The organism is Campylobacter coli (assembly GCF_009730395.1).
GTDB lineage: Bacteria > Campylobacterota > Campylobacteria > Campylobacterales > Campylobacteraceae > Campylobacter_D > Campylobacter_D coli.
This window is the reverse complement of the sequence record NZ_CP046317.1, coordinates 1,095,759-1,152,622: the sequence shown is the minus strand read 5'-3', so window position 1 is coordinate 1,152,622 and position 56,864 is coordinate 1,095,759. Positions and strand designations below refer to the sequence as shown.

The 56,864-nt window shown below is 31.3% G+C and carries 62 protein-coding genes (2 of these 62 cut by a window edge); 28 read left to right on the top strand and 34 right to left on the bottom strand.

Features of this window, described 5'->3' with window-relative positions; all coding sequences use genetic code 11:
* The 6 genes from FOC43_RS05820 to FOC43_RS05795 form a co-directional block, all read right to left on the bottom strand.
* Window positions 1-31: the 5' portion of a beta-ketoacyl-ACP synthase III gene (locus tag FOC43_RS05820; RefSeq protein WP_002778202.1), read on the bottom strand. The gene continues 947 nt to the left of window position 1, outside the view; 31 of the gene's 978 nt are visible here — the first part of the coding sequence; it begins with the start codon at window positions 29-31; the stop codon falls past the left edge of the window.
* A complete protein-coding gene (gene plsX / locus FOC43_RS05815; protein WP_002786211.1) occupies window positions 24-1,010 on the bottom strand; it encodes a phosphate acyltransferase PlsX in 987 nt (328 codons plus the stop codon). The genes FOC43_RS05820 and plsX overlap by 8 nt, the downstream gene beginning before the upstream one ends.
* Before the next feature lie 5 nt (window positions 1,011-1,015).
* Window positions 1,016-1,162: a 50S ribosomal protein L32 gene (gene rpmF, locus FOC43_RS05810; protein WP_002778205.1), complete on the bottom strand. Its 147-nt coding sequence runs from the start codon at window positions 1,160-1,162 to the stop codon at window positions 1,016-1,018.
* A 23-nt stretch (window positions 1,163-1,185) separates the two neighbouring features.
* Complete coding sequence (locus FOC43_RS05805) at window positions 1,186-1,545, bottom strand: hypothetical protein (RefSeq protein ID WP_002778207.1); 360 nt, start codon at window positions 1,543-1,545, stop codon at window positions 1,186-1,188.
* Window positions 1,545-1,958, bottom strand: coding sequence for a nucleoside-diphosphate kinase (gene ndk, locus FOC43_RS05800; protein ID WP_002778209.1), 414 nt, complete (start codon window positions 1,956-1,958; stop codon window positions 1,545-1,547). The genes FOC43_RS05805 and ndk overlap by 1 nt, the downstream gene beginning before the upstream one ends.
* Window positions 1,959-2,058: 100 nt before the next feature.
* Window positions 2,059-2,343, bottom strand: coding sequence for a DUF362 domain-containing protein (locus tag FOC43_RS05795; protein WP_002778210.1), 285 nt, complete (start codon window positions 2,341-2,343; stop codon window positions 2,059-2,061).
* Between the two features lie 255 nt (window positions 2,344-2,598).
* On the opposite strand from FOC43_RS05795, the gene FOC43_RS05790 reads away from it, so the two are divergent.
* Entirely contained in the window at window positions 2,599-3,195 is a 597-nt protein-coding gene (locus FOC43_RS05790; protein ID WP_002778213.1) for a peroxiredoxin, read from the top strand.
* A gap of 121 nt (window positions 3,196-3,316) precedes the next feature.
* Window positions 3,317-4,405 carry a flagellar biosynthesis protein FlhB gene (gene flhB, locus FOC43_RS05785; protein WP_002778215.1) on the top strand — a complete coding sequence of 363 codons (1,089 nt, stop codon included), beginning with the start codon at window positions 3,317-3,319 and terminating at the stop codon, window positions 4,403-4,405.
* A 14-nt stretch (window positions 4,406-4,419) separates the two neighbouring features.
* Here the strand turns inward: flhB and motB are convergent, their stop codons facing one another.
* The 9 genes from motB to FOC43_RS05740 all read right to left on the bottom strand — a co-directional run bounded on the left by motB (window position 4,420) and on the right by FOC43_RS05740 (window position 14,616).
* On the bottom strand, window positions 4,420-5,151 hold the full coding sequence (gene motB, locus FOC43_RS05780; protein WP_002778217.1) for a flagellar motor protein MotB: 732 nt from the start codon (window positions 5,149-5,151) through the stop codon (window positions 4,420-4,422).
* 2 nt (window positions 5,152-5,153) lie between these two features.
* Complete coding sequence (gene motA, locus FOC43_RS05775; protein WP_002778220.1) at window positions 5,154-5,930, bottom strand: flagellar motor stator protein MotA; 777 nt, start codon at window positions 5,928-5,930, stop codon at window positions 5,154-5,156.
* 15 nt (window positions 5,931-5,945) lie between these two features.
* Window positions 5,946-8,585 (bottom strand): DNA polymerase I, encoded by a 2,640-nt coding sequence (gene polA / locus FOC43_RS05770; RefSeq protein ID WP_002780668.1) that lies wholly within the window; start codon window positions 8,583-8,585, stop codon window positions 5,946-5,948.
* 63 nt (window positions 8,586-8,648) lie between these two features.
* Window positions 8,649-9,092: a YqaA family protein gene (locus FOC43_RS05765; RefSeq protein WP_002778224.1), complete on the bottom strand. Its 444-nt coding sequence runs from the start codon at window positions 9,090-9,092 to the stop codon at window positions 8,649-8,651.
* Window positions 9,085-9,675 carry a hypothetical protein gene (locus FOC43_RS05760; RefSeq protein WP_002778225.1) on the bottom strand — a complete coding sequence of 197 codons (591 nt, stop codon included), beginning with the start codon at window positions 9,673-9,675 and terminating at the stop codon, window positions 9,085-9,087. Before FOC43_RS05760 ends, FOC43_RS05765 begins: the two co-directional genes overlap by 8 nt.
* Before the next feature lie 12 nt (window positions 9,676-9,687).
* Window positions 9,688-10,365, bottom strand: a complete 678-nt coding sequence (locus FOC43_RS05755; RefSeq protein WP_002778226.1) for a hypothetical protein — start codon at window positions 10,363-10,365, stop codon at window positions 9,688-9,690.
* A 20-nt stretch (window positions 10,366-10,385) separates the two neighbouring features.
* Window positions 10,386-10,919: a hypothetical protein gene (locus tag FOC43_RS05750; protein WP_002778227.1), complete on the bottom strand. Its 534-nt coding sequence runs from the start codon at window positions 10,917-10,919 to the stop codon at window positions 10,386-10,388.
* Window position 10,920: 1 nt separating this feature from the next.
* Complete coding sequence (gene uvrA, locus FOC43_RS05745; protein ID WP_002778228.1) at window positions 10,921-13,743, bottom strand: excinuclease ABC subunit UvrA; 2,823 nt, start codon at window positions 13,741-13,743, stop codon at window positions 10,921-10,923.
* Between the two features lie 87 nt (window positions 13,744-13,830).
* Complete coding sequence (locus FOC43_RS05740; RefSeq protein ID WP_002778230.1) at window positions 13,831-14,616, bottom strand: sulfite exporter TauE/SafE family protein; 786 nt, start codon at window positions 14,614-14,616, stop codon at window positions 13,831-13,833.
* 383 nt (window positions 14,617-14,999) lie between these two features.
* On the opposite strand from FOC43_RS05740, the gene FOC43_RS05735 reads away from it, so the two are divergent.
* From FOC43_RS05735 to FOC43_RS05700, 8 genes are all read left to right on the top strand, one after another.
* Window positions 15,000-16,241 carry an anthranilate synthase component I family protein gene (locus tag FOC43_RS05735; protein WP_002778232.1) on the top strand — a complete coding sequence of 414 codons (1,242 nt, stop codon included), beginning with the start codon at window positions 15,000-15,002 and terminating at the stop codon, window positions 16,239-16,241.
* 1 nt (window position 16,242) lies between these two features.
* A complete protein-coding gene (gene trpD / locus FOC43_RS05730; protein WP_002778234.1) occupies window positions 16,243-17,835 on the top strand; it encodes an anthranilate phosphoribosyltransferase in 1,593 nt (530 codons plus the stop codon).
* Window positions 17,822-18,421, top strand: a complete 600-nt coding sequence (locus FOC43_RS05725; protein WP_002778236.1) for a phosphoribosylanthranilate isomerase — start codon at window positions 17,822-17,824, stop codon at window positions 18,419-18,421. The genes trpD and FOC43_RS05725 overlap by 14 nt, the downstream gene beginning before the upstream one ends.
* The gene (trpB, locus tag FOC43_RS05720; protein WP_002778237.1) at window positions 18,418-19,596 is read left to right on the top strand and encodes a tryptophan synthase subunit beta; all 1,179 of its coding nucleotides are present in this window, start codon (window positions 18,418-18,420) and stop codon (window positions 19,594-19,596) included. The genes FOC43_RS05725 and trpB overlap by 4 nt, the downstream gene beginning before the upstream one ends.
* The gene (trpA, locus tag FOC43_RS05715) at window positions 19,589-20,338 is read left to right on the top strand and encodes a tryptophan synthase subunit alpha (protein WP_002778239.1); all 750 of its coding nucleotides are present in this window, start codon (window positions 19,589-19,591) and stop codon (window positions 20,336-20,338) included. Before trpB ends, trpA begins: the two co-directional genes overlap by 8 nt.
* 69 nt (window positions 20,339-20,407) lie before the next feature.
* Window positions 20,408-20,830: a chemotaxis protein CheX gene (locus tag FOC43_RS05710; RefSeq protein WP_002778240.1), complete on the top strand. Its 423-nt coding sequence runs from the start codon at window positions 20,408-20,410 to the stop codon at window positions 20,828-20,830.
* On the top strand, window positions 20,830-21,138 hold the full coding sequence (gene fliN / locus FOC43_RS05705; protein WP_002778241.1) for a flagellar motor switch protein FliN: 309 nt from the start codon (window positions 20,830-20,832) through the stop codon (window positions 21,136-21,138). The genes FOC43_RS05710 and fliN overlap by 1 nt, the downstream gene beginning before the upstream one ends.
* On the top strand, window positions 21,138-21,929 hold the full coding sequence (locus FOC43_RS05700; RefSeq protein WP_002783178.1) for a hypothetical protein: 792 nt from the start codon (window positions 21,138-21,140) through the stop codon (window positions 21,927-21,929). The genes fliN and FOC43_RS05700 overlap by 1 nt, the downstream gene beginning before the upstream one ends.
* On the opposite strand, the gene FOC43_RS05695 is transcribed toward FOC43_RS05700, so the two are convergent.
* The 5 genes from FOC43_RS05695 to plsY form a co-directional block, all read right to left on the bottom strand.
* Entirely contained in the window at window positions 21,926-23,386 is a 1,461-nt protein-coding gene (locus tag FOC43_RS05695; RefSeq protein WP_002783176.1) for a Ppx/GppA phosphatase family protein, read from the bottom strand. The genes FOC43_RS05700 and FOC43_RS05695 overlap by 4 nt on opposite strands.
* Window positions 23,386-23,631 (bottom strand): YfhL family 4Fe-4S dicluster ferredoxin, encoded by a 246-nt coding sequence (locus FOC43_RS05690; protein ID WP_002778244.1) that lies wholly within the window; start codon window positions 23,629-23,631, stop codon window positions 23,386-23,388. Before FOC43_RS05690 ends, FOC43_RS05695 begins: the two co-directional genes overlap by 1 nt.
* 114 nt (window positions 23,632-23,745) lie before the next feature.
* Window positions 23,746-24,417, bottom strand: a complete 672-nt coding sequence (gene hsrA, locus FOC43_RS05685) for a homeostatic response regulator transcription factor HsrA (RefSeq protein ID WP_002778246.1) — start codon at window positions 24,415-24,417, stop codon at window positions 23,746-23,748.
* A gap of 78 nt (window positions 24,418-24,495) precedes the next feature.
* Window positions 24,496-24,813 (bottom strand): dihydroneopterin aldolase, encoded by a 318-nt coding sequence (locus tag FOC43_RS05680; protein ID WP_002780678.1) that lies wholly within the window; start codon window positions 24,811-24,813, stop codon window positions 24,496-24,498.
* Window positions 24,798-25,409 (bottom strand): glycerol-3-phosphate 1-O-acyltransferase PlsY, encoded by a 612-nt coding sequence (gene plsY / locus FOC43_RS05675; RefSeq protein ID WP_002778250.1) that lies wholly within the window; start codon window positions 25,407-25,409, stop codon window positions 24,798-24,800. Before plsY ends, FOC43_RS05680 begins: the two co-directional genes overlap by 16 nt.
* A 179-nt stretch (window positions 25,410-25,588) precedes the next feature.
* Here plsY and FOC43_RS05670 point away from each other — a divergent pair, with 179 nt between their 5' ends.
* From FOC43_RS05670 to hemJ, 4 genes are all read left to right on the top strand, one after another.
* A complete protein-coding gene (locus FOC43_RS05670; protein ID WP_002778252.1) occupies window positions 25,589-26,614 on the top strand; it encodes a cytochrome-c peroxidase in 1,026 nt (341 codons plus the stop codon).
* Between the two features lie 95 nt (window positions 26,615-26,709).
* A complete protein-coding gene (gene glmM / locus FOC43_RS05665) occupies window positions 26,710-28,047 on the top strand; it encodes a phosphoglucosamine mutase (protein WP_002780681.1) in 1,338 nt (445 codons plus the stop codon).
* Complete coding sequence (gene lspA, locus FOC43_RS05660; RefSeq protein ID WP_002778269.1) at window positions 28,040-28,510, top strand: signal peptidase II; 471 nt, start codon at window positions 28,040-28,042, stop codon at window positions 28,508-28,510. The genes glmM and lspA overlap by 8 nt, the downstream gene beginning before the upstream one ends.
* Window positions 28,494-28,946, top strand: coding sequence for a protoporphyrinogen oxidase HemJ (hemJ, locus tag FOC43_RS05655; RefSeq protein ID WP_002778272.1), 453 nt, complete (start codon window positions 28,494-28,496; stop codon window positions 28,944-28,946). The genes lspA and hemJ overlap by 17 nt, the downstream gene beginning before the upstream one ends.
* A gap of 33 nt (window positions 28,947-28,979) precedes the next feature.
* Here hemJ and FOC43_RS05650 read toward each other — a convergent pair whose 3' ends face one another.
* Window positions 28,980-30,290: a coproporphyrinogen III oxidase family protein gene (locus tag FOC43_RS05650; protein WP_002778274.1), complete on the bottom strand. Its 1,311-nt coding sequence runs from the start codon at window positions 30,288-30,290 to the stop codon at window positions 28,980-28,982.
* A gap of 123 nt (window positions 30,291-30,413) precedes the next feature.
* Between FOC43_RS05650 and cmeU the strand changes: the two genes are divergently transcribed.
* Window positions 30,414-30,665, top strand: a complete 252-nt coding sequence (gene cmeU / locus FOC43_RS05645) for a CmeU family protein (RefSeq protein ID WP_002778275.1) — start codon at window positions 30,414-30,416, stop codon at window positions 30,663-30,665.
* Between the two features lie 28 nt (window positions 30,666-30,693).
* Here the strand turns inward: cmeU and cmeC are convergent, their stop codons facing one another.
* The 5 genes from cmeC to ccoG all read right to left on the bottom strand — a co-directional run bounded on the left by cmeC (window position 30,694) and on the right by ccoG (window position 38,496).
* Window positions 30,694-32,172 carry a multidrug efflux transporter outer membrane subunit CmeC gene (cmeC, locus tag FOC43_RS05640; RefSeq protein WP_002778278.1) on the bottom strand — a complete coding sequence of 493 codons (1,479 nt, stop codon included), beginning with the start codon at window positions 32,170-32,172 and terminating at the stop codon, window positions 30,694-30,696.
* Window positions 32,165-35,287, bottom strand: coding sequence for a multidrug efflux RND transporter permease subunit CmeB (cmeB, locus tag FOC43_RS05635; RefSeq protein WP_002803216.1), 3,123 nt, complete (start codon window positions 35,285-35,287; stop codon window positions 32,165-32,167). The genes cmeC and cmeB overlap by 8 nt, the downstream gene beginning before the upstream one ends.
* A complete protein-coding gene (locus tag FOC43_RS05630) occupies window positions 35,287-36,390 on the bottom strand; it encodes an efflux RND transporter periplasmic adaptor subunit (RefSeq protein ID WP_002789677.1) in 1,104 nt (367 codons plus the stop codon). The genes cmeB and FOC43_RS05630 overlap by 1 nt, the downstream gene beginning before the upstream one ends.
* Before the next feature lie 107 nt (window positions 36,391-36,497).
* Window positions 36,498-37,133 (bottom strand): multidrug efflux system transcriptional regulator CmeR, encoded by a 636-nt coding sequence (gene cmeR / locus FOC43_RS05625; protein WP_002778289.1) that lies wholly within the window; start codon window positions 37,131-37,133, stop codon window positions 36,498-36,500.
* Entirely contained in the window at window positions 37,120-38,496 is a 1,377-nt protein-coding gene (gene ccoG, locus FOC43_RS05620; RefSeq protein ID WP_002778290.1) for a cytochrome c oxidase accessory protein CcoG, read from the bottom strand. Before ccoG ends, cmeR begins: the two co-directional genes overlap by 14 nt.
* Before the next feature lie 145 nt (window positions 38,497-38,641).
* Here ccoG and rpsU point away from each other — a divergent pair, with 145 nt between their 5' ends.
* The 8 genes from rpsU to FOC43_RS05580 all read left to right on the top strand — a co-directional run bounded on the left by rpsU (window position 38,642) and on the right by FOC43_RS05580 (window position 45,285).
* Complete coding sequence (rpsU, locus tag FOC43_RS05615) at window positions 38,642-38,854, top strand: 30S ribosomal protein S21 (protein ID WP_002780697.1); 213 nt, start codon at window positions 38,642-38,644, stop codon at window positions 38,852-38,854.
* Between the two features lie 202 nt (window positions 38,855-39,056).
* Entirely contained in the window at window positions 39,057-39,662 is a 606-nt protein-coding gene (locus tag FOC43_RS05610) for a UPF0323 family lipoprotein (RefSeq protein ID WP_002798677.1), read from the top strand.
* A 9-nt stretch (window positions 39,663-39,671) separates the two neighbouring features.
* The gene (locus FOC43_RS05605) at window positions 39,672-40,841 is read left to right on the top strand and encodes a glutathionylspermidine synthase family protein (RefSeq protein WP_002797309.1); all 1,170 of its coding nucleotides are present in this window, start codon (window positions 39,672-39,674) and stop codon (window positions 40,839-40,841) included.
* 2 nt (window positions 40,842-40,843) lie between these two features.
* Entirely contained in the window at window positions 40,844-41,779 is a 936-nt protein-coding gene (locus FOC43_RS05600) for a D-2-hydroxyacid dehydrogenase (RefSeq protein WP_002785296.1), read from the top strand.
* Complete coding sequence (locus FOC43_RS05595) at window positions 41,769-42,260, top strand: YajQ family cyclic di-GMP-binding protein (RefSeq protein WP_002778301.1); 492 nt, start codon at window positions 41,769-41,771, stop codon at window positions 42,258-42,260. The genes FOC43_RS05600 and FOC43_RS05595 overlap by 11 nt, the downstream gene beginning before the upstream one ends.
* A gap of 10 nt (window positions 42,261-42,270) precedes the next feature.
* A complete protein-coding gene (locus tag FOC43_RS05590) occupies window positions 42,271-42,753 on the top strand; it encodes a hypothetical protein (RefSeq protein ID WP_002787526.1) in 483 nt (160 codons plus the stop codon).
* The gene (locus FOC43_RS05585) at window positions 42,750-43,571 is read left to right on the top strand and encodes a hypothetical protein (RefSeq protein WP_002787529.1); all 822 of its coding nucleotides are present in this window, start codon (window positions 42,750-42,752) and stop codon (window positions 43,569-43,571) included. Before FOC43_RS05590 ends, FOC43_RS05585 begins: the two co-directional genes overlap by 4 nt.
* Before the next feature lies 1 nt (window position 43,572).
* Window positions 43,573-45,285: an ATP-binding protein gene (locus FOC43_RS05580; RefSeq protein WP_002778307.1), complete on the top strand. Its 1,713-nt coding sequence runs from the start codon at window positions 43,573-43,575 to the stop codon at window positions 45,283-45,285.
* Here the strand turns inward: FOC43_RS05580 and FOC43_RS05575 are convergent.
* The 8 genes from FOC43_RS05575 to FOC43_RS05540 all read right to left on the bottom strand — a co-directional run bounded on the left by FOC43_RS05575 (window position 45,282) and on the right by FOC43_RS05540 (window position 51,002).
* Window positions 45,282-45,830 carry a ferric reductase-like transmembrane domain-containing protein gene (locus FOC43_RS05575; protein ID WP_002778309.1) on the bottom strand — a complete coding sequence of 183 codons (549 nt, stop codon included), beginning with the start codon at window positions 45,828-45,830 and terminating at the stop codon, window positions 45,282-45,284. The genes FOC43_RS05580 and FOC43_RS05575 overlap by 4 nt on opposite strands.
* The gene (gene msrP, locus FOC43_RS05570) at window positions 45,830-46,723 is read right to left on the bottom strand and encodes a protein-methionine-sulfoxide reductase catalytic subunit MsrP (RefSeq protein ID WP_002778311.1); all 894 of its coding nucleotides are present in this window, start codon (window positions 46,721-46,723) and stop codon (window positions 45,830-45,832) included. Before msrP ends, FOC43_RS05575 begins: the two co-directional genes overlap by 1 nt.
* 61 nt (window positions 46,724-46,784) lie before the next feature.
* A complete protein-coding gene (locus tag FOC43_RS05565; RefSeq protein WP_002789672.1) occupies window positions 46,785-47,564 on the bottom strand; it encodes a hypothetical protein in 780 nt (259 codons plus the stop codon).
* Window positions 47,561-48,400, bottom strand: a complete 840-nt coding sequence (gene pyrF / locus FOC43_RS05560; RefSeq protein WP_002778314.1) for an orotidine-5'-phosphate decarboxylase — start codon at window positions 48,398-48,400, stop codon at window positions 47,561-47,563. Before pyrF ends, FOC43_RS05565 begins: the two co-directional genes overlap by 4 nt.
* Window positions 48,397-48,795, bottom strand: coding sequence for a transcription antitermination factor NusB (gene nusB / locus FOC43_RS05555; RefSeq protein WP_002778316.1), 399 nt, complete (start codon window positions 48,793-48,795; stop codon window positions 48,397-48,399). The genes pyrF and nusB overlap by 4 nt, the downstream gene beginning before the upstream one ends.
* On the bottom strand, window positions 48,795-49,259 hold the full coding sequence (gene ribH, locus FOC43_RS05550; RefSeq protein ID WP_002778318.1) for a 6,7-dimethyl-8-ribityllumazine synthase: 465 nt from the start codon (window positions 49,257-49,259) through the stop codon (window positions 48,795-48,797). Before ribH ends, nusB begins: the two co-directional genes overlap by 1 nt.
* Window position 49,260: 1 nt before the next feature.
* On the bottom strand, window positions 49,261-50,073 hold the full coding sequence (gene kdsA, locus FOC43_RS05545) for a 3-deoxy-8-phosphooctulonate synthase (RefSeq protein WP_002778320.1): 813 nt from the start codon (window positions 50,071-50,073) through the stop codon (window positions 49,261-49,263).
* On the bottom strand, window positions 50,070-51,002 hold the full coding sequence (locus tag FOC43_RS05540) for a DMT family transporter (protein ID WP_002778321.1): 933 nt from the start codon (window positions 51,000-51,002) through the stop codon (window positions 50,070-50,072). Before FOC43_RS05540 ends, kdsA begins: the two co-directional genes overlap by 4 nt.
* A gap of 115 nt (window positions 51,003-51,117) precedes the next feature.
* Between FOC43_RS05540 and der the strand changes: the two genes are divergently transcribed.
* The 5 genes in view from der to pflB are tightly spaced (at most 9 nt apart) and all read left to right on the top strand, a layout consistent with a single transcriptional unit that may run on beyond the window.
* On the top strand, window positions 51,118-52,500 hold the full coding sequence (gene der, locus FOC43_RS05535) for a ribosome biogenesis GTPase Der (protein WP_002778322.1): 1,383 nt from the start codon (window positions 51,118-51,120) through the stop codon (window positions 52,498-52,500).
* Window positions 52,490-52,984: a shikimate kinase gene (locus FOC43_RS05530; protein WP_002778323.1), complete on the top strand. Its 495-nt coding sequence runs from the start codon at window positions 52,490-52,492 to the stop codon at window positions 52,982-52,984. Before der ends, FOC43_RS05530 begins: the two co-directional genes overlap by 11 nt.
* Entirely contained in the window at window positions 52,981-53,940 is a 960-nt protein-coding gene (trpS, locus tag FOC43_RS05525) for a tryptophan--tRNA ligase (protein ID WP_002799627.1), read from the top strand. Before FOC43_RS05530 ends, trpS begins: the two co-directional genes overlap by 4 nt.
* Before the next feature lie 9 nt (window positions 53,941-53,949).
* Complete coding sequence (gene serS, locus FOC43_RS05520; RefSeq protein ID WP_002778325.1) at window positions 53,950-55,185, top strand: serine--tRNA ligase; 1,236 nt, start codon at window positions 53,950-53,952, stop codon at window positions 55,183-55,185.
* A 9-nt stretch (window positions 55,186-55,194) separates the two neighbouring features.
* Window positions 55,195-56,864, top strand: partial view of a motility protein PflB gene (gene pflB, locus FOC43_RS05515; RefSeq protein WP_002778326.1) — the 5' portion only. Its footprint extends 793 nt past the window's final position; 1,670 of the gene's 2,463 nt are visible here — the first part of the coding sequence; its start codon is at window positions 55,195-55,197; its stop codon lies off the right edge, out of view.

Here is a 56,864-nt window from a genome sequence, read left to right as displayed (position 1 = left end):
AAGCTATACTTTTTAAACTCGCTTTAGGCATTGTATTTCTCAAGCTCCTTTTCTATTATTTGATTGATATTTGATTCACTAAAGTTAATAGCCTGAAAAATAGCATTTTTGATTGCTCTAGCATCGCTTTTTCCATGACTTATAATAACGCAGCCGTTGACACCAAGCAGTGGGGCGCCGCCATATTCTTGCCAATCAATATGTTTTTTAAGTCTTTTAAATGAAGGTTTCATTAGTAATGCGCCTATTTTTGATATCAAAGATTGCTTGATTTCATTTTTTAAAATGTGGATAATTGCTGTAGCTACGCCTTCACAGGCTTTTAGGATTACGTTGCCATCAAATCCATCACAAACTAAGACATCAACTTCACCATTAAAAATATCTCTACCTTCAGCATTTCCAACAAAACTAGGAATTTGTTTCATAAGCTGATGAGCCTCTTTAGTAAGTTCATTGCCTTTACACTCTTCTTCGCCATTAGACAATAAAGCCAGGCGAGGTTTTGAAATTTTCATAATTTCTTTTGCATAAGCATCGCCCATTATAGCAAATTGAAATAAATTTTCGGCTTTACAGTCGGTATTTGCACCCACATCTAAAAACAAAGTTTTACTTGTAGTATTTGGCATTAAGGTTGCAATTGCGGGCCGTAATACTCCTTTGAGTCTGCCCAATCTTAAAGTTGCTAAAGACATACTTGCACCACTATGTCCTGCTGAAACAGCGGCTTTTGCTTTTCCATTTTTGACAAGTTCGATGGTTTTATAAATCGTAGTTTCTTTTCTTTTTAGGGCATCTGTTGCATTTTCATTCATAGAGAAAACTTCATTGGCATTCTCATATTGAATGTATTGTTCTAAATTTTTAGGTATTAGAGGTCTTAAAATATTGGGATTTCCCACTAAGATAGCATTAAAAGGCCTTTCTTTTAAAGCCTCGATAACGCCTTCTATAATGGGCTTTTCTCCAAAATCTCCGCCCATTGCATCTATAGCAATGTCAATCATTGATTTTAGTATTCCTTAGTATTTGGATTTGCACGATGAGGCATTTTGTAGCTTCCATCTTTGTCTTTTATAGGCATAGGAAGACTTACTTTATAGTGAGTTCTGCGTTTTGCTGCACGAGTTTTACTCACTCTTCTCTTAGGTACTGCCATTTTATCTCCTTTTTTAAAATTTGTTAGCTTTTATTTTTGCAATTATTACAATAAAAATAATCACTCAAATAAGCTTCAAGCTCACTAACTGCAACTTCTATTAAATCAATATGACCATCAAAAAATTCAATGGTATTGCTTAATTCATTCGTATTATCTTTAAAAATACCATCACTTGCAAAAAGATCCAAATTTTCTTTTATTTCAAGCTCAAGTTCTTCACCACAGCTATCACAAGGTCTATAAACAAAACCTTGCATTGTGGCATTTATTTTAACAAGTTTAGGATTTACTTTTACTAAATTTCCTTCAAAAACAACATTTTCAAGATTGAGTTTAAAAGGATAGTTAGTATTGTTAATCCTAGAAAAGGCTATTTTCATTAGCAAATTTCGTTAGATTTAAAGAAAAATTCAATTTCAATTTTTGCATTTTCTAAGCTATCGCTTCCATGAACAGCGTTTGCGTCAATGCTTTCAGCAAAATCTGCTCTAATGGTGCCAGGTTGTGCTTCTTTTGGGTTTGTTGCTCCCATTAAATCTCTATTTTTAAGAACAGCACCTTCGCCTTCTAAAACAGAAACCACAACAGGGCCGCTGATCATAAATTCAACCAAATCTTTAAAAAAAGGTCTTTCTTTGTGAACAGCATAAAAAGCTTCAGCTTGTTCTTTGCTAAGTTGAACTTTTTTCATAGCAGCAATTCTTAATCCATTACTTTCGAAACGATCTAAAATTTTACCTATAACACCTTTTTTTACGGCATCAGGTTTGATAATCGATAGGGTTTTTTCCATTTTGATTATACTCCTTGGTTTTTATAAAGCTTAAAATTATACTTGAATTTGTTTAAAAAAAGTTAAAAAGAGGCTAGCTTTTTAACTAGCCTTTGTAGAATTATGCAAAAACTGGGGTAGTTCCATCTCTCATATCGCTACCGATATTATCACGACTTGGTTGCCCTGAAGCAATTTCACTCCATACTATACAGCCATCAGTTGGGCATGCGCTTGCACAAGCTGGTTGATCATTGTGTCCTACACATTCAACACATTTATCCGCATAGACATAATATCTATCTTCGCCCTCTGGATTGTTTGCATCGTCAACGATTGCGCTAACTGGACACTCATCAATACAAGAACCACAAGCAATACAACTATCTGTAATTTTTACAGCCATTTTGTCTCCTTTTTGATTAATATGAAATTTACTTTTTTCAACTAAGCATTTTATCAAAGTATTCTTAAAAAACTATAATTTTGATAATCAAAAAATATATATATTTGATAATTTTTAGATTTTGATTATCATTTATAATATAATATAAAATACTATAAAAAATATTTTCAAAAATTTATTATCATTTAAAAATCTTTAAAGGATTTAAACGATATAATTTCGCTATCAATAAAATTTATTAATTAGGAGAAAAACATGATAGTTACAAAAAAAGCTTTAGACTTTACTGCTCCAGCAGTATTAGGAAATAACGAAATCGTTGAAGATTTTAATCTTTATAAAAATATAGGCCCAAAAGGTGCGGTAGTATTTTTCTATCCAAAAGATTTTACTTTTGTTTGTCCTTCAGAAATAATTGCTTTTGATAAAAGATATCAAGAATTTAAAAATCGTGGTATTGAAGTAATCGGAATTTCAGGCGACAATGAATTTTCACATTTTGCATGGAAAAACACTCCAGTAAATCAAGGGGGTATTGGTCAAGTTAAATTCCCACTTGTTGCAGATTTAACTAAACAAATTGCTAGAAATTTTGATGTACTTTATGCAGAAGCAGTTGCTCTTCGTGGTTCTTTCTTGCTTGATGCAGATGGAACAGTTCGCCACGCTGTAGTTAATGACTTACCACTTGGAAGAAATATTGATGAAATGATCAGAATGGTAGATACTATGCTTTTCACTAATGAACACGGTGAAGTTTGCCCTGCAGGCTGGAACAAAGGTGATGCTGGTATGAAAGCTAACCCTAAAGGTGTTGCTGAGTATCTTGATAAAAACGAAGATAAACTATAATAACAAGCCCTTAAAAAAGGGCTTTTCTTCTTGATAAAATTTCTTCTCTTAACTTTAATTAAAATTCATCATTTTTTTATATAATTTTATCTAATTTTATAAACTTAAATTTAGGCTAATTATGGCAGGCGAAGATCAAGAAAAAACTGAAGAACCCACGTCCAAGAAAATAGAAGACGCAAGAAAAGAAGGCAATGTCCCCAAATCCCAAGACGCAGCAGCTATTGTTACTTTAATAGTTGGTTTTGTGATTACACTTTTTATGATGGGTTTTATCGGTGAAAGAATTACTAATCTATATAGATATTATCAAAGTTTTATAGGTGTTGAATTTGATTTGCGTATTATCCAAGCCATTATGATTAAAAGCATTTTTGAAGTTTTGATTTTGCTAGCACCTATAGTTTTGAGTATTATGATCGCAGGTATTTTAGGTAATGTTATGCAGTTTGGTTTTATTTTTACGACCAAACCTATAATGCCTAATTTAGGAAAAATCAATCCATTAAAAGGCTTAAAAAATTTATTTTCTTTAAAAAAGCTTGTCGAGAGTGTTAAGATCGTGCTTAAGGTAGGCGTAGTATTTACTGTAGCTTTTATAGTGCTTTTAAAATTTATGCAAGAATTACCTTTGGTTGAGCGTTATAATATCATTGGACAACTCATTTGGCTTAGGGATAGGGCTATTATTTTGGCAGCTATTGTAATCATAGCATTTTTAGTGATTGCTGTTTTGGATATTTTTTTGGTGCGTTTTCAGTATTTTAAAGGCTTGCGAATGAGCAAGCAAGAAATTAAAGATGAATACAAGCAAATGGAGGGAGATCCTCAGGTAAAAGGGAGGATTCGTCGCTTACAAATGGAAGCAGCACGCCGCCGTATGGTTCAAGATGTTGCAGGGGCGGATGTGGTTATTACAAACCCGACGCATTATGCTGTAGCGATTCGTTATGATACAACAAAAGAACAAGCTCCTAGAGTTGTGGCTAAAGGAGTAGATTTTTTGGCACTTCGTATAAAACAGGTTGCTTATGATAATAATGTAGTTGTTTATGAAAATCCGCCTTTAGCGAGAGAGCTTTATAAGGCTTGTGATATTAATGATCTTATTCCTAGAGAAATGTTTAAAGCTGTAGCAGAGGTACTTGGATTTGTTTACAATACTAACAATAAAAGTCGTTTAGCAGGACAGGTCAAGAAAAATAATTAAGCAAATAAATTTTATTATTTGCTTTTTTCTATAAGATCAAGCACTGATTGTTTTGCGTCATTATCCTTAATATCTACTTTAAAATAAATTTGCACTCTATTGTTTTCTAAAGCTTGTGGATTTCCATTGATGGGACTATTTAATCCATAGCTTTTAAGGTTTATATTTTTGGTGCTAACTCCGCCTTCTATAAGATATTTTAAAACATTTTCTGCTCTTGTATAGCCTAGATCATAGCTTCTTAAGGCTGAGTCACTATTGTCAGTATAACCTCTGATTTCAATTTCTATTTGAGGAGGTAAGTATGAAATAAGCTGAGCAATGCGTTTAAGATAATCTTGAATATCTGCAGATACTATTTGTGCACTTCCTCTTTCAAATTCAACCTTGGAAGGTAGGTTAAGTATTTCTTGATTTTCGGATTGATCAAGAGCGGCTTGAAGTTTTTTAATAACTTCTTGTTGATTTACGGCCATTTGTTTAAGTTTGCTCAATTCATCTTCTTTTTCTTCTTGAGAACCCTTATATTTATAAGTATCTTGTGTTTCTTGTTGCACGGTTTGGGTTGCAGTATAATCAAAGATTTTTACAAATTCGGTTTTCAGTGCTTCTACTTTAGCTGGATTTGTTTTAGAAATTGCCCAAAGAGCAATAAAAAGCGCCAAAAGCAAACTTAGAAAGTCTGCATAAGGCACAGCCCATTTTTCACCTGCTGGACATTCTGGGCATTTATGTTTTTTAGCCATTTTTAACCTTTGTCAAATTGTGAAATTCTTGGATCATCGTGACTTAAGAAGTTAAAAAGTTTAGCTTCTAAATCTCTAGGATTAGCACCTTCTGCAATTCCTTTTATAGCTTCAGTAATGACAATTTGCTCTTTTACAAGATCCATACCATTAGCTTTCATCTTTCTTCCCCAAGGAGCAAAAAGTGCATATGCACCGAAAATACCTGTAACCGTAGCCGTAAAAGCACCTGAAATACCTGCTGCCATTGCTTGAGGATTATCTAGAAGTTTCAGTGCTAAAATCAACCCAAAAACCGCTCCAACAAGTCCCATAGTAGGACAAGTTTCACCAAAGATTATCCAGTATTCTGCACATTCTTTATAGTGTTCTTCAAGTTGTTCGGTTTGAATTTCCATACTTTCATGAATTTCTTCAAAACTTTTTCCATCTACTAGCATCATCATAGCATTTCTTAAAAATTCATTTTCAATTTCATTTGTTCTTGATTCTAAAGCCAAAAGACCATCTCGGCGTGCAATAATTGCGAATTCGATAAGCTGAGCTATTCTTTCAGGTAGATTTACACCTGAACCTTTAAAAACGATTTTAAGTTCTTTATAGGCTGCTTTTACAATTTTTTTATGAGTTGAAGTCATGGCACAAAAAGCTGCCGTTGGCATAACGATTAGAAAAGAAGAAAGGTGGATAACATGCAGAGGATTTCCTCCCTCGAGTATATCTCCTACTGAGATACTAGTTACTGCAAGAACCATTCCTAATATGGTTGAAAGATCCATTAAATCACTCCTTGATTATTTTAAATCGCCCCATTTTTTGGCGATACTTGAGCTTGTTTTTAATTTTACCTTTAATTTTACTATATTTTCCATAATATCACTAGTTTTTTTCACAAAATTTTCACATAATTCATCTTTAACTTCAAAGATAAGTTCATCGTGAATTTGCAAGATAAGCCTTTTATCTTGATTTAAAATTTTAGCAATTTCTAGCATGGCAAATTTTATAATATCTGCAGCTGATCCTTGTAAAATCGAATTTATACTCTCTCTTTCATACATAGCCACTTGCATGGGTTTAGCATTTTCAAAGTCAAAATAGCGTTTACGTCCGCTTAAGGTGCTAATAAAACCATTAGCCTTGGCTTCATTTTTTACTTTTTCGAAATAACTTTTAATGCTAGTAAAATTTTCAAAATATTTTTCTATATAGGTTTTAGCTAAGTTGGCTTCAATTTTTAGATTTTTGCTTAAGGTTTTATAACCCATACCATAAATCAAGCCAAAATTAATACTTTTTGCTATACTTCTTGTTTCATAATTACTCTCGCCAAATATCATTATAGCGGTTCTTGCATGTATATCCTCATCGTTTTTAAAAGCATTTAAAAGTTTTTCATCTTCGCTAAAGTGCGCTAGCATTCTAAGTTCGATTTGAGAATAATCAAGGCTGATAAAACTAAATCCCTCTTTGGCTATAAAGCAGGATTTATAATCTTTTGCATATTGTCCATGCGCGGGGATATTTTGTAAATTGGGATCTTTAGATGAAAGACGGCCTGTAGCAGTACCTGTTTGTAAAAAGCTCGAATAAATTCTTGAATTTTCATCTTTTAAAGCAAGTTTTAACAAGGGCTCGCAATAAGTCGAATAAAGCTTGGCCAGTTCTCTATAATCTAAAATTTTAGAAATAACAGGATGTTTATCGAGAAGTTCATTTAAGACTTTTTCATCGGTAGAATACCCTGTCTTACCTTTTTTTCCACTTGGAAGCTTGAGTTTTTCAAAAAGTATATCGCCTACTTGTTTTGGGGAATTAAGATTGAATCTATCTTCACATAAAGCATAGATTTCTTCGCTTAAAATTTTAATTTCAGATTCAAATTTTTTCATGAGAATTTCAAGAGCATGCGTATCGAGTTTTATGCCATTTTCTTCCATCATCATAATAATTTTAATAAAATCAAATTCATAATTTTTAGCAAGATCAAGCAAATGAGGTTCAAGATTTTTTAAAAAATAAAGATAAAATCTTAAAGTGATATAAGCATCTTCAGCTGCATACTTGCAAGCTTTTTCAAGCTCTACGCTTGCAAAATTTTCTCCTTTTTTTACAAGACTTTCAAAATGTAAGGTTTCATAATTAAAAAGTCTTAGAGCCAAATCATCCATATTGACTCTTAAGGAAGGGTTTTTAAGCCATGCTAAAATCATAGTATCAGCATATTTTTGCGGCAAAGAGAGTTTAAAATTATTTTCTATGATTTTAAAATCATATTTAAGATTATGCCCTATGATAAAATGTTTAAAAATAAGCTCTATAGCTTTTTTAGCGCTTTGTAATGATACTTGCTTACCCACACCTAAATAATTATGAGTAAGAGGTACATAAAAGGCTTCATTTTCACTCATACAAAAACTAAATCCTACAATTTTTGCTTCTTTGGTATCAATGCTTGTGGTTTCAGTATCAAAAGCTATGATACTTTCTTGTTCAAGAGAATTTAAAATTTCAAAGAGTTTGTCTTCATCTTGGATAAGAGTGGCTTTAAAGCCTAAATTTTTATCTTTATTATCGGGGTTTTGGCGAAGTTTTTTAAGTAAGACATTGAGTTCATAATGCTCTAAAATTTCAAGAATTTTTAAAAGAGGCTCATCTTGAGGAAAATCAGCTTTTTCTAACAAGTTGCTTACTTCTAAATCCTCATACAAAGAAGCAAGTTTTTTACTAAGAAAAGCATTTTCTTTACCTTCTAGAAGCAATTTACGACTTCTTTCATTGCGTACTAGAGTCAAATTTTCATAAATGCCTTCGATACTTCCAAACTCATCAAGCAATGTTTTAGCACCTTTTGCTCCTATGCCTTTAACTCCTGGGATATTATCCGAGCTATCTCCACATAAGGCTAAAAAATCTTTAATTTGATAAGGTTTGACACCGTATTTCTCAAAGCAAGCTTCTTCATCATAGTCATTTTTTGAAATAGGGCTATAAATACTTGTTTTACCATCTTTTATAAGCTGATAAAGATCTTTATCCTGTGTTATAATGCGTACAAAAATATCTTTATCTTTACAAGTTTTAACCACTGAAGCGATGATATCATCTGCCTCATAACCCTCGTAAGAGGCACTCATAAAGCCCATTTTTTCTATCATTTCTATACAAATTGGAATTTGTTCCAAAAGTTCGGGTGGGGGCGGGGTGCGATTTTTTTTATAATTTGGATCAATATCGCTACGAAATGTCTTGCCCTTAGAATCTAGTGCAAAAATAATATAATCGCTTTTATATTCGTTTTTAAGACTATAGATAAAATTAGCAAAACCGCTAATCATTCCACTAGCTTGTCCTTGAGAATTTTTAAATCCTTTGAGTGCATAATAAAGACGAAAAAAGAAGCCAAAAGTATCGATAATAGTTAAAGTTTTCATGGTTGTCTTTCTTAGTGGGTTTTAAATTATTATCCCAAAATTCACTTTAAAGATTGATGATTTTTATAAAGAATTAGCGATAAAAATTATAAAAATATAGCGGCTTAATTTGCCAAGACTTATGAAAAAACAAGCTTTGATGAAAGGGTATTTTGCAAAACCAAGGCCTAAAGCAAAGATATCTCCTATTAAGGGTAAAAAGGTTAAAAAAGCATAAAGACTTCCAAATTTAGTAAAATTTGCATTGAATTTATCAAGCTTTTTTAAAGATTTGGAAAAATATTTTTCTAAAATTTTTTCTTTGCCAAGATAGGCTAGAGCATAGGTGCTTAAGCTTCCTAGGGTATTGCCTAAAGTAGCTATAAATAAAACCAAATGAGCATTAAAATCAAGTTTTATAAAAGCTACAACAAAGGCTTCACTTGCAAGAGGCAAAAGCGTGCTTGAAAGAAAACATACGATAAAAAGCCCTAAGTAGCTAATATCATTATATAAAAAATCAAACATTAAAGCTCTTTTTACGCATTAAAATCAATAAAATAAAAAGATAAATAGGCAAAACAAAAGGCGTGGTAAAATCCATAAATTTAAATTTTGTTAAAATTGTACACAAGCAAGCACATACAAAAAAGATTTTAAAAAGGTGACTTTGAAAAAATTTATCTAAAAACAAAAGATAAATTAAACAAACACCAACATCAAGAAATGCCTTGTAATACCAAAAAATACTTTCTTTTTGCTCTATACCTTCAAGTAAATTAGCAATAGCACTTATTACCATAAGCACAAAACAAAAAAAGGAATAAGGTATAAATTTTTCTTTTCTGGAAATATAAAAGAAAAATAAATGCACAAAGAAAAATGATATTATTAATAAAAAAGCTAAAATAGAATGTAAAAAGCGTAAATTTTGCGTTAAATGATAAAGTTTTTGATCGGCTAAATTTAGCATTGCAAAGCTTTGTGGCAGTGTTTCATAAGCACTATAATCAATAATTAAATAATGATTAAAAATAAAAACCAAAGTACTCTGGCTTAGACTTATAAAAATGGTAAATAAAATACTAAATTTAAATATTTTCTTTTTCATTGGATATAAGCTTTAAGTTTGGGATAATTTGATATTTTGGTTTTTACTAAGCGCGAAAGCAAATAGTGCGTAATAAATGGTAAATAATAAGCCTGCAAAGAAAAAAATCATAAAATAAGCGATAATTAAAGCAAGAGAATGCTCGCTATAAATTAGAACAAACATAAGTATATAGATAATTATCAAAATCGCACTTTTGAAAATAAAACAAAGTTTAAAATAAATCTTATTTTCACATAAAGTTTTTAAAGTCTTAAAAAATATAAAAGTACAAAAAATGGCTATTGCAAGACATAAAAAAGAAAAGCCATATAGAAAAATACGTAATATCTTATCAACAACAGGACTAGCAATAAGATAATTCAAGCTTAATAAAGCGATAAATTGAGTAAATGCAGCTATAAAAAAACTGATCAATAAAACCTTACTTTGACTTACAAAATAAAGTTTTAAAATCATAATCAAATAAGAAATTAAAAAAATTGCATTAAAAACCATAGCTAAAATATTAGTGTTAGAATTAAATTTCAACAATTTTAAATCATAGGCAAAATCAAGAATAATGGGTAAAAACTGAAAACAAACACAAAGTAAAAAACTTATAAAAACTACCCACGCAAGCTTTTTGATACTTTTAAAATCATTTTGTCTTTGAATTTCAAACATTTGATGAAAGTTTAAATTTGACATTTTTTCCTTTAAAATTGAACTCAATACAGCTTTTTTAAAGTTTCATACCTATCAAAAGCATAAGCAAAAGTTAAAAAATGTAAAGCAAGAAAGAAAAATAAAAAGCTTAATTTCTCAAAAAATAAAAATGCTAAAAGCATACATAAAAACACAAAATAAAAGGACATTTTCACTTCTTTAAAAAGCGAAGCAAGAGTGAGTGAAAATAAAAAATAAAAAACGAAAAATAAAGCTAAAAGCCCTAAAAATAAAATTTTATTTTCCAAAAGAAAAAAAGATGAGCCAAGGCTTATAATGGCAAGCAAAAAATAAATTAAAATTTTCTTAGAAGAAAATAAAAAATAAATTCTTGCCACCATAAAAATAAAAGCAAGAACTATATAAATCCAAGAAAAAAAGCATAAAAATCTACCGCTGATACAAAGAAATTCACAATGTAAACTTCCCACATTTTCATAAGAAAAAAAGTAAAAAAAATTATATAAAGCACAAAAAAATATATAAATACTTAATCTTTTAATCTTAAAAAATGATATTTTTTGTTCCTGTGTCATTTTAACTCTTTGCGTTTTTAAGCTCTAAATCCAAATAATATCCTGTATAAGATTTTGTTTTCTTATGATCTTTTGCAACTTTTTCCACGCTTCCTGTACTAATGATTTTTCCACCCTTTACTCCGCCTTCTGGACCCATATCGATAATATAATCAGCATTTTTAATCACATCTAAATTATGCTCTATCACAAAAACAGAATTTTTAAGATCGACTAAGTGTTGTAAAACTAAAATGAGTTTATTGACATCTTCAAAATGTAGCCCTGTGGTCGGCTCATCAAGTATGTAAAGCGTTTTTCCTGTGTCACTGCGGCTTAATTCTTTTGCAAGTTTTATCCTTTGCGCTTCACCCCCACTTAAAGTCGTTGCATTTTGTCCTAGGGTAAGATAATCAAGTCCGACTTTTACTAAGGTATCAAGTTTTTGTTTGATTTTTGGCACAGCTGCAAAAAATTCACTTGCTTCTAAAACGCTCATATTTAAAATTTCACTGATATTTTTACCTTTGTATTTAATCTCTAGTGTGGCATCATTATAGCGTTTGCCATGGCAAGTATCGCAAACCACCATTACATCGGGCAAGAAGTGCATTTCTATTTTAATCTCTCCATCGCCACTGCATTTCTCACATCTTCCACCCTTAACATTAAAAGAAAAACGCCCCGCTTTATAGCCTCGCATTTTAGCTTCTTTGGTAGCAGCAAAAAGATTGCGAATTTCATCCATGGCACCTGTATAAGTAGCAGGATTTGATCGCGGGGTTCGTCCTATAGGACTTTGATCAAGATAAATAACCTTATCTAGTTTTTCAAGCCCTTCAATCTGCACCCCACCTAATTTCTTTACTTTTTTGGCGCGGTTTAATTCTTCTTGTGCAAAAGGCAGTAAGGTTTGAAGTATGAGAGAGCTTTTTCCAGATCCTGAAACACCTGTGATCGCGACTAAATTTTGCAAAGGAAAAGAAACGCTTAGATCTTTGATATTATTGATATTTACATTTTTAAGTTCTAGCCATTCTTTTTGTTCTCTGTTTTGAAGCTGTGAAATTTGCTTCTTGCCGTTCATATAAAGTGCGGTTTCACTTTTGCTTTTTAAAAGTTCTTTATAAGTTCCAGCAAATACCACTTCGCCTCCAAATTTTCCTGCTTTTGGGCCAATATCTACGATAAAATCAGCTTCTTCTATAGTCATTTTATCGTGCTCTACGACAATTAGAGTATTGCCTTTTTGTTGTAAATTTCTTAAGGTTTTAATGAGTTTTGCTGTATCTCTTTCATGAAGTCCGATACTAGGTTCATCTAAAACATACATCACCCCACTTAAACCACTGCCAATTTGTGAAGCGATGCGAATTCTTTGTGCCTCACCTCCGCTAATCGTCCTTGCATCGCGTCCTAAAGATAAATAGCCTAGTCCTACATCATATAAAAAGAAAAGTCTTTCGTTGATTTCTTTTAATATGGGTTCAGAGATAAGTCTTTCTTGCTCGCTTAAATAAGAGAAATTTTTCTTATTTGCAAAAAAGCTAGTGCTATCTTCTATACTCATATCTAAAATTTCGCCTAGTCCTTTAGAGGCTATTTTTACGGCTAAACTTTCAGGTTTTAAACGATGACCTGCACAATCTTTGCAAATTTTTTCACTCATGTATTCTGCTAAGTCTTTTTCATCTTTTAGCATTTCATAAGCCATTTTTACCACACCTTCAAAGGTGCGTTTGAGGCGATTTCTTTTCCAAAAAAAGTCAATGGTTTTTGCATTTCCGTATAGCACAAGGCGTTTTTGTTCTTCGCTAAGTTCAGCAAAAGGGAGTTTAATAGGAATTTCATTTTGCTCGCAAAAAGCAATTAAAAATTTATAATAATAGCTTTTGTTAAATCCATACATTATTTTTACCGCGCCATTTTCAAGACTTAGGCTTTCATCGATGATTTTTTTCATATCTAGGGTATAGCGAATTCCAAGTCCATCACAGGCTTCACAAGCCCCTTTTGGAGAGTTAAAAGAAAAACTTAAAGGCTCAAGAGGAACAAAGGAAATTTTACAAGCAAAGCAAGCGGAGTGTTCGCTAAAGTGATAGTGCTTATTAAGTCCTACTTCATCGGGATTTAAGACTTCTATCTCGATTTCTCCAAAGCTTTCTTCCAAACCTTTTTCTATATCGCTTGCAAGGCGAGAAAGTAGATCTTCTTGTATTTCGAGTCTATCAATGACGAGTTTTATCGTATGTTTTTTAGTTTTTGAAAGTTCTATATCTTCATCAAGTCTTACTAAAACCCCATCAATTTGCGCTCTTACATAGCCTTTATTGCGCAAATTTTCAAGTAAATCCGCATAAGTTCCTTTTTTTTCACGCACCAAAGGAGCGTAGATGATGATTTTAGCTCCTTTTGGAAATTTTAAAATTTCTCCTACTATATCACTTGCACTCATAGATGAGATTTTTTGTCCGCATTGATGGCAATGCTGAATGCCCACTCTTGCATATAAAAGTCTTAAATAATCATAAATTTCAGTGATGGTTCCGACTGTAGAACGCGGATTTTTAGAAGTGGTTTTTTGATCAATCGCAATAGCAGGGGTTAAACCTTCGATTTTATCCACATCGGGTTTGCCTACCTTGTCTAAAAATTGTCTTGCATAAGCACTCAAACTTTCTATATAACGGCGTTGACCTTCGGCATAGAGTGTGCCAAAAGCAAGGGTTGATTTTCCACTACCGCTTAATCCTGTAAAAACAATGAGTTTATTTTTTGGAATTTCAAGATGAATATTTTTAAGATTATTTTCCTTTGCGCCAATGATTTTTATCGTATCATTCATAAGTTTTTCCTAAGCATTAAATAAATTTAACATTTTAACATAAAAATATAAAAATTATGTTTTTAAATTTTTTAGCATTTTAATGGATTAAAATGCTAAAATTCCAAGTTTTCTAAGCAGAGAAAGAGTGGTTGCAAGTATGGATAAAGCATATACGCAAAGTAAAATTTTTCTATGAGCTGAAATATGCATTTTTTCTATGATTTTTATACCTATAAAAACACCTATCATAGAAGCAAAACCTACTAAAACACCTTTGTGGATAACTTCAGCGTCAATTACACCTGAATTTGCAAAAGAGATGATACCAGAGATTGAAGCAAAAATAACAAAAAATAAAGAAAGCGAAACCACTTTTTTGCTATCATAGCCTAAGAAATAAGCTAAAATTGGAGCGATTAAAAGCCCTCCGCCTATACCTAAAGAAATAGCAAAAATTCCCGTAAAAGCTCCCGCTATAAATAAAATTCCATTTTTAACCCATACGCTTTTATGGCTTTTTACAACACTTTCTTTGATGCCAAAGGCATATTTGATAAAAAATACACAACTTACTCCTAAAAATATAGCAGTAAGAGCTACATCGCTTAAGGCTTGTAATAAAATTCCACTAAAACTTGCCCCCAAAAGACCGCCCAGTCCTATAACAATACCATCTTTGAGATTTAAATTCTTTTTTTTATAATTAATATAAGAACCAAAAATGGCCGCAAAGATCATCTGTAATACAGAAATTCCAATAGCATGATGAGCACTTGCTCCTAAAGCAAACATTGAGGGCACGATAATCATTCCCCCACCTATGCCAAAAAGTCCTGAAGTAATACCTGAAAATATACCTATAAAGATATAAGGCAAATCTGTAAAATTCATACTTTTTCCTAAATTTATATCGTTTGTTGATTAAATAAGGAGTAATTTTATCTTATCAAGCTTATCTTAGTTTTAAAATTTTTTATAATGTTTTACAAGGCTTATTTTGACAAAATATTTTCCACAGAGTTACATGGATTTATTTTTTTGAAAATGAAATAAATATTAAAGGATAATTTTATGTTTTTTTCTCTAAAATTAATAAAAGTCATCATAGTTTAAAATGAGGCTTAATTTTTTGAAAGGTAGAAGATGAATAAAAACGATTTTTTAAATAATTCTTTAATTTTAGTATCAACACACACTCTTCGTTTTTGGCGCTTCTAAGCTTCTTTTTTAACTTCTCAATATTTTTTTATTTTATTTTTTATAAAGGTTGTATTATGCTTGAAATGAAAGCAAATTTATATTATAGGCAAATTTTAAAAGAATTTCCTTCTTCTTACTTTGCTGAAGATTCTACTAGGGTTATTATAGGTATTGATTGCGATTTTTATGATGCTAAGGATATCACTCTTAGCGAATTAAAGGCGAAATTTTATGAAAATGCTTCAAGGGAGCAAATTTGCAAATATTCTGGATTTTTTGGTGTTTTTAGTGCAAATTTTATTTCTTTGTTTGAGAATTTACCCTCAAATGAAAATAAAAATTATGATTTTCCAAATTTTTTATTTGCCAATGCTAAAGCTTATTTGGTTTATGAAAAAACTAGCAAAATGTTTTTTAAATACGGAGAAAATAAGTATTTTGATTTTTTAAAAGAAGATTTTGTTTTCGATAAAAAAGTTTGCGAATATAAAATCTTGCAGGATTTTCAAGAAGAAAAAAGAGATTTTATCCAAAGTGTGGAAAAAGCCAAGGAATATCTTTTAAGCGGAGATATTTTTCAAGTGGTTTTAAGCAAGCAGCTTTGCATAGAGCATAATTTTGATAGTTTTGAATTTTATGAAACTTTAAGTGAGTTAAATCCTAGTGCTTATATGTTTTATTTTCCGACTCAATATGGGGTTGTGTTAGGTTCTTCTCCAGAGTTTTTACTGAAAATAAAAAACAAAGAAATTTTTTTAGCTCCTATAGCAGGTACTCGAAATTTGGATGAAAATTCAGATATTTTAAAATTAGAAAAAGATCTTTTAAGCGATGAAAAAGAATTGAGTGAGCATAAAATGCTTGTTGATTTAGCTAGAAATGATGCATCTAAATTCGGTACAAATACGCGAGTTGAAAATCTTTTTAGTATAACAAGAAATAAATTTGTCATGCATATAGTCAGTGAAGTTTATGCGACGATGGATAAGCAAGCCAATATTTTTGATATTATAGGAGCGGTTTTTCCAGCAGGAACTTTAAGTGGTGCCCCAAAGATTAGAGCTTTAGAAATTATCAATGAGCTTGAAAATTTAGACAGAGGAGTTTATGGAGGCGCTGTTGGGTTTTTAAATTTTAATGAAGATGTGGTTTTAGCTATTATCATAAGATCGGCTTTTTTTAAAGAAAATAAAGCTTTTATAGCAAGTGGAGCGGGTATAGTTTTACAAAGTGATCCACAAAAAGAATATGAAGAAATTTGCGCTAAGCGTAAAGCTTTATTAGTAAGTTTTGAAAAAATGGCTAAAAGGAGTTAAGATGATACTTTTAATTGATAATTATGATTCTTTTGTTTTCAATATCAAATCCATGCTCGAAAATGTATACAAGGGTGAAATTTTAGTTGTTCGAAACGATAAAATCACTCTTGATGAAATCAAAGCTTTAAATCCAAACTATATCATTTTAAGTCCTGGTCCAAAACACCCAAAAGATAGTGGAGTGTGTCTTGAAATTTTTAAATCACGACTCAACATCCCTACGCTTGGAATTTGCTTAGGACATCAAGCTTTGGGTTTTAGTTTTAAGGCCGAAATTGCTAAATTGCAAAACCCTATGCATGCAAAAAATTCCTTAATTAAAATTTATAATAAAGATACAATTTTTAAAGATTTTGAAGATGAGGTAAGTGTGATGCGTTATCACTCTTTAGAAGTTAAAAATTTGCCCGATGATTTTGAAATTTTGGCTTTGAGTGATGATAATGTTATCATGGCTATAAAACATAAAACTTTACCTTATTTTGGCGTGCAGTTTCATCCTGAAAGTTATTTTAGCGAATACGGAATCAAAATTTTTGCTAATTTTTTAAATCAAGAAAAAGCAGTTCAGGATAAAAAACATACTCTTGGATTTTATTTGCAAAAAATGAGTGAAAATCATTATTTAGAAAGTGAAGATTTTTCAGAAATTTGCAAGATTATTATGAGCAGGGATTATGAGCCTTTACAAGCGGCTGCTTTACTTGTTTTAATCAGTGAAAAATCCCTCAATCAAAAATCATTAAGCAGTCTTGTGCGTGAAATTTTGCGTTATTCTAAAACCTTTAGTGATGAAAGCGATATGATAGATATATGTGGTACTGGAGGAGATAATTTTAAAAGTATCAATGTTTCAACAGCAAGTGCTTTTATTTTAGCAGCTTTGGGGGTAAAAGTAGCAAAACATGGAAACAGAGCGATTTCTAGTTCAAGTGGAAGCACCGATGTTTTAGATGCTTTAGATGTAAAAATTCCTGATAATTTAGAATGTGCTTTAAATGATTTGCAAAATAAAAATTTAGCCTTTTTTCATGCCCCGTATTTTCATCCTTTAGTAGGTGAGCTAAGAGAGCTTAGGGCAAAGCTTGGCATAAGAACTGTATTTAATGTTTTAGGACCTTTACTTCATCCTAATTTAAAGCTTAAATATCAAATGATGGGAAATTATCATGCACCTGTGCATAAGCTTTTGGCTGAAGTTTTAAGATCACTAGGACGAAAAAGAGCTTTGGTGGTGCGTGGCAATGATGGCATGGATGAGATCAGTATTTGCGATGAAACAAAGATTTTTGAAGTAAGAGAGGGTGAAATTTATGAATACGGCGTTACACCCGAACAATTTGGTTTTAAGCGAGCTTTTCATAGTGAGATTATGGGTGGCAATGCTTATGAAAATGCTAAGGATTTAAAAGATATCTTAAGTGGAAAAATACAAGGGGCTAAATTTGATATCGTGGTTTTAAATTCTATGTTCGCACTTTATACAGCCAACAAAGTTTCAACACCTTTAAAAGCAAAAGATATTATTTTAGAGGCTATATATTCTGGCAAGGTGATGGAGTATTTTAGGAGTCTAAATGACAAAGCTTAAAATTTGTGGCATTAAGGATGAAAATAATGCCAAGGAAATCGCTGAATTAAATGTCGATTTCATGGGGCTTATTTTTGCAAAAAGCCCTAGACAGCTTAGTTTAGAACAAGCAATGAATTTAAGCGATATCATCCATGCGGGATTTAAAAAGAGTGTAGGAGTTTTTGTCGATGAAAATTTGGAATTTATTTTAAAAGCAATCAAACAAGCAAAGCTTGATGGAGTGCAAATTCATAGAAAAATCAGTGAATTTGAGTTTAAAACCTTAAAAGAAAGTGGAGTTTTTGTTTGGCAGGTTTTAAGTGTAGGGGATCGTTTGGAATTGGAAGAAAATATTTATGCGGATTTAATTTTATTTGATACTAAGGGAAAATTTCATGGAGGCAATGGGGAAAGTTTTAACTGGGATCTTTTGAAAGACTTTAAAAAAGATTTTGCCTTAGCAGGAGGCATAGGAACTCATAATATCAATGAAGCTTTAAGTTTAAAACCAAAAATCATAGACTTAAATTCAAAGATAGAAAAGGAAAATCATTTAAAAGATGTGGAAAAAATCAAGTATATTTTAAAGGAGATGAGAAAATGAAAAAGGCGTATTATGGTGAATTTGGTGGGCAGTTTTTGCCTGAGAGTGCGATGTTTGCTTTAAATGAGCTTGAAGATGCTTTTTTAAAATTTGCACAAGATAAAGCCTTTAAAAAAGAGCTTCAAGGCCTTTTAGCTACTTATGTAGGACGCCCCACTCCGCTTTATTTTGCTCGAAATTTAAGTAAAAAATACGGACATGAAATTTATCTTAAGCGTGAAGATTTAAACCATACAGGAGCACATAAAATCAACAATGCTATAGCTCAAGCACTTTTAGCAAAAAAAATGGGTAAGAAAAAAATCATTGCCGAAACAGGGGCAGGGCAGCATGGATTAGCAACTGCTACTGCTGCAGCACTTTTAGGACTTGAGTGTGAAATTTACATGGGAGCGACTGATGTGCAACGACAAGCTTTAAATGTTTATAAAATGGAGCTTTTAGGAGCTAAGGTTAATGCTATACAAAGTGGACTTAAAACCTTAAAAGAAGCTACAACTGCTGCTATCCAAGCTTGGGTGGGGGATATTAAAAATCTTTTTTATGTAGTTGGAAGTGCTGTAGGGCCTTATCCTTATCCTAAAATGGTTACACATTTTCAAAGTGTTATAGGAAAAGAATGCAAAAGTCAACTTAAAAAATTAGGTAAAAAAGTAGATTATATCATCGCTGCAGTAGGAGGTGGAAGTAATGCGGGTGGAATTTTTTACGAATTTATCAAAGATGAGAGTGTAAATCTTATTGGAATTGAAGCAGGGGGATTGGGTGTTGACACCCTTTATCATGCAGCAACTTTAACCAAGGGAAAAACAGGTATTATCCATGGTATGAAAACGAAGGTTTTGCAAGATGAATTAGGAAACATCTTACCTGTGCATAGTGTTTCTGCAGGACTTGATTATCCAGGAATTGGTCCTTTGCATGCTTTTTTATCTCAAAGCGGTAGGGCAAAATATTATGCCATTACCGATGAAGAATGCATGATGGCTTTAAAAATGCTTTGTAAGGAAGAGGGGATTATCCCTGCTATTGAGAGTTCTCATGCTTTGGCATTTTTGGAAAAACTTTGTCCTAAGTTAAACAAAAAGAGCGTGATAGTGGTTAATTTATCAGGTAGAGGCGATAAAGATATGCAAACGATTAGAGAATATAAAAAAGGAACAATTTATGGTTGATTTTACAAAATTTTACAAGGATAAGGCAAATGTAGCTTATATGGTTTTAGGCTATCCAAATTTAAAAATTAGTGAAGAGTTTTTAAAGCGTTTGGATGAAAGTTCGATCGATGTTTTGGAATTAGGAATCGCATATAGTGATCCTATTGCTGATGGTGAGATCATCGCCAATGCTGCAAAAATTGCCTTAGAACAAGGCGCAGACATTCATAAAATATTTGAGCTTTTAGCCAAAATAAAAACAAAAAAAGCCCTTGTTTTTATGGTGTATTATAATTTAATTTTTTCCTACGGCTTAGAAAATTTTGTTAAAAAAGCCAAGGCTTTGGGAATTTCTGCTTTGATAGTTCCTGAGCTAAGTTATGAAGAAAGTAAGCCTTTGTATAAAGAATGTCAAAAGTATGACATAGCTTTGATTACTCTTGTAAGCATTACAACTCCTAAAGAGCGTGTTAAAGAACTTGTAAAAAATGCTAAGGGTTTTATTTATTTACTTGCTAGTGTAGGCATAACAGGAGGACAAAGTGCGGATAATAAACTTTTGCAAGAAAAAATACAAGAAATCCGATCTTTCACACAACTGCCTATTTATGTTGGTTTTGGGGTAAAAAATAACACAGATGTAAGAAATATGCGTAAACTAGCCGATGGAGTGATAGTAGGAACGAATATAGTAAAGCTTTTTGCAAGCAATGATGTAAATCAAATTTTAAAAGGTGTAGAAGAAATTTTTGAAAAATAATTTTTTAAAACATATTTTTATTTTATATTTACTATAATTTTTAATTAAGTTTTTTATAAAGGTGATATTATGTTGAAAGTTCTTGAATATTCAATAACACATTTTTTTGAACATATCCTAAGACTTCATATCGAAAAGGCTGAAGATATAGTAGGTGAACTTTATGGAGCCAGTATTCCTGTAATGGAAAAAAGTGGTAGAGAATATCATTTTTATTTATTTTTTCCAAAAGAATTTCTACAAACAATTGCTAATGTTTTAGTTCGTGATGAAAAATTTAAAGAAGATGATTGGTGTGATTTAAGTAAAGAATGCGCCAATCAAATCATAGGTTATGCAAAAAATTTACTCAATGATGCTAAGGGAGATGATGAGTATAAACTTGGCATACCAGAGTATTTAGGTAGGGTTGATTTTTCATCTATTATATTAGATGAATCTTTAACTTATAGCTTTGAAAATCATTATTTTAGAATAGGATATTGTAAATAATGGGCAGTGACATTGATTTTGGAGATCGTCACGGACTTTTGCAGTCTTATGAAGATATCTTAGATATCACAGTAGATTTTGTTAGTGAGCTTGGCACTACCAATATGAGTGTAGCCGAACTTTTAAAACTTGAAGTAGGTTCGGTTATCGATCTTGAAAAACCTGCTGGGGAAAGTGTTGAATTGTATATCAATAAGCGCATCTTTGGTAAGGGCGAAGTTATGGTTTATGAGAAAAATTTAGCAATTAGAATTAATGAAATTCTAGATTCTAAAACCGTACTTCAATATTTCAAAAAAGAAATTTAATGAAAGTTTTATTATTAAGCATACTCGCACTGCCCCTTTTTGCTGTAGAATTAATCAGTTATAATATTTACGATAGAAATGATAGAGTAGATTTAATGCTATCTTTTGATAGTGCTTATGGGGGTAAAATTTCTCAGAAAAAAGAAAAAAATCTTACTCTTTTAACCTTGAGTGATTTAAAATACAGCAAAGAAGAACTCAAAAGTTTAAATTCAGGACTTGTGGATAAGATCAGTATCAGTTCTAAAGATAATAATACATATATCATGCTACAGAACAAAGAGCCAATCTCCTTAGAATTAAGCTCTATTAATGATAAATTTGGAGTTAGGATAAGAGCGGTTCAGCAAGGTAAAGAAAGCATAAATCCTGAACAAAGCAATTTAAGTACAAATGAAGAGCCGATTTTAAATTCTAAAAAGACAAGCTTAGAAGGCTATGATTATACAAATTACATTTTAGTAATGCTGGTTTTATTTGTCTTGCTTATAGTGCTTTGGTGGCTTAAGAGAACTTTAGCTTTTAAAAATACGGGTGTTACTAGAGATTTTCGTATGGTATTTCAAAGATTTTTAGATAAAAATAATCAATTGATAGTTTTTGAATACGCAAGCAAGCGTTATACTATGATAGTGGGCAATTCTAATATTGTATTAGAAGAGATTGAAATTCCAGATTATGAGCCAAAGGTTACAGAAAAATCTGAAAAAAATTTTGATTCTTTCTTTGAAGAGAATAAAAAGCGTATCCAAAGTCTTATAGAGCAACGCCAAAAGAATAAAAAATCTTAAGGCTTTTGATTGATAGCTAAGGCTATCGTGGCTGGTTTGGTGATTTTTTTCAGTTCATCTTTAGGTAGATCAAGAATTTTTGACTCACTATAAATATAAAGTGTATTGTTGACAAAAGCAATTTCGATTTTATTTTCATTTGTGCTTAGTATTTTAGCTAAGCTAAGAATAAAATTCAACCAAGAAATGATATGCGTGTTTGGCAAAAGCTGTCTATAGGGCTCAAGATTATAAGGATTTACCTTCTTGCCATTTAATTTAATAAGAGTTGCAATCAACACTTTTTCTTGGTGTGAAAAGCCATAATTTAATCCATTTAAAATAAAATATGCAGAGTGTTCATTAGCAAAGTAAAAATTCAAATATTCACCCAAATGACAAAGTTTTGCGGCATTTAATAGGCTTTGTTGATATTTTTCATGGATTTTATGAAGACCCTGTAAGACTTTAAAAATTTGTATAGAAAAATAAGGTGTTTTGTTGTTTATATTTCCTTGAAGAAATCTATCTTGTAGAGATTTTAAACTAGGGTTAAAATTTACAGGAAAAGTGTGTTTAGGGCGTAGCAAATCTTGCAAGTACACACCCTCGCGAATGCCTACCCCGCTAGTAATGATTTGTTTGGCTTTGAGTTTTTCTGCTATTTTTAGAAAGATAAAAATACCCTCTTTAATAGTATCAAAACGATCTTTTTTGATACCAAAATTAATCAATGCATCTGCTTTAGAGTTAAAAATCTTCAAGATATGCTCTTTTTCATCTTCGAGCATATATCTAAAATCATGTATATTTTTTAAGGGATAAGAGTTTTTTTGCATAATGGAATTTGAAATGGCTCTTAAACTTCCACCTATTGCAATGAGATTTTGATTGCAAAATTCAGAAGGGATTTGTTCTAAAATGGGTTTGATAAAATCATCTAAAGCATCTGCTTTACCTTTATCATAGAACAATTCTTTTAATCTAACCGTTCCTAAGTCTAATGAAATACAAGAGATGATTTTATTGTTTTTTATAAGACAAAGTTCGCTTGAACCTCCACCTATGTCAAGTGTGGTGCCATCTTTAAAAGGACTTAATAAATTTAAGGTTGCAAGACCGCCAAGATAACTTTCGTTTTTTCCATCAATACATCGAATATTTAAGTTTAGCTTATCTTTAATTCTTTTAATAAAATCTTTAGAATTTGGAGCATCTCTTAAAGCTGAAGTACCTATAATGAATATTTTTTTACATTTGTGTTTGAGCGCACATTGTTTAAAAAAAGCTAGAGCATTTTCAGCCCTTTGCATAGAGTCTTCTTGAAGAATTTTGCCATTGTTATAAGCATTTTCTCCAAGTCTAACTTTGCGTTTGTATTCACAAGTAGTATAAAAACTATATCTCGAAGTTTTTTCAAAAACCACCATTCTAATGGAATTTGATCCTAAGTCTACAACAGCGGTTTTTTTTGCCATTAAAATTCTCTATTACGATTTTTTAATTTTAACTCTTCTATGCTTTCAACATTATCAGGATCAGGTATGATACATTCATAAGGACATGCCACTATACAAGCAGGTTCTGAAAAATCATTAACACACTCTGAACAAAGATCAGCATCAATCACATAGATAGGACTATGTTCATAAATAGCCTCATCCGGACACTCTTCTCTACAAGCATCACAACATACGCAATCTTTAGTAATCAAAAGAGCCATTATCACCTTTCAAAATTTTAAAAATAATTTTTAGTTTATACAATAACAAAACTTAAATAAAATATAAAAAATAAATATAAAGATAAAAATTTTGCACCAAAGGGTGCAAAATGCTTAGGATTTTTTAGGAAAACAGAAGCGATATCCTCTGCGTCTAACAGTTTCTATAGTAGAGATATTTAAAGGTTTGTCCATTTTTTGGCGTATTTGATTGATCGCTACTTCAATTACATTAGGCGTAACAAGTTCAGGTTCTTCCCAAATAGCATCTAAAAGTTGTTCTTTAGATACAATTTGATCTGAATGTCTTGCTAAATGAGTTAAAACTTCAAAAGGCTTTCCTTTAAGTTCTATATCTTGGCCTTTATAGGTTATTTTCTCTTCATCAGGGTCAATAACTAAATCTTCTATTTTGATTACATTTGTACCACCAAGTCTAAGTCTTGCTTCTATTCTGGCCAATAAAATATCAAAATCTAAAGGTTTTTTTACAAAATCATCTGCTCCAGCTTTGAGTGCTTTAATTTCTGTATCTTTATCTGCTTTTGCAGACATGATCATCACAGAAGTTCTTGGAGACTTATGCTTAATTGTATTGACAAGTTCTGCACCATCGCCATCAGGCAAATTCCAGCTTGCAAGTACTAAGTCGTAGTGTCTTATACCGATAAAATATTCACCGTCTTTGAAATTTTCTGAAGAGTCAGTTTGATAACCAAATTCATTAAGATTATCTATAATAGTTTTATTAAGGCTAATCTCATCCTCTATAACTAAAATCCTCATCATTATATCCTTCATTAAGAAATTTTTAAAAAAGTATAACATAGTTTAAGTAAATGTTTAGATATCTTTAAACAAAATTTAATAAAATTTTTTTAATTTTACACCAACTCTTGCATTTTTGATTATTTCAGGTTTATAAGTTTTGATTTTAATATAGTAAATTTGCGGAAATTTTCTATGTAATTTCGCACAAACAAATTCTAAAGATTCTTCTAGGGTAAGAAATTGTTCTTTTTTATAGTATTTTTTGATTTTTTTTGATACCTTGGCATAATCTAAAAAATCATTTGCTTTAGCTGTAAGATAAATACAAACCTTTTGTTTTTTCTTGCGTTCAAATTTTAATATTCCTATAATGCATTTAAACTGCATTTTGATATTTATATGACTTTGCATTCTTCTTTAAAAACCAATCTTTTGATATTGGGTAAGTGTTTATAAATGATTATAAAAGCTATAATAAATACAGGTGCATGCGTTTTTATAGTTTGCATATCATAATTAAAGATAAAAGAACTTCCTATAAAAACTAATAAAGCCAATAAAGACGCTAAGGATGAAATTTTAAAAATTTTACCCACGATAAACCAAACTATAAATGCTGTTATGAGTTCCAAAGGTAAAAGTACTATCATAGCACCCGCTCCAGTTGCAACCCCTTTGCCGCCTTCAAATAAAAGATAGATGGAAAAGCAATGTCCAAATACCGTTAAAACTGCGACAGTCCAAAGTAAATTTAAATCATAATTTAAAAATTTAAGTACGAGTAAGGGTATAGTTGCTTTTGCAAAGTCTAAAACAATAGTAGCGATTGCAAGTTTTTTAGCTAAAGCTGGATCTTTTTCTTTAACAACCCTTAATACATTGGTTGCGCCTATACTTTTTGAGCCTTGATTTTGTATATTGATTTGAGCAAATTGCTTGGCTAAAATTAAACCAAAAGGAATAGAGCCTAAAAGATAAGCAATTGCATAAATGATTAAATTTTCCATTATTAACCTTAAGAAATAATTGAAGCATTATATGCAAAAAAAATAAATAAATCAAAAAAATAGGATATATTTTGTATTAATTAATTATTAATATTATTTAATAATTTTTATAAATATTTAAGTAATAAAGCTATATTATTTTAGTTTAAGTTTATATCTAAAAGTAAAGGAGTTTGTAAATGAAAGTCAAATCGTTATTGATTGCATCATTAGTTGCTTTTTCAAGTTTAAATGCTCAAAGTCTTATAGAAGAGGCTAAAAATTCAGGTTTAGTTGCCTTACCAAAAGATCAAAAAGGCGTGGATGAGATTTTGAAAGCAAATGGAGTAAAGGCTACTGAATTTACTCTTGATAAAGTTGAGCTTGGTAAAAAACTTTATTTTGAGCCTCGCCTTTCAAAAAGTGGAATTATTTCATGTAATACCTGTCACAATCTAGGACTTGGTGGAGCTGATGGTATTAGTGCGGCAGTGGGACATAAATGGACTGCAAACCCTCATCATTTAAATTCCCCAACTGTATATAATGCTGTTTTAAACACGACTCAATTTTGGGATGGGCGTGCAGGAACTTTAGCGGATCAGGCCAAAGGACCTATTGAATCTGAAGCTGAAATGGCAACTCCAGCAAAATTAGCTGTAGAAAAAATCGCTTCTTTACCTGAATATGTTAAAGAATTTAAGAAAATTTATGGCAAAAGCGGTGTGAATTTTGACAATATTGCTGATGCGATAGCAAATTTTGAAAGAACTTTAATCACTCCATCTCGCTTTGATAATTTCTTAAATGGAGATGAAAAAGCTTTAACTAAAGAGGAGCAAAAAGGTTTAAAACTTTTCATTGACAAAGGTTGTGTAGCTTGTCATAATGGTGTGAATTTAGGTGGAAATATGCAAGCATTTGAGGTTGCAGGTAAGTATAAATTTGCAAATTTGGGTGATTTTAAAGGAGATGAAAATGGCATGGTTAAAACTCCAACTTTAAGAAATGTAGTTGAGACAGCTCCATATTTCCACAATGGTGCGATATGGAAATTAACCGATGCAATTAAAGAAATGGGTAGTGTGCAACTTGGCATTCAAATTTCTGATAAAGAGGCAAAAAGTATAGAAACTTTCTTAAAATCTTTAACTGGAACTAAACCAGCAGTGGTTTATCCTCAACTCCCTGTTTCTACAGAAAAAACTCCAAAGCCTGAACTATAAGGCTTATCAAACCCTAAATCTTTTTAGGGTTTGTTTAAATTTCTTTATCCTAGCTTTGCTATAATTTCTAGAATTTCATTGAGAAAGGTTTAATGATGAAACTTTTTGGGACAGATGGCGTTCGTGGAAAAGCGGGCGAATTTTTAGATAGTTTTTTAGCTATGCGTCTTGCTATGGCCGCTGGAATTTATTTTAAAGATAAGAGTGTTACAAATAATATTTTAGTAGGTAAAGATACAAGAAGAAGTGGTTATATGATAGAAAATGCTATTGTTTCAGGTCTTACTTCTATAGGATATAATGTGATACAAATAGGCCCTATGCCAACACCTGCAATTGCATTTTTAACTGAAGATATGCGTTGTGATGCGGGTATTATGATTTCAGCTTCACACAATCCTTATTATGATAACGGGATTAAATTTTTTGATGCACATGGGAATAAGCTTAGCGAAGATATAGAAAAAAAGATTGAAGAAATTTATTATGATGATAAGCTTATCCAAAGCTCTAAAGTTGATATGGAGAAAATTGGCCAGGCTAAAAGAATTGATGATGTTATAGGAAGATATATTGTTTCTATTAAGAATTCCTTCCCTAAGGATTTAACTCTAAAATCATTGCGTGTAGTTTTAGATGTAGCTCATGGAGCGGCTTATAAGGTAGCTCCGACTGTTTTTAAAGAACTGGGAGCTGAAGTTATAGTGATGAGTGATAAACCTAATGGGCTTAATATCAATGAAAATTGTGGAGCCTTGTATCCTTCAAATTTAGCCGCTGAAGTAAAGCGTTTGCGTGCAGATGTTGGTTTTGCTTTTGATGGAGATGCGGATCGTTTGGTAGTGGTAGATGAAAAGGGTGAAGTAGCAAATGGAGATAGCCTGCTTGGAGTTTTAGCTCTTTTCTTAAAAGAACAGGGCAAATTAAAATCCAGTGTGGTAGCTACTATCATGAGCAATGGGGCTTTGAAAGAATTTTTAAATGGACATGGTATAGAGCTCGATACTTGTAATGTAGGCGATAAATATGTACTTGAGAAATTAAAAGTTAGGGGTGGAAACTTTGGCGGAGAGCAAAGTGGGCATATTATTTTTAGCGATTATGCAAAAACAGGCGATGGTCTTATAGCAGCTTTGCAATTTAGTGCTTTGATGCTTTGCAAGAAAAAGTCCGCAAGTACTATTTTAGGACAAATCAAACCTTATCCTCAACTTTTAACCAATCTTAAAATTTCAGAAAAAAAAGATTTGGATAAAATTAAAGGTTTGAAGGAATTAAAACAAGATTTGGAAAATAAAAATATTAATGTGTTATTTCGCTATTCTGGAACAGAAAATTTGATCAGACTTTTACTAGAAGCTAAAGATGCTAAAATTTTAGAAAAAGAAATGAAAAATGTAGTTGAATTTTTCAAGAAAGCATTAAATGGTTAAAAGATATAAAACTATCTTGATCTTCATTTTAGTTTTTATTGCAGTTTTTGCTTTTGATCAGTGGGTAAAATCTTTAACTTTATCGGGTTTGCGTTGGCAAAGTGAGTATTTGGATTTAACTTATGCTCTAAACACAGGAGTTGCTTTTTCTATGTTTAGTTTTTTAGAGCATTATTTAAAATATTTACATTTAGCCTTGATATTGGCGCTTGTTATATACCTTTTGTGGCAAAAACAATTCTTAAGAGAACATTTAGTGGCTTTTGGTATGATGCTAGGGGCGGGGTGTTCGAATTTGCTTGACCGTTTTATACACGGGGGAGTAGTGGATATGTTTTTTTGGCATAAATGGTTTCATTTTGCTATTTTTAATGTAGCAGATGTGATGATAAACATAAGCGTTGCCTTAATCTTAATAAAAGAAATTTTTATAAAAAAGGAAAAAAATGACAGAATGGATTAATGAGTATTATTCTTGGATTAAATGGGTGCATTATTTAGCATTTGTTTCTTGGATGGCAGGACTTTTTTATTTGCCTCGTTTGTTTGTATATCATGCAGAAAATAAAAACAATAAAGGTTTTGTTGATGTTGTAAAGATACAAGAAAGAAGACTTTATTTTGGTATACAAAATCCAGCGATGATAGCAACGGTTATTAGTGGGAGTTTAATGTTACATGCTCATAAAGAAGTTTTGATGGTGGGTTCTGGCTTTATGCATGCAAAACTTACCTGTGCTACGCTTTTAATCATTTTTCATATACATAATTATTTTTGCTTAAAAGCTTTGGCGAATGATACTTCTACAAAAAGCGGAAGATATTTTAGAATTTATAATGAATTTCCTACTTTAATGTTTATTATCATTGCTTTAATGATGGTGATTCGTCCGTTTTAATTTTCATTTCTATTTAATTTCAAAAAAAAGAAATTAAATAGAACTTATATTTTCTTTCATTATATTGATAAAATCTTTATTTTTTAAGCGCTTACTATCTCTAAATACCGCGCGCACAAGATCCATTCCTGTGTAAAAATCCTTCATTAAGACCACAAAGAGATACTGTCCAAATTCACTTGTGATTAAGGCGCCATTTTCTTTTTTGATAGCATTGCTTATTTTAAGTCCTAAAAGTTCTTTGAAGAGTTCTTTTTCAAGATCACAATTAAGGGTTTGATTGAATTTATCAATTTGTATTTTCCCTGCAAACATTTCAGTTAAAAATATGTATTTGATAATCTCTTTTCGTGTAAAACTCGCTTTTGCTATATTGGCATTTTGTTTTTCTTGTATCATCTTTGCATAATCATTTAAATCAAAAGCATTGATAAGCAACTCCCCATCTAAAAAGCTAAAAGCTCCACTTCCAACGCCTAAATATTCATGGTGAGAGCTTACATATTCATCATTGAGTTGATTTTTTTCTAAAGAAAAACTCCAGCCATTATTTTGCTGATAATCCTTGAAAAAATTTCGTATCATTTGATAGTATTTAAATTCATTATCTTTAGTTTCAACACCAAGACTTTTGGCTATATTGTCTTTGGTTAGATTGGATTTCATTAAAGGATAGGTTGTGATTTGTTGAGGAGCTAAATTTTTAGCGATTTTTAAATCATTTAAAAGCTGTTCTTCTGTTTGTGAGGGGAAATTAAAAATTAAATCAAGGCTAAAAATTGGCAAAATTCCCAAAGCTTTTGAAATTTTTTCTTGTAATTGTTTAGAAGAACCAAATTTATTATATCTTGCTATTTTTTTTAAAATTTCATCATCAAAACTTTGAATTCCACAGCTTAAACGATCGATTATACCTTTAAACATAGAGAGTTTTTCAGGAATTATATGATTAGGATCGCTTTCGCAAGAAATTTCTTTGATATTGAAAAGTTTTTTACAAAGTTCTAGAGTTTTTAGTAATTCATTTTCATTAATCAATGTTGTTCCGCCCCCTACATACATTGAGCTAAAATCAAAACCTTTATCTTTTATAAGCATAAGCTCTTTTCTTAAATTTTCAAAATAAATTTTAGCCAATTCCTCATCATAATAGTATTTATGAAAACTACAATAAGGACAAAAGGTATGACAAAAGGGTATGTGAGCATAAAGCATATAAGTTTTATCTTTTTTGGCTTGTTTTTCTTGAGGATTTTTCAAAAGTTCGACATTGAAACTTTTATGTAGAGATTTTTCCATCATAGCATGAGAATATTTTAAAGCCAAATTTTGAAATAAATTCATTAACCCACCTTAAAGTAGAAAATATAATATAACTTTATCAATTTTTTATTAAATCAAGTGTAAATTTTTTTATTTTTAGCAAAAAAATGCTATAACTTTCAAAATAATTAGAAAGGATGACTTATGGATAAAACAAAAGTAGTAGAAAATTTAAACGCATTGTTTAAACAAAGGGCGGAATTTTATTCTTATTTTGATAAGAATATTTCAAAAGTTGGCAATACTGAAGTATTTGACTTTAGCAATGCTAAGGACTTAAATGCAGAGGAAGTTTATAAGCAATTTTATCATTTAGATTATGCGATGAGAAAATTATTACCAGCTATTTATAAAGCATATGAGGTTAGTGATTCTGATTTAAATAGAGATTTTTAAAAATAAGCTCTAATTTAGAGAGTAAGTTTTACTCTCTAAAGGACATATCTAAAGTTTTTGATTCTTCTTCTATATTTTTGCTGATATTTTCACCTTGTTCAAATCCGCCACCAAAAGCTTTGATAACATTGACTATAGAATTAGCATAAGAATATTTGGTATTATTAAAAGCAACTGTAGCATTTAACCAGTCTTGACGCGCTTGTAGATAGTCTTGCAAAGACATTTCGCCCACATCATAACGCTCTTTGCTTATTTCATAAATTCTTTTGTAGGATAATTCGCTTGCTTGTGCGTTATTGTATTGCAAGCGAATAGTCTTTCTTGCAATTAAAGCATAGCGAATTTCTCCAAAAGCTGCAACTAAGGTATTTTGATAATTTACAAAAGCTTCATCTTTGTTGAGTTTTGCTAAATTCACATTTTGATAAATTTCTCCCCAGTGGAAAATTGGCATTACGAAATTCCCACCTATACTCCAAGTCCTAGAGCCCGCTTCCACAAGTGTATTTAAATCCCCGCTTTCAAATCCTAATAAGCCTGTTAAAGAAAGATTAGGCAAGAAAGCTGTGCGAGCTACTCCTACTAGATAATTTTGTTGAGTAAGTTTTTCTAAAGAAGATCCAATATCAGGACGCTGCAAGAGTATAGTGCTTGAAATTCCGCTCGGTATATCAAAATCTTTGAGTTTAAAAACCTGATAAGCTTGATCTTGATAAAGAATATCGTTTAAATCATTTGAAGTTAGAATTTTTAAAGCTTTAAGATAGTTTTCTTTATTTAATTTTGCTTCATTGTATTGTAAAGCAGTACTTTCTAAATTTGCTCTTGATTGCGCGATTTCGTATTCTCCTACTGCTCCTACTTGAAATTTTTCATAATTAATTTGATAAATTTCTTGTGCAGATTCATAAGCATCTTTTAAAGCTTTTTCATTTTCATTTGCATTTACAAAATTAAAATAAGTCTGAACCACGCTTGAAACTATAGAAAGTCTCGCAGCTTCATAATCATACTGACTGGCTTTAAAGCCTGATCTTGAAGCGCGATAAGTATCGCGGTATCTTCCCCAAAGATCAATTTCATAGCTTAAATCCAGTCCCATTTTAAAATCATTGCCATAGCTTACTCCCCCAGTGCGGTTGTTTGGAGCATTTGTAGGTGTTTTTGCACGATTTGCACTAGCGCTACCATCTAATTTTGGTAATAAATCACTAAAATCTATGCCTAATTGGGCAGCAGCTTGTTCCATATGAATAAAAGCAAGTTTTAAATCATTATTGTTCTGAAGAGCTAAATCAACTACGTGATTTAATTTCTCATCATCAAATTCTTTCCACCATTCTTTAGAAAGAGTATGATTGTTTTCTTTTTCCCAAGATAGGGCGCCCAGTTTATTATCAAGACTATAATTTGCTTCTGGGATATTTAAATTTGGACTTAAAGAACAAGCTGAAATAAAAAGGCTTAAGCTTGCTATAACACTTATTGAAATTATTTTATTCATGAACTTTACCCCTTTTCTTATCTAGCCATTCGTTGAAATTTTCTAAAAGATAGAAAAATAAAGGTACAAAGAATATAGCTAAAGTAGAAGCAGCTATCATTCCACCAATAAGCCCTGTCCCTAAAGAATGTCTTGAAGCACTTCCTGCTCCAGTTGCAAAAATCATTGGTAAAACCCCAAAAGTAAAAGCTAAAGAAGTCATAACTATCGGCCTAAAGCGAAGTTTTGCAGCTTCGATAGCTGCATCAAATATTTTCTTACCTTTCTTAAAGCGTTCTTCCATAGCAAATTCAACGATCAAAATAGCATTCTTAGCTGAAAGTCCAATTAAAAGTAAGAGTCCGGTTTGAAAATATATATCATTAGTAAATCCTCTTAAGTATACAAGTAAAAACGAACCAAAAACGGCAAAAGGTACAGCTGTAACAACAGCTAAAGGTATAAGCCATCTTTCATATTGTGCTGCTAGGATTAAGAATACAAACACCATACCCAAAGCAAAGGCATAGCTCCCTGTTCCCTTGCTTGAAACTTCTTGATAGGCTGAACCACTCCAAGCTATAGAGTAATCATCACTTAAAGTTTCTTGTGCTACTTGGGAAATCGCTTCTATGGCTTGTCCTGAAGTGTATCCTGGAGCAGGTTGTCCTTGTATTTGTGCTGCTGGGAAAATATTAAAACGTTTTACATCATCTGGCCCTGAACTTCTTTGTAGAGTTAAGAAAGAGTCAAGTGGTATCATTTTTCCATCATTTGAGCGCACAAAAATATTTTTCAATGCATTTTGGGTATTTATAAAATCTCCTTTTGCGCGAATATTGACTTGAAAATTTTTACCAAGCATAGTAAAATCATTAACATAATATGTTCCAATGGTTGCATTCATTGTACTGAAAACATCTTGCATATTTAAATTAAAATGCTTTAGTTTATCTCTATCAATGATGAGTTTATATTGAGGAAAGCTCGTATCAAGAGTAGTTCGAACCCCATATAATTCCTCTCTTTGATTGGCTGCTGCTACAAGTTTATTTACATCTTCTTGAATTTGATCGTAGCTTTTTCCGCTTTTATTTTGCACATACATTTCAAAACCACCCGTGATACTTAGCCCAGGTATAGGAGGCAATCCTCTAAATACACTTGCAGCATTGCGATCAGGGGCAAATTTTTTATTAAGCTCCATGATGATTTCATCAGCGCTTACATTTCTATCTTTCCAATCTTCAAGCCCTATAAACATTGCAGCGGCATTTTCTTTAAGTGAGCTTGTAAATAAATCAAAACCTATCATAGCCATAGCATCTTTTACGCCATTGGTTTTTAGAATTTCTTGACTCATAGAGTCAACTTCCGAGATCGTTCTATGTAGAGCTGAAGCCGAAGGAAGGTTTACAATACCTATCATTAAACCTTGATCTTCTTCAGGAACCAAAGAGCCAGGAACTTGTTTATAAAGATAAAAAATTGCTCCGAGCATGATACAGAAAATCAAAACAAAACGAATGGTTCTTTTAAGCATATAAGCAACGCCTGCACTAAATATAGAAGTGCTCCAGTCAAAGAAATCATTAAATTTTTGAACGATATAAAAAGGCTTGCTTTCATTGCGTCTTAAAAAGAGTGCACATAAAGAAGGTGTTAAAGTAAGAGCTACAAAACCTGATATGGTTACAGATATAGCCAAAGTGAGCGCAAATTGTTTTTGAATTTCTCCCACAAAGCCTGAAATAAAAGACACAGGTATAAAAACAGCACAAAGCACAAGAACAATTGAAATTACAGGTGAACTTACTTCTTGCATTGCTTGGATGGCAGCATCTTTAACGCTGATCTTTTCATCTTCGTGTAAAATCCTATCTATATTTTCAACCACAATAATAGCATCATCTACGACTATACCTATGGCTAGTATTAGGGCAAATAATGTCAAAAGATTTATACTAAATCCTAACAAATAAAGTCCTGCAAAAGTTCCTAGCAATGAAACAGGAACAGCGATCATAGGTATGAGTGTCGAGCGGAAGTTCTTTAAGAACATATACATAACAATAATAACCAAAATCAACGCTTCAACAAAGGTTTTTATAACTTCTTTAATAGACTCGATAACAAATTTAGTCGTATCATAAGGAATCTTATATTCTAAACCCTCAGGAAAGCTCTTTGATAGTTCTTGCATTTTAGCTTCTACAAGTTTTGCTGTATTGAGTGCATTTGCTCCTGATTGAAGATTGATCATAATTGGAACTGCATCATTTCCATTTAATCGCCCTTGAGATTTATATTGTTGAGAGCCTATCTCAACATCTGCTACATCTTTTAATCTTAAAAAAGAACCGTCTTCATTGGTTCTTAAGATAATATTTTCAAATTCACTCGGGCTTTGCAATCTTCCTTGCATGGTGATAGAATAAACATAGGGTGATTTTTGAGTTACAGGTTCTTCACCGATTTTACCTGTGGCGTATTGAGCATTTTGATCATTGACGGCTGCGATAACATCGGTAGCTGTTGCACCAAATTTGTTTAATAAGTCAGGTTTTAGCCAAATTCTTAAAGAATAATTACGATTTCCTATAGCATTAGCGTCTCCAACACCTGGAACTCTTTTTAATTCATCTAAAATATTTAAGGTGATATAATTATATACATCTACTGCACTCATTGAACCATTGCTTGAATACATAGAAATAGCAGCAAGTGTTGTAGAAGAAGTTTTTCTAACTGTAACTCCTAGTTTTTTTACTTCATCAGGCATTTTTGCGGTTGCGGCTGAAATTCTATTATTAACATCTATAGTTGCTTGATCAGGATCTGTGCCGATATTAAAATACACGGTTAAATTCATGGTTCCTGAGGAACTTGAGGTTGAATCCATATATATCATATTATCAGCACCATTGATGGCATCTTCAATAGGGTTTGCAACTGTTGTGGCAATGGTTTGAGCATCTGCACCCGTGTAGGTTGCACTTACTTTAACCGTAGGAGGGGTTAAAGATGGATACTGCTCTATAGGTAAATTTACAAGTCCGATAGCTCCAGCCAAAGAGATGATAATGGCTACAACGGAAGCAAAAACAGGTCTTTCGATAAAAAATTTAGAAAACATTATTGTGCTCCAACTTCTTTAACTTCGCTACCTAGTCTAATTTTTTTAAAGTTATCCAAAATGATTTTATCTCCATTTTGTAGTCCTTTATCAATAATAGCATATTCATTATCTTGATAGCTTATATGCACAGGAGCTTTAGCAACCTTGCCTTCTTTTAAGAGAAAAACATAAACCTCATTTTGGTCTTGCTTGATTGCAATTTGAGGAATTTTAAATCCATTCTTTTGAATAAAACCATTTGAAGTAATCGTTGCAAAAGCACCTGGTAAAAGAGTAGAGTCATTATTGTCAAAAATTGCTTTAGCTTTTACTGTCCCGCTATTTGCATCAATGACTGAATCTATAAAATAAAGCTTGCCTTTAACTACTTCTCCATTAAGATTTAAATCTGCATAGATATTGCTTAAATCCCATTTTCCATCTTGAGTATTGCGAACGATATTGAGTTTATCCGTATCTGAAATGTAAAAATCAGCATAGATTGGATTGAGGTTTGTAATTCTTACGAGTTCAGTTGAAGAGGAGCTAACATAATCTCCTATATTAATCAAAGCATCTCCTACAATACCATCAAAAGGAGCTTTAATTTCAGTATAAGCTAAATCAATGCGTGCATTTTCTAAGTCTGCTCTAGCACTGGTGAGATTTGCTTTTGTGTTGTTAAAATTTGCTAAGGCGCTATCATATTCTTTTTGAGAGATTGCTCCTTTATTATAAAGAGTTTTTGAACGGTTATAATCTTTGCTGGCATTGTCAAAATTTGCTCTAGCCATTAAAGCTTTTCCATAAGCTGAATTTACACTTGCTTTAAATTTATCTTGTTCGATAATGAAAAGTGTTTGTCCTTTTTTAATTAAATCGCCCGCTTTGAAAAGTTTCTCCACGATAACACCGCTTACTTGAGGTTTGATGATAACATCATAATCACTAACAAGTTTTGCAGGATAAGTAAAGTTAAGCGGTAAATTTTCGGCTTTAGCGTTCATTGTACTAACGGATTGAGGGGGTGTTTGTTTTTGAGGTGCTTCTTCTTTGCTACAAGCAGAAAATAAAAATAAAGCACTTAAGAGTAAAAGGGTATTTTTTTGAAACAAATTCATGATTTTTGCCTTAAAATTTTTAATTTAAATATATTGTAATATTTATTACACAATTTTTAAGACATATTATAGCTCAAATTTGGTTAATAATTTTTATATTTACTTAATTAAATTGAGGTTTTATTTTCAATTCCTTTTAAAAATATATTGACAATAAATTCCACATGTTCTTTTTGTTCTTGTTTGTTCATTAAAGGAGTATCGGCTAAAACATTTAAACTATGATAAGGTTCTCTTAACATGGCGCAAAAAAGCATGGCAAGTTTTTGGGCATTATTTGAAATATAGCTACTATCTTGCTTTTTAAAAAGTTCTATAAGTATGTTATAGGAGAAAATTTTCTGATTGTTTTCAATCCAATTTTCAACATGCTTATGTTTATCATAAACTTGAGAGAAAATAATTTTGCCAAAGGCGACGGTTTGGACTTGATTGAAAATATCAACAAAAGTAAGTCCAAAAGAGGTTAAAAATTCTTTTAAATTTTTATCTTTAATAGTTTGAGTTTGAGAGGCTATTAGGTCAAAATGTTTTTTGCAAACATCATCTAAAATTTCAAAAAATAAACCTTCTTTACTATTAAAACTATCATAAATATTAGAATACGAACCGCCCGATAGTTTGATAATATCGCTTAAACTGGTTTCTTGAAAGCCCTTGGTTAAAAATAGATCAAAAGCAACATTTTTAATCTTTTCTCTTCTTGCTAAAACTTTTTTAGAAGGTGTTTTATTTGGATTCATTATACCCCTTTAAAATTGTGCTTTTAGGATAAACAAAAATACTTTCTCTAAAAATGACAATCTCATCATTATCTTTGGCATAGGCCTTGATGTGAAGTGGAAAAATCACATCTTTTTGATCATTATCTGCTAGCTTTTTAGTAGCTTTTATTACAACAATTTTCTTAGCTTGCTCTCCTGCTTTTAATGTAAAAGCTTTACTTGGACGAATGATTTCTATGCCATTATCAATGCCTTCTAGGCTAGCTTCAAAATAATATTCATGAGCTTTAGAATCAGTATTTTGAAACAAAAAAGTATAAGCATTTGAAATTTCTAAACCATTATTAGTATGCGAAATTTGATAAAGTTCACTGCTACGATTGATATTTAAAAGCATATCTTCTTTTTTACTACCCATAATCATTAAAGCAATTAAAGCAATCACAAGAACAATAAAATAAGCAATGGTTCTAAAGCGGAGATAATTTACTTTTTTACGTGTTTCTATGGCCTTTACACTGGTCCAATTAATCAAACTTGGTCTATTAAATTTGCTTTGCACTTTAGAACAGGCATCAGCACATTCTAAACAATTGATACATTCAAGTTGCATACCCTTGCGTATATCTATATGAGTAGGACAAATGCTTACACAGGCTTCACAACCTATACATTCACCCTCAGGCGGTTTTTTGTAAAGTTTGGTATGTCCATCATAAATCACTCCCCCGCGTTTTTCATCATAAATAACTTGCATGGTATCGCGGTCAAACATTACAGATTGAACTCTTGCGTAAGGACATACATAAATACAAAATTTTTCTGCTAAATAGGTAATATCTAAAGTTAAAAACAAACTTGCGCAAAATAAAACACCCAATAAAAGTAAGTGTTCTCCTGGATTTTGTATATAAGCAAAAAAATCTTCAGGCGGAACAAAATACCAAAGCAAATTACTTACAGCGACTAAAGATATGAAATAAAATAAAATCACCCCTATGATTTTTTTAAAATAATATCCTTCATATTCTTTTTGTTTATTGTTAATATTTTTACGAATTTTTAAAAGTTTAGTCTGGATAATATCTCTATAAATCACTCTAAAAATAGTTTGAGGACAGCTCCAAGCACACCAAACTCTTCCTCCTAAAGTGGTTATAAAAAATATAAATAAAAAAAGAAAAATAAGCAAAAAAGGCATAAGATATAATTCTTGAGTTGAAAATGAAATAAAAAATAGATTCAACTTAGAATGATCAAAGCTCAATAAAAAGAAATGGTTGCCATTAATTGTAATAAAAGGTAAACAAAATATTACAATTGTTGCAATTAGATATACAAAATAACGCTTTTTAGTATAGTTGGTGATGTGATTTTCCATGAAAAACCTCGTAAAAAATTAGTAATTACGATTATAGCCCAAAAAACTAAAACAATTTTTAAATGCTTTCTAAGTTTGGATTAATAAGAAATATTCTATAATCATAATTCACAACAAAAATTTACACAGAAAGGTGGTGAGGATAGTGCCAGGAATTAAGGTACATCCTAACGAGTCTTTTGACGAAGCGTATCGTAAGTTCAAAAAACAAGTAGATAGAAATCTAGTTGTTACTGAAGTAAGAGCGAGAAGATTTTTTGAGCCTATGACTGAAATTCGTAAAAAACAAAAAATTTCAGCTCGCAAAAAAATGCTTAAAAGACTTTATATGCTTAGACGCTACGAGTCAAGACTTTAACCCAAAGCCCGAAAGGGCTTTTTTCTTAATTTAAGATTTCTTTGCAAAATTACCTTTTTTAAAATCCTAGTTTTATTTTATATATATTAAGATTGCATTTTATTTCTTTAAAATATTTTCATTTTTGTAAGATTTAATTGATTATTTTTTGTTAGAATTTTATCAAAAAATAAATTCTAAATCTCATTTGAGGATCAAGACTATGAAAAAAATTAAAAAAATTATTCAAATCGGTATGATAAGCGGCCTTGCAGCTGTTGCAGGTGGAGCTTTGGTAGGATGTGGAAGTAGCAATGATAATAGTGATACTTTAAATCAAGTAGCAAACACTCAAGGAGCCTTTGTTATCATTGAAGAAATCGCCCCAGGTCAATATAAAATCAAAGATCAATTTCCAAGTGATGAAACTAGAGTTGTTTTAAAAGATATCAATGGCACGGAAAGAGTGCTAAGCAAAGAGGAAATGGATGCGCTCATCAAAGAAGAAGCAGCTAAGATTGATAATGGAACTTCAAATTTGACTAAAGAGGGCGGTCAAATCAGCAGTGGAGGATTAAGCTTAGGAGAGACCTTGCTTGCAAGTGCTGCGGGTGCAATTTTGGGTAGCTGGATAGGCTCTAAGCTCTTTAATAATCAAAATTTTGCCAATCAACAACGAGGCGCTTTTTCAAATCAAAGTGCTTATCAAAGAAGTGTTAATAGTTTTAACAAGGCAGGCACAGCAGGCTCTGCCTCAAGTGCTTCAAAATCAGGTTTTTTTGGTGGAGGCTCTAAAGCCACAAGTTCTAGTTCTTCTTTTGGCTCTTAAGGATAAATAATGCAATTACTACAAGTAGACAAACTTCAAAAAGATTATTTAGAAAATATAGGTTTTTCTTGGCATACAGATGAAGATGGAAGTGATTATATAAGTGATAAATTAGTATGTGTAAGTGAAAATGAAGCCAATGCTTATTATGAGGCAGTCAATGAGCTTTATGATATGTTTGTAGCTGCAGCACAAAATGTTATAGATAATAATCGTTTTGATGAGCTTGGAATCCCTTTTAATCTTGTTGATGCTATTAAAATGAGTTGGGAAAATGAGGTTCATTGGCATTTATATGGCCGTTTTGATTTAGCGGGTGGACTTGATGGCAAGCCTATAAAGCTTATAGAATTTAATGCAGATACCCCCACTGCTCTTTTTGAAAGTGCGATTTTACAATGGGCGATTTTAAAGCAAAATGGCATGGATGAAAGTAAGCAATTTAATAGCATGTATGAAAGCTTGATGGATAATTTTAAAAGATTGATTACCCTTGAAGAGGATACTCAAGGCTTTGAAGAGTATTATCAAGGATGGAAAATTCTTTTTTCAAGTGTGGCAGGAAGTAAAGAGGAAGAAATCACTACAAAATTACTTGCTCATATTGCAAATGAAGCAGGATTTGAAACAGATTTTTCTTTTGTAGATGAGGTAGAATTTAGCGAAGAGGGAATTTTTAAAGAGGGTGTAAATTATGAATATTGGTTTAAGCTCGTTCCTTGGGAAGATATAGCCATAGAAGAGGGCGAACTAGCCATGCTTTTAACGCAAATCATGAGAAATCAAAAAGCTATTATTTTAAATCCTGCTTATACGCTTTTATTTCAATCTAAGGGAATTTTAAAAATTTTATGGGAACTTTTCCCAAATCATCCATTACTTTTAGAAACACGAGATGTTCCTTTAGAGGGAAAAGATTATGTGAAAAAACCTGTTTTTGGTAGAGAAGGGGCAAATATTAGTATAATCAAAGAAGGTAAAATTTTACATGAGAATGTAGGTCCTTATGGGAATAATAAGGCTATTTATCAAGAATATGTAGAGTTTAATTCATGTGAAAACGAATACTATCAAGCAGGTGTTTTCTTTGCTTATGAAGGGTGTGGCTTAGGATTTAGAAAAGGAGGACTTGTGCTTGATAATTATTCTAAATTTGTAGGACATATTATAAAGGATTAGAAATGAAAATTGTTTGTTTAGATGCGGCAACTTTAGGGGATTATGATTTAAGTATTTTTAAGAATTTTGGAGAATTTCAAAGTTATGCTTTAACAGATAGAAAAGAAACCATAGAGCGTTTAAAAGATACGGATGTGGTTATGACAAATAAAGTTGTTATTGATAAAGAAGTTATGGATGCTTGCCCTAATTTAAAGCTTATTTTAGAAACAGCTACGGGTGTAAATAATATCGATGTTGAATATGCTAAAGAAAAGGGCATTATCGTTAAAAATGCTGCTGGATATTCTACTATGAGCGTAGTTCAGCATACTTTTGCATTTATTTTTGCTTTTTTAAATCATATTCCTTACTATGATAAATGGAGCAAAGAGGGCAAATGGTGCGATAGCCCTATCTTTACAGATTTTGGTAGAATTTTAAATTCAATGGAAGGAAAAAAGCACGGTATTATAGGACTGGGCAGTATAGGTAAAGAAGTGGCTAAAATTTCTAGTGCTTTTGGGGCTAAAATTTGTTATTATTCAACAAGCGGACTCAATCAAAATGCCGAATTTGAATGCTTAAATTTGGAAGAGCTTTTAAGAACTTGCGATATTGTTAGCATTCACGCTCCTTTAAATGAAAAAACGAAAAATTTGCTTACTTATGAGAAGTTAAAACTTTTAAAAGATAATGCGATTTTGGTCAATGTAGGCAGGGGCGGAATCATTAATGAGAATGATTTGGCAAAAATAATGGATGAAAAAAATATACGCGTAGGACTTGATGTTTTAGAGAGTGAACCTATGATAAAAAATCATCCTCTCTTAAATATCAAAAATAAAGAAAATCTCATCATTACTCCACATGTGGCTTGGGCAAGCAAAGAAGCGGTGGAAAAATTGATGTCTATGGTTTATGATAATTTAAAAGAATGGATAGAAAATGGCAAGTGAACATAGTTTTGATATTTCAGCGGCTTTGGATAAACAAGAGCTTAAAAATGCTTTTGAGCAAGCAAAAAAAGAGCTTGATTCTCGCTATGATTTAAAAGGTATTAAGTGTGAAATTGAATTTAGCGAGAAAGATGGTGTTTTTAAACTTCATTCTTCAAGTGAGGCAAAGCTTGATGTTCTAAAAGATATTGTGATTTCAAAACTTATCAAAAGAGGTATTAATTCAAGTGCTATTAAAGAGCTTTCGCGCGAAAGTGGAGCGATGTTTCGTTTAAATTTAAAAGCCAATGATAGCATTGATAGTGAAAATGCTAAGAAAATCAATAAGGCTATTAAAGATAGTAAGCTAAAAGTAAGCTCTTCTATACGAGGAGATGAAATTCGTGTAGTTGCAAAGCAAATTGATGATTTGCAAGCTGTGATGAAAATGGTTAAAGAGCTTAATTTAGAATTAAATCTTAGTTTTAAAAATTTAAAATAGGTTAAGAGTGTTGAGAAAAATTTTTATCTTTTTTTTAATTTTGTTTTTTAGTGCTTGTGCTTTAAAAAATCAAGATTATTCTAGCCAAAAAATGAAGGTTGTATTTAGCACACCAACTATTAAAATCAACGATTTTGGCTTTTTAAAAAAAGAAAATAAGGCTTTAAATTTAGAAGTTTATAAACTTGGACAAGCTTTTTTTAAACTTAAAATCAGAGAGGATATTTGTTTAAATTCGGTGTGCTATAGCAAAATGGTATTTAATCAAAAATTTTTTAAAAATGCCTATTATGAAGATATATTAAAAGATATTTTGGAAGCAAAGCCTTTGTGGAATGGTAAGAATATGCAAAAAACTCAATGCGGATTCAATCAGAATTTAAACAGCGCAAATTATGAAATTTTCTATGAAATTTGTGATAATAAAATCAGTTTTGTTGATAGAATTTCGCGTATAAAAATTGTTTTAATGAATTTTAAGGATAAAATTTGAAAATAGGGCTGTTGTTATGCTTTTTTGTGAGTTTGGTTTGTGCGCAAATTTATAAGGGTGAAATTTATTTTTATGACTTAAAAGATAAGCAGGTTTTTGCTATAGTTTATGATAATGCTCCTTTTGTACCCATTTTTGATAGGGATGTTAATCAAACTAGTTCTAGTTTTTTAATACTGAGCGATCTTGATACAAATATCGAGATAGCTTTGTTTCAAACAGCAAATTCATGGGAGGATGGAGAAAAAAAATATAAAATTTCTTCTTCTAAAGAACTGGTATTTGATAATAAAAAAATTCAAGGAAATAAACTAGGAACAACAACTCTTGAACTTATCAAAGAGCAAAACAATATAAGAATCAAACGCAGTCTTGATTTTTTAGCCCATCAAGATGAGATCAGACAATTTCGTCCTATGTATAACGACATTGTTAGTTTTGAACAAATTCGCCAAAAGCCTATCGTACTAAAAGATGGAAAGCTTAGTTTTGAAGAATGGTATTATTTTTATGAAGAGGATAATCGCGCAATTTTAGAGCTTAATAATTTTGTTTTCGATATGGATAAAAAAGTTTTTTTAAGTTTAAATGAGCTTTATGATGTGGATAATTTGAAATTTAAAGAACTCTTGCATCAAAAACTGAATCTTGTTTGCGATGAATGTTTTGATGATATGGAGCAAGTTTTTTTTAATAATAACTTTTTAATTACAAATTTGGGTTTAAGATTGTGCTATCTTCCTTATGAAAATCATTATTTGAATGAAAATATTTGTGTTGATTTTAACGAGAATGAGATAAAGGAATTTAGAAAATAAAATGGTCAGGCTAAAGGAATTTTTAAGTCTTAAAAATATAGAAGAAAGTCAAATTTATAAAGAATTAAAGTGTTCAAAGAATGAAGCTTTGATTTTGAGAGAACTTTGTAAAAATTATGTCATTTCCATATCTTCTATCAATGCTTTTACTTTATTGACAGGAATTTTTGGTAGTGAAAAATATTCGTATTTAGATACTTTAGAGGATTTAAAAAGGCTTATTGAAAGAGGTTTTGTAAATCAAAATTCTGGCTTTTTTAAAAATATAGAAAGCAATAAAAGCCAAAATTTAATTCTTAGTTTATTGCAAAGCGAGTTGAGTTTAAGTGAGTATTTTTTAGAATTTTTAGAAGCCAAGCCTCGTTTAAATTTGGATAAAAAAGAAGCTTATGGAGAGTATTTAGAATATTTAAAAGATGAATTTATGCGAGTTGAACTGTATGAGAGATTGAGTTTTATACGTTCAAGCACATATAGTGACGAACTTAAAGCACAAATCAAGCTTTATGAAAAACATATTAAAGAAAGACTTAAGAAAAGTAAATTTTATAATATTTTAGCAGATATTTTTAAAGAGTATAGTCTTGAGTATAAAGAGCAGATTATTTTTCTAGCTCTTCTTAAAGAAGAATATACACTAAGCAATGAAAACTCAGTATCTAGAGAGATGAATTCTTTACTTTCTTTAGTCAGTGAAAATGATTTAGAAAAGCATAAAAATAAAAGTTTATTGCAAGAAAATGCTCCTCTTCTTAATTTAATAGAATATGATGAATACTTAAATGCCTTTGGTGATATTTCTAAGAGTTTTTTTATTACAGATGAAATTTTACAAAGAATTATAAATTTCGAGCCAAAACAAAATAAAAAAATTAAAATCGAAAATGTTTTAAAAGAGCAAGATATTTTTGAGCTTATAGAGCCAAGTATAGATATAAATGATATTATCATGCCTCAAAATACTAAAGAGCTTTTGGAAAATATCTTAAAACAACAAGATAAAAAAGTACTTGAAAGGCTAAATTCTTGGGGGATAAAGAGCAATAAAAATATAGAAGCAAAGATTATTTTTTATGGACCTGCTGGAACGGGGAAAACGATGTCAGCCCTAGCTATGGCAAAATCGATGAAAAAAACAGTGCTTAGCTTTGATTGTTCTAAAATTTTAAGTAAATGGGTGGGTGAGAGCGAACAAAATGTAAGGAAAATTTTTGATACTTACAAAAACATAGTTCAAACTTGCAAACAAAGTCCTATATTGCTTTTAAATGAAGCTGATCAGTTTTTAAGCACAAGGGTTGAAAGCAGTAGCGGAAGTGATAAGATGCATAATCAAATGCAAAATATTTTTTTAGAGCAAATTGAGCGTTTTAATGGTGTTATCATTGCTACAACTAACTTTTTAGAAAGTTTAGACAGTGCTTTTTCGAGAAGATTTGATTATAAGATTGAATTTAAAAAGCCTGATTTTAAAGATAGGCTTAAAATGTGGGAGAAATTTTTACCTAGAAAAGCATCCTTTGAAAAAGCATTTGATGTTAATCTTTTAGCAAATTACGAATTAAGTGGAGCGCAAATTTTAATGGTTGTTAAAAATACTGCTTTGAAGGTAGCTGTGACTGAAGATGGAGTATTTAAAATGCAAGATTTTATAGAGAGTATACAAAAAGAATTAAATTCTAGTTTTGATAAAAGCAAAATTGTCGGTTTTTAAGCTTTTTTAAATTTGAAAAATTTTAAATAGCGTATCATAAAATAAACAAGGCTAAGCATCAAAGCACTCCATTCCCAAAACATAGGAACTTTAGGGCTTAAAAAATAATGATAACTTGCTAAAACCAAGCATACATAACCTAACTTTCTTATCTTTTCAATTCTTTTAAAAAATCTAAAAGAGCTTAAAAACATAAAAAAGATGATGATAAAAGCAAAAAAACCACTCGCTTCCAATAAACGATGAGAGATATCATCAAAAAGTCTTAAAAAATTTGCATTTCTATCAAAGATAAAATAATTTAAAAAATGTAAAAATGCCCAAAATGCAGCAAATATTCCTAGTAGCTTAGGATAGCTTTTGGTTTTTTTAAATTTGCATAAAGAAAACAAAAGGCTTAAATTTAAAAAAAATAAAGCAAAAACTCCTGTATAAATATAAGCCTCTTTGACAAAATCAAAGGCTTTTAATATATGATAAAAGCCATAAATCAAGCTTGCTAAAAAAGCAAAATAGGCAAGAAATTTAAAGTATTTAGTGCGCATTAATAATTTGCCTTTAAATCCATGCCCGCATAAAGACTTGCTACTTCTTTTTCATAGCCATTAAACATTAAAGTAGGTTTGGTAAAAAAGTCTCCTAAAGCCCTTTCGTTAGCTTGCGACCATCTAGGATGGGATACATTAGGGTTGACATTGGCATAAAAGCCATATTCATTTGGAGCATATTTTTCCCAAGTGCCAATAGGCTGCTCTTTTACAAATTCGATTTTAACTATGGATTTAATACTTTTAAATCCATATTTCCAAGGTACAACAAGGCGGATTGGTGCTCCATTTTGTGGTTTTAAAGCCTTTTTATACATACCCACTGCAAGTAGAGTGAGTGGATGCATAGCCTCATCCATACGTAAGCCTTCCACATAAGGATACTCAACAGTTGGAAACAAAGCATCTTGATCGGGGAATTGGTTTTTATCCAAAAGAGTGGTAAATTTAATGAATTTTGCCTCGCTAGTTGGTTTTGCCATATCGATTAAACGGCGTAGTTCAAAACCTACCCAAGGCACTACCATAGACCAAGTTTCAACACAGCGAAAACGATAAATTCTTTCTTCTAAAGGAAATTTTAAAATATCCTCCATGCTAAGAGTGAAAGGCTTTTCTATTTCCCCGCTTATATCGATTTTCCAATTTTGAGTATTAAAATTTTGCGCTAAAGATACTGCCTTTCTTTTATCCGTTGAAAATTCATAAAAATTGATATAGTTTGTTGCAAGTTCTTCATTGCTAATTTCAAGTTTATTTGCATTTGTATCATTTATAAAATTTAAAGCAGAAAGTTTGGAAACAATTAAAGAAGAGCCGATTAAAGCTCCTGCTCCAAGTTTAAAAAAATCTCTTCTTTGTTTATAAAGTTTCTCAGGCGTTACAATCATAATTTTTCCTTATTAAAAATTTTTATTATTAAACTATAACAATGTTAATATAGGATTAATTTTATATGATTTTTTCAAGCTCTATATTGTAAAATATTTCTTCACAAAATTCTTTATAATGATTGAGTAGTTTAACTCTTGAAACTTCTTGCATTAGAATTTTAAATTCTAAATTTTTTATTTTTTTAAGTTCATCTTTAAGCTCTTCATCCTTTGGAAATAATAGAAAATATTCTTTAAAGATGAGCTCATAAATTTCAAAAGCTCCATCGATAAGATAGTTAATTGCTTTATCAAGGTGTCGATTAGAATCCTTAAAATTTAAAGGATTTAAAACCATAAAACAAAGATGAATCATAGCAAGATGAAAATATTGAAGACATTTTTCAGGCAGTGTAAAGAAATCATTTTTTTGAAAATTTTGTAAATTGTTAAAGTCAGAATTGATAAAATGACAGCCAAAACAGTCATTGATATTTGAAATCAAATTTTTAATTTTTTGCTCTTCATCAAGTTTTTTTCTAAAGGCTACAAAATAAGCCAAGGCTTTATAAAATCTCTGAAAAAATTCAATATGTTTGTGTTCTCTTAAGCAAATAAGACTCAAATCTTTTGGAGAAGTGGAGTATTCTTGCATATAATTATGAACTTTAAGAGCAATTTTGTTTCTCACTCCGAGTAAAAAATTTAAGTCTTTTTGTTTTAAAATTTGATGATAAAAAAATATAAAATCTTTAATCAAGCTTTTATGATTTTTTTCAAATAATGAAATTTGAAAATCTACGCTAATAAATTGATTATAAAGATTAAAATAATCACATTCTAATTGCTGATAATTCAATATTTTATCCCGCACTTAGTATAAAATTCTTTCAAAGCTTGTTCTTTATCAGGCTGAGTTTTGATCCATTCTTCAAAATGATTGCACATATCCCATTCTTTTTGCTGCATTGCTTCATAATTTTGCTCTATATCATTTTCGCTTATATTTTTTCTGTGTATTTTGTCTAAAATTTTTTCACATACAGCTCTAGGATTTTCATTTTTATATATAGGTCTTCCCACAACGATATAATCACTTAAATTTTCTCTAGCCATTGTAAGATTAGCAACGCGTTTTTGATCATCACTTGCTTCCCCAAAAGGACGAATTCCAGGAGTGAGGGTTAAGAAATTTGAATTTGTATGTTCTTTAATTTTTTTACTTTCAAAAACCGAACATACCATACCATCAAGTCCATTTTGATAAGACATTTTTGAAAAATGAATCACAGCTTCATCGATGTTTTGCTTATAAATGCTGTAAAAATTTTCTTCATCAAAGCTAGTAAGTGCTGAAACTGCTAACACCAAGGGTCTTTTATTGAAGCGATTGAGTCTAGACATCACTTCTTGCATAGCGACTTTTCCAGCACTTGCATGGATATTAATCATATCAACGCCAAGTTTTGAAATTTCCTCGCAAGCATCTGCCATGGTATTAGGAATATCATGAATTTTAAGATCGAGAAAAATTTTATATTCATCGATTTTTTTAAGTTCTTCTATGAATTTAAAGCCATCTCTTAAATAGGCTCTTAAACCCACTTTTAGCCAAAGATCTAAACCTTTTAATTCTTTAGCAAGCCTTAAGCACTCTTCTTTGGTGGCAAGATCAAGAGCTACGCAGAGTTTCATTGTTTTGCCTTAACAAGAGTATCTAAAACCCCATTGATAAATTTTGGAGAATTATCATTAGCAAGTTCTTTAGCAAGTTCTATAGCTTCATTAATCACTATGGCATTAGGCGTGTCTGTAAAAAGCAATTCATAGGCACCAAGTCGCAGTATGGCTCTTTCGATATGTCCTAATTTTTCAATTTCATTTTCGTTAAGGTAGGGGTTTAAATTCTTATCTATATCATCAAGATTTTTTATAATTCCTTCGTATAAACTCAGTGTGAAATTTTTTTGCTCGTTGCGGATTTTTTTTTCATTGAGAAATTCATCAATAAAATTTTCATTTTTTTCATTCATTTCTAGGGCATAAAGCAAAGAAATCACACTTTGTCTTACTTGGTGACGCGTTGCCATTAAAATTCCTTGCTTAAATTTAGCATTTCAATAACAGTTGTCATTGCTTCAAAGCCTTTATTTCCTGCTTTGCTTCCTGCTCTTTCTATGGCTTGTTCTATAGTATCAGTTGTTAAAACTCCAAAGCTTACAGGGATATTGTGGTTTAAACTTACATTGGCAATGCCCTTAGTGGTTTCTGCCGAAACATAATCAAAATGCGGAGTTGAGCCACGAATGACCGCACCCACACAACAAATCGCATCAAATTTTTTACTTTCTATAGCTTTTTTTAAAGCAAAAGGAAGTTCAAAAGCGCCTGGAACAAGTATAAGGCTAAGATTTTCTTCTTTGCCACCATGTCTTAAAAAAGCATCTCTTGCACCTTCTACAAGGCGATCGGTGATGATGTGATTAAATCTTGCATTGATGATAGCAATTTTTGTATTTGAGTCTAAATTTAATTTTCCTTCAATGATAGTCATATTATTTTCCTTCAATGATATTTTGAATTTCTAAAAGTGTTTTTACACAAGCTTTAAGACGATTAAGATCAAGCATATTAGGCCCATCGCATAAAGCTTCGCAAGGATTAGTATGTGTTTCAAAGAAAAAGCCATCTACTCCTACAGCTGCTGCTGCTCTTGCTAAAGGCTCTACAAATTCGCTTTTTCCTCCACTACTTCCCCCTGCAGCTCCTGGCATTTGCACACTATGAGTAGCGTCAAATATAACAGGAGCAAATTCACGCATGATAACCAAAGATCTCATATCCACGACTAAATTTCCATAGCCAAAGCTAGCTCCTCTTTCAGCTACAAAAATACCATTTTTATCAGCTACTTCATAGCCTTCTTCTTCTATACCGCGTGTTTGAAGTACTTTTTTGACACTGTATTTAATATCGCTTGGGTTAAGAAATTGCCCTTTTTTAATATTTACTTTCGCCTTTGTTTTGGCTGCTGCGACTAGCAGATCAGTTTGTCTGCATAAAAAAGCAGGAATTTGTAAAACATCAACCACCTCGCTTACGGGTGCTGCTTGCGTGCTTTCGTGTATGTCAGTTAAGATTTTCATACCGAATTCATTTTTTACACTTTGTAAAACTTTCAATCCTTCTTCAAGACCAGGGCCTCTAAAAGAATTAATACTTGTACGATTTGCTTTGTCAAAGCTTGATTTAAAATAAAATTCTATATTTTCATTTTCATTAAATTCTTGTAAATTCTGTGCTACTTTAAAAACCAAATCCTTATTTTCAATGACGCAAGGACCGGCAATGAGTATCATTTTTTTCATTTTTTTCCTTTGTTTTTAACCAAAATTATTCCACCAAAAATAATGCCTATTATACCTAAAAAAACCATAGCACTTGGTAAATCATCACCCAAAATTATACCCACTACCATACTAAAGACTACATCAAGATAGCTTACACCTGCTACAACACCTGCTTGTTTCGCTATGCCATAAGCTTTGGTTACATGAATTTGATAAATAGTGCCCAAGGCTCCCATGACAGCAATGATAAGCCAAGCTGTAAGGCTAGGCATGACAAAAGGTGCTAAAATAAAATCCAAATGCAAAGAATCAAGATGTTTTGGCTCAAAAAATTCAGCACCTATCATAGAGATTAAAGGCATTAAAGCCCCCAAAAGGATAAAAGAAAATGCAATTTGTTCTGTAGTGTAAAATTTTCTAAGCTCTCTTACACTTGTAAGAGCCAAGGCTGCTAAAAATCCACTCATAACACCTATGATAGAATTTTTTAAATCAAAACCCGAATGAGTTGAACTATCCGCCCAAGGTTGCGCAATTAAAAGCACCCCGCTAAATGCGATTAAAATCCCCAGCCATCCCTTGGCTCCGATATTTTCTTTAAAAATAATAAAAGCTATTAAAGTGATGAAAATTGGAGCAGTTTTTTGAAAAGCAAAAGCACCCCCTAGGGTAATATTTGAAACATTGTAAAAAAACATATAAAGCGAAAGTGTTCCTGTTACCCCGCGAAAGACTAAAAGCCAAAAATGTCCTCCTTCTTTGTGAACTTTTGAGCGTTTTAGTAGATAAACTATAAACAATACGCCGATGATATTTCTAAAAAACATAATTTCAATCGAACTCATTTCTTTGCTAAGAATTTTCGCACAAGCTCCCATAAGTGCAAAATCTAAGCACGCTAAAATCATAAAATAAATTCCTAAATTATGTTTGATGACTTTTAGCATCTTTTTTCCTTGATTAAATTATGGTTAATTCTAGTCTTTTTTTGCTTAATATTAAGGCAAATTTTATATAATTTTTTAAAAAAATATACATTAAAAATTTTTATTAGGTAAACAAATGCAAAGCATCATACTTATAGGTAAGCCAAATGTTGGAAAATCAAGTTTATTTAACAGAATGGCAAGGCAAAGAATAGCTATTACAAGTGAAATTTCAGGTACTACAAGAGATACCAATAAAACAGAAGTTTTTATAAATTCTAAAAAAGCCCTATTGATTGATAGTGGTGGTCTTGATGAAAGCAATGAGCTTTTTAAAAATGTTAAAAAAAACACTCTAAAAATTGCAAAACAAAGTGATATTATCCTTTATTTGGTTGATGGAAAACTAAGTCCCGATGATGAAGATAGGCAATTTTTTCATTCTTTAAAAAAATTAGGAAAGCCTATTGCTCTAGTAATCAACAAAGTGGATAATAAAAAAGATGAAGAAAGATCGTGGGAATTTGCTAATTTTGGTGTAAAAGAGGTTTTTAATCTTTCTGTTACTCATAATATAGGGCTAGATGAGCTTTATAATTGGCTTGAGAACTTTTTAGATGAACAATTTTTAATCCCTGATGAGGAAGAAAATTTAGAAGATTTTTTAGAACATTATGAAGAGGGAAAAGAATTTCAGTTTAAAGAACTCGATCAAAATTATATCAGAGTGGGTATAGTAGGGCGTGTTAATGTCGGAAAGTCAAGCCTTTTAAATGCTTTGGTAAAACAAGAGCGCAGTGTGGTGAGTTCTATTGCGGGAACGACAATTGATCCTGTTAATGAAAGCATAGTTTATAAGGATAAAGTGATAGAATTTGTTGATACTGCAGGTATTAGAAAGCGAGGTAAAATTCAAGGGCTTGAGCGTTTTGCATTAAACCGCACAGAAAAGATTTTATCTAATTCTCAAATCGCACTTTTGGTTTTAGATGCCAATGAAGGTTTTAACGAGCTTGATGAAAGGATAGCTGGACTTGCAGCAAAGCATTATTTGGGCGTGATTATTGTATTAAATAAATGGGATAAAACTGAATTTGAATTTGATAAAGTGGTAAAGGAATTAAAACTTGATCGCTTTAAATTTTTAGCTTATGCGCCCGTTGTCAGTGTTTCTGCTTTGAGTGGAAAAAGAGTACATGTTTTATTAGAAAAAATTTTAGAAGTCTTTACTAATTTTACACAAAAAATTCCAACCTCAAAACTTAATGATTTAATCGCAAGTGCGACTAAGGCTCATCCTTTACCGCATGATTATGGAAAATTGGTAAAAATTTATTATGCAGTGCAGTATGATTTAGCACCTCCTAAAATCGCACTTATTATGAATAGACCTAAGGCTTTGCATTTTAGTTATAAGCGTTATTTACAAAATCAAATCAGAAAAGAATTTAACTTTGAAGGTGTTCCTTTAGTCATTGCTTCGCGCAAAAAAGGAAGCAAGGAAAATGATGAAAGTTAAAAATATTATTTTTATTGGTTTTATGGGTAGTGGAAAAAGTACTATAGCTAGAGCTTTGGCTAAGGATTTAGATCTTGTTTTTTTAGATAGTGATGGTTTGATTGAGATGAAATTTGATCAAAAAATCAGTGAAATTTTTAAAGAAAAGGGCGAGGCTTTTTTTAGACAAGAAGAGCAAAAAGTAGCAAATTTTCTTTGCTCTTGTAATGGAGCTTCTATAGCTAGTGGCGGAGGTTTTATACATGTTTTGGATTTTGATAAAATAGGTTTTTGTATTTATTTAAAAGCAAGTTTTGAATATCTAAAAAAGCGTTTAAGCGAGAATGAAATTGCTAAAAGACCTTTATTTTATGATGAAGTTCAAGCAAAAAGATTATATAATGAGCGTCTAAATAAATACGAGCAAAAAGCGAATTTGATTTTAGATGTTGAAAATAAAAGCATTGATGAGCTTGTGATAGAAATAAAAAAGGTGATAAAATGAGAGTATTAACAGGACTTCAGCCAAGTGGAGATTTGCACATAGGTAATTATTTTGGTGCTATAAGGCAAATGGTGGAGGCTCAAGAAAAAAGTGAAATGTTTATGTTTATAGCAAATTATCATGCTATGACTTCAAGTCAAGATGGAAAGAAATTAGAGCAAAATTCACTCAAAGCTGCTGCGGCTTTTTTAAGCCTTGGTATAGATCCTCAAAAAAGCGTTTTTTGGTTGCAAAGTGATGTTAAGGAAGTTATGGAGCTTTATTGGATTTTATCGCAATTTACTCCTATGGGTTTATTAGAGCGTGCGCATAGTTACAAGGATAAAGTTGCTAAGGGGCTTAGTGCTTCACACGGACTTTTTTCTTACCCTGTTTTAATGGCAGCAGATATTTTGCTTTTCGATACTCAACTTGTGCCAGTAGGTAAGGATCAAATTCAGCATGTTGAAATAGCTCGCGATATTGCCTTAAAAGTAAATAATGAATGGGGTGAAATTTTTACCTTGCCCGAAGCCAAGATAAATGAAGAAGTAGCTGTAGTTGTGGGTACCGATGGAGCAAAAATGAGTAAATCTTATCAAAATACTATAGATATTTTTAGCAGTGAAAAAACCTTAAAAAAACAAATTTCTTCCATAGTAACCGATAGTACCGCTTTAGAAGATCCAAAAGATTTTAAAAGCTGCAATGTTTTTAAAATCGCAAAGCTTTTTTTAGATGAATCAGGGCAAAAAGAATTGCAAATACGCTATGAAAAAGGTGGTGAGGGTTATGGACATTTTAAAATGTATTTAAACGAGCTTGTAAATGCTTATTTTAAAGAAGCAAGAGAAAAATACAATGAGCTTTTAGAAAAGCCTTCGCATTTAAAAGAAATTTTAGAATTGGGTGCAAGCAAGGCTAGGAAAATTGCTCAAGAAAAAATGCAAAAAATTTATGAAAAAATAGGACTTTAAGGAGTAAAAATGCTTGATTTGAAAAATTTACAAAATAATTTCGATGAGGTGGCTAAAAAGCTACAAAATAAAAAAGTAGATGAAAATATATTAAAAAATCTTGCCGAGCTTTTTACAAATTTGAAAAAAGAAAAAGCGAGTTTGGAAGAATTTCAAGCTTTTCAGAATAAATTCAGTAAAGAACTAGCCACTGTAGAAGATAAGGAAAGTTTGAAGGCAAAACTCAGTGAAAATAAAATTAAAATCAATGAGCAAAATGCAAAAGTAAATGCTTTGGAAAATGAGTTAGAAACCATTGCTCATGCTATTCCAAATATCCCTGATGAATGCGTTCCTGTGGGTGAAGATGAGGAAGAAAATGTTGAAATAAAAAAAGTTTTAACACCCCCTCAATTTGATTTTACTCCAAAAGAACACCATGATTTAGGAGAGAGTTTAAACTGGCTTGATTTTGTGCGAGGGGTAAAAATTTCACAAAGCCGTTTTTGTGTGCTTAAAAATGAAGGAGCTTTGCTAAGCCGTGCTTTGGTAAATTATATGATAGATTTTAACCGAAGTCGTGGGTTTGAATTTGTAAATGTGCCTTTTTTGGTAAATAGTCCTACGATGTTTGGCACAGGACAGCTTCCTAAATTTAAAGATGATATGTATAAGATAGAGGATGAGGATTTGTATTTAATCTCAACTTCTGAAATTCCTGTGACAAATCTTTATAGTGGAGAAATTTTAACGAGTGAAAGTTTGCCTATTAAAATGACTTGCTATAGTGCTTGTTTTAGAAAAGAAGCAGGAAGTGCAGGGCGTGACACAAGAGGCATTATCCGTCAGCATCAATTTGAAAAAGTAGAGCTTGTGAGCATTACCAAACCTGAACAAAGTGACAGTATTTTTAATGAAATGGTAGAATGTGCAAGTGATTTACTCAGCTCTTTAGGTTTAGCTCATAGACATTTGATGCTTTGTACCGGAGATCTAGGTTTTAGCGCGGCAAAGACTATAGATCTTGAGGTATGGATACCATCGCAAAATAAATATCGCGAAATCAGTTCTGTTTCTAATTGTCGTGATTTTCAAGCAAGGCGTGCAAAAATTCGCTATAAAAATGAAAAAGGGAAAAATGAATTAGTTCATACTTTAAATGGCTCTTCTTTAGCAGTAGGTAGAACTTTGGTTGCTATTATGGAAAATTATCAAGATAAAGAGGGTAGAATTCAAATTCCTGATGTATTGAAAAAATATTTTTAAAGAGTATAAATGGCAGATAAAGAAGATATAGTTCTTGAAAAACCCGAAGATACTTTAAATGAACCAAGACTTGATGAAAGTTTGGGTGAATTTAAAGGGCAGGAAGGTCAGGCTCCTGAGGATGAAGAATTTGCATCTTTACCAGAGGAATTGCCTAGGGAAAATAGTGATGGCGGTTTTAAATTTACAAGAGAAAGCGCACCGGAGGAATCATCGACTTTTGAAGAGGTGAAAGAAGATGAGCCTACTCCGTGGTATAAAGATCGTAAATTTATGTCTCTTGTGGGCTTGTCTTTGGGAATCATTTGTATTTTGGTATTTACTTTATTTTATTTAACTTTTAATGAAGGGAAGGTTAAGCCCGATATTATCGCATCAAAGCCTATTGAACAGCCTGTGGTTATGCCTGATGAATCCTATAATTATAATGATATGACAAGAGTTGATGGGATGATACAAAAGGCAAATGCGCTTTATTTAAAGGGTGAAGTGGAGCAAGCTTTGAAGGTTTATGAGCAAATTGCCGTTTATAATGAATCTTTGTCTAATTATAACCTAGGGGTTTCTCAAATGAATGAGGGTAAATTTGATGAAGCCTTTGATAGTTTTAAAAAGGCAATAGCTAATGGAGAAAATCAAAGTGTGGCAGCTATTAATGCTGCTGTTTGCGCTTTAAAGCTTAATGATAAGGAAAAATTTAAATATTATATAGATTTAGCGCAAGTTTATCTTCCTAAAGAAGGAAAATCTAAATTGTATGATTATTATTTGGCTTTAATTAATTATTATAAGGGTTATTATCCCGAAGCTTTGCAAATGCTTCAACGCGTAAATTCGGAACCTTACACAGATGTAGCTAAATATTTATCCGCTAAAATTTATGCAAAGATGGATTTTGATGCAAAATCTGTTCAACAATTAAATACTCAAGGAAGTTTTGAACCTAGCCTTTCTTTGGGACTTTTATATGCAAGAATGGGAGAATACGATAAGGCTAAAATAGCCTTAAATACTGCAATGAAGATCGAAAGAGATTTCAATCAAAGTCTTTCAGCTTTAACTTTAGTTGATATTAAAACAGGAGATTTTCAAGATATGTTATTGCGTTTGCAGGATACATATAGAAATGATGAAGATAAGTATAAAATTTTAGATAGATATAAGATCAAAGTTCGTTTAAATAAAGAACTCTTCAATATAGCCATAGCGCAGAGAAATTTTTCCAATGACATCCTAAAAAAACAAAAAGATCAGTTTGATTTACTTTTTTATTTTGCGCCTTATCAAGTTTTTGACTCAAAACAAGCATCACTTTATATAAAAAAAGCCAATATTACAAATTTTGTAGATGATAGTTCAGATGGTCAAAGCTATTTGGCTAGGAGTCAAGCCTTATCTTCAACTAATGTAAAAATTTCTAACATTATCAATGATGCATTAAATCAAAAATTAAGACTTGCAAATAAAGAATTCCAAGCTTTATTGGAAGATTATCCTGAACATAGTATTTTACAATACAATCTTGCTTTAACTTATGCACAAATGCAAAATTATGAACTTGCTTATAAGCATTTTTCTAGCTCTTATCATTTAAATCCTAAAAATTATTTAGCCGGTGCTTTTGCGATGTTTTGCGGAAAATTAAGTGATAATGATACAACCAAACTTTATCATGAAAT

Excerpts from the sequence above, each read along its gene's own strand:
- trpB (WP_002778237.1), top strand. The coding sequence starts at position 18,418 with ATGAAAAAGGCGTATTATGGTGAATTTGGTGGGCAGTTTTTGCCTGAG.
- ndk (WP_002778209.1), bottom strand. The coding sequence starts at position 1,958 with ATGGAAAAAACCCTATCGATTATCAAACCTGATGCCGTAAAAAAAGGT.
- fliN (WP_002778241.1), top strand. The coding sequence starts at position 20,830 with ATGGGCAGTGACATTGATTTTGGAGATCGTCACGGACTTTTGCAGTCT.
- FOC43_RS05600 (WP_002785296.1), top strand. The coding sequence starts at position 40,844 with ATGAAAATTGTTTGTTTAGATGCGGCAACTTTAGGGGATTATGATTTA.
- der (WP_002778322.1), top strand. The coding sequence starts at position 51,118 with ATGCAAAGCATCATACTTATAGGTAAGCCAAATGTTGGAAAATCAAGT.
- motA (WP_002778220.1), bottom strand. The coding sequence starts at position 5,930 with ATGGATCTTTCAACCATATTAGGAATGGTTCTTGCAGTAACTAGTATC.
- FOC43_RS05765 (WP_002778224.1), bottom strand. The coding sequence starts at position 9,092 with ATGTTTGATTTTTTATATAATGATATTAGCTACTTAGGGCTTTTTATC.
- FOC43_RS05795 (WP_002778210.1), bottom strand. The coding sequence starts at position 2,343 with ATGGCTGTAAAAATTACAGATAGTTGTATTGCTTGTGGTTCTTGTATT.
- FOC43_RS05610 (WP_002798677.1), top strand. The coding sequence starts at position 39,057 with ATGAAAAAAATTAAAAAAATTATTCAAATCGGTATGATAAGCGGCCTT.
- FOC43_RS05605 (WP_002797309.1), top strand. The coding sequence starts at position 39,672 with ATGCAATTACTACAAGTAGACAAACTTCAAAAAGATTATTTAGAAAAT.
- FOC43_RS05725 (WP_002778236.1), top strand. The coding sequence starts at position 17,822 with ATGACAAAGCTTAAAATTTGTGGCATTAAGGATGAAAATAATGCCAAG.
- FOC43_RS05690 (WP_002778244.1), bottom strand. The coding sequence starts at position 23,631 with ATGGCTCTTTTGATTACTAAAGATTGCGTATGTTGTGATGCTTGTAGA.
- FOC43_RS05755 (WP_002778226.1), bottom strand. The coding sequence starts at position 10,365 with ATGTCAAATTTAAACTTTCATCAAATGTTTGAAATTCAAAGACAAAAT.
- serS (WP_002778325.1), top strand. The coding sequence starts at position 53,950 with ATGCTTGATTTGAAAAATTTACAAAATAATTTCGATGAGGTGGCTAAA.
- FOC43_RS05750 (WP_002778227.1), bottom strand. The coding sequence starts at position 10,919 with ATGACACAGGAACAAAAAATATCATTTTTTAAGATTAAAAGATTAAGT.
- cmeB (WP_002803216.1), bottom strand. The coding sequence starts at position 35,287 with ATGTTTTCTAAATTTTTTATCGAAAGACCTGTTTTTGCTTCCGTTGTA.
- FOC43_RS05595 (WP_002778301.1), top strand. The coding sequence starts at position 41,769 with ATGGCAAGTGAACATAGTTTTGATATTTCAGCGGCTTTGGATAAACAA.
- pyrF (WP_002778314.1), bottom strand. The coding sequence starts at position 48,400 with ATGAAACTCTGCGTAGCTCTTGATCTTGCCACCAAAGAAGAGTGCTTA.
- FOC43_RS05670 (WP_002778252.1), top strand. The coding sequence starts at position 25,589 with ATGAAAGTCAAATCGTTATTGATTGCATCATTAGTTGCTTTTTCAAGT.
- ccoG (WP_002778290.1), bottom strand. The coding sequence starts at position 38,496 with ATGGAAAATCACATCACCAACTATACTAAAAAGCGTTATTTTGTATAT.
- FOC43_RS05760 (WP_002778225.1), bottom strand. The coding sequence starts at position 9,675 with ATGAAAAAGAAAATATTTAAATTTAGTATTTTATTTACCATTTTTATA.
- FOC43_RS05695 (WP_002783176.1), bottom strand. The coding sequence starts at position 23,386 with ATGGCAAAAAAAACCGCTGTTGTAGACTTAGGATCAAATTCCATTAGA.
- FOC43_RS05805 (WP_002778207.1), bottom strand. The coding sequence starts at position 1,545 with ATGAAAATAGCCTTTTCTAGGATTAACAATACTAACTATCCTTTTAAA.
- lspA (WP_002778269.1), top strand. The coding sequence starts at position 28,040 with ATGGTTAAAAGATATAAAACTATCTTGATCTTCATTTTAGTTTTTATT.
- FOC43_RS05540 (WP_002778321.1), bottom strand. The coding sequence starts at position 51,002 with ATGCTAAAAGTCATCAAACATAATTTAGGAATTTATTTTATGATTTTA.
- trpA (WP_002778239.1), top strand. The coding sequence starts at position 19,589 with ATGGTTGATTTTACAAAATTTTACAAGGATAAGGCAAATGTAGCTTAT.
- ribH (WP_002778318.1), bottom strand. The coding sequence starts at position 49,259 with ATGACTATCATTGAAGGAAAATTAAATTTAGACTCAAATACAAAAATT.
- FOC43_RS05740 (WP_002778230.1), bottom strand. The coding sequence starts at position 14,616 with ATGAATTTTACAGATTTGCCTTATATCTTTATAGGTATATTTTCAGGT.
- glmM (WP_002780681.1), top strand. The coding sequence starts at position 26,710 with ATGAAACTTTTTGGGACAGATGGCGTTCGTGGAAAAGCGGGCGAATTT.
- plsY (WP_002778250.1), bottom strand. The coding sequence starts at position 25,409 with ATGGAAAATTTAATCATTTATGCAATTGCTTATCTTTTAGGCTCTATT.
- FOC43_RS05710 (WP_002778240.1), top strand. The coding sequence starts at position 20,408 with ATGTTGAAAGTTCTTGAATATTCAATAACACATTTTTTTGAACATATC.
- FOC43_RS05650 (WP_002778274.1), bottom strand. The coding sequence starts at position 30,290 with ATGAATTTATTTCAAAATTTGGCTTTAAAATATTCTCATGCTATGATG.
- trpD (WP_002778234.1), top strand. The coding sequence starts at position 16,243 with ATGATACTTTTAATTGATAATTATGATTCTTTTGTTTTCAATATCAAA.
- FOC43_RS05530 (WP_002778323.1), top strand. The coding sequence starts at position 52,490 with ATGAAAGTTAAAAATATTATTTTTATTGGTTTTATGGGTAGTGGAAAA.
- cmeU (WP_002778275.1), top strand. The coding sequence starts at position 30,414 with ATGGATAAAACAAAAGTAGTAGAAAATTTAAACGCATTGTTTAAACAA.
- polA (WP_002780668.1), bottom strand. The coding sequence starts at position 8,585 with ATGAAAACTTTAACTATTATCGATACTTTTGGCTTCTTTTTTCGTCTT.
- FOC43_RS05575 (WP_002778309.1), bottom strand. The coding sequence starts at position 45,830 with ATGCGCACTAAATACTTTAAATTTCTTGCCTATTTTGCTTTTTTAGCA.
- hsrA (WP_002778246.1), bottom strand. The coding sequence starts at position 24,417 with ATGAGGATTTTAGTTATAGAGGATGAGATTAGCCTTAATAAAACTATT.
- plsX (WP_002786211.1), bottom strand. The coding sequence starts at position 1,010 with ATGATTGACATTGCTATAGATGCAATGGGCGGAGATTTTGGAGAAAAG.
- motB (WP_002778217.1), bottom strand. The coding sequence starts at position 5,151 with ATGGCTAAAAAACATAAATGCCCAGAATGTCCAGCAGGTGAAAAATGG.
- uvrA (WP_002778228.1), bottom strand. The coding sequence starts at position 13,743 with ATGAATGATACGATAAAAATCATTGGCGCAAAGGAAAATAATCTTAAA.
- trpS (WP_002799627.1), top strand. The coding sequence starts at position 52,981 with ATGAGAGTATTAACAGGACTTCAGCCAAGTGGAGATTTGCACATAGGT.
- nusB (WP_002778316.1), bottom strand. The coding sequence starts at position 48,795 with ATGGCAACGCGTCACCAAGTAAGACAAAGTGTGATTTCTTTGCTTTAT.
- FOC43_RS05580 (WP_002778307.1), top strand. The coding sequence starts at position 43,573 with ATGGTCAGGCTAAAGGAATTTTTAAGTCTTAAAAATATAGAAGAAAGT.
- hemJ (WP_002778272.1), top strand. The coding sequence starts at position 28,494 with ATGACAGAATGGATTAATGAGTATTATTCTTGGATTAAATGGGTGCAT.
- FOC43_RS05680 (WP_002780678.1), bottom strand. The coding sequence starts at position 24,813 with ATGCAAAGTCATATAAATATCAAAATGCAGTTTAAATGCATTATAGGA.
- FOC43_RS05790 (WP_002778213.1), top strand. The coding sequence starts at position 2,599 with ATGATAGTTACAAAAAAAGCTTTAGACTTTACTGCTCCAGCAGTATTA.
- cmeR (WP_002778289.1), bottom strand. The coding sequence starts at position 37,133 with ATGAATCCAAATAAAACACCTTCTAAAAAAGTTTTAGCAAGAAGAGAA.
- flhB (WP_002778215.1), top strand. The coding sequence starts at position 3,317 with ATGGCAGGCGAAGATCAAGAAAAAACTGAAGAACCCACGTCCAAGAAA.
- FOC43_RS05630 (WP_002789677.1), bottom strand. The coding sequence starts at position 36,390 with ATGAATTTGTTTCAAAAAAATACCCTTTTACTCTTAAGTGCTTTATTT.
- cmeC (WP_002778278.1), bottom strand. The coding sequence starts at position 32,172 with ATGAATAAAATAATTTCAATAAGTGTTATAGCAAGCTTAAGCCTTTTT.
- FOC43_RS05735 (WP_002778232.1), top strand. The coding sequence starts at position 15,000 with ATGCTTGAAATGAAAGCAAATTTATATTATAGGCAAATTTTAAAAGAA.
- FOC43_RS05700 (WP_002783178.1), top strand. The coding sequence starts at position 21,138 with ATGAAAGTTTTATTATTAAGCATACTCGCACTGCCCCTTTTTGCTGTA.
- rpmF (WP_002778205.1), bottom strand. The coding sequence starts at position 1,162 with ATGGCAGTACCTAAGAGAAGAGTGAGTAAAACTCGTGCAGCAAAACGC.
- kdsA (WP_002778320.1), bottom strand. The coding sequence starts at position 50,073 with ATGAAAAAAATGATACTCATTGCCGGTCCTTGCGTCATTGAAAATAAG.
- msrP (WP_002778311.1), bottom strand. The coding sequence starts at position 46,723 with ATGATTGTAACGCCTGAGAAACTTTATAAACAAAGAAGAGATTTTTTT.